This is a genomic window from Paenibacillus sp. FSL H8-0317 (assembly GCF_045040685.1).
Classification (GTDB): domain Bacteria; phylum Bacillota; class Bacilli; order Paenibacillales; family Paenibacillaceae; genus Paenibacillus.
Genome location: NZ_CP150294.1, coordinates 6,688,671 through 6,746,341, shown reverse-complemented (window position 1 = coordinate 6,746,341; position 57,671 = coordinate 6,688,671). Strand labels below are relative to the sequence as shown.

Here is a 57,671-nt window from a genome sequence, read left to right as displayed (position 1 = left end):
CGACGTTTCACACGGGAAGTTGCCTTCGCTTGAACGGAATTCAGGGTACCCCGGCCACAGGCCGTGCACTCCTCTTCCCACAGGCAGGTATACTGTCCACAACGGGTGCAGACTTGCAACTTTTCATAGGTCGTTCGTTGAAATGGTCGTATGGATACAACTAGTTTAGTACTCATGCTCAATCACGCTCACCATTCAGAATAGTGTAGAGGGTACGATCCGTGTCTTCGCGGGAGACGGGTTTCCGCCGATGAAGCTGGAGTGCAAAACCCTTTATCATGACAAAAAGAAACAATATGGCGAGGCATCCGTATGTAACCATAATCCGTTCCCTTCTATAGCTTGATAATCAAGCGCTGTTATATTGCAGTTTGCTGGCAATAACTATATCATATTTCCATAGTTGGTACTTTTGTGCCAGTTACAGGCGTGAAATCGTCGATTTTTGTCAGTCATTACAAAACTGTAACTCAAGATAGGGGTGCTTTTCAGAATTTATTAGCAGACTGTTAAGATTTCCTTAAGGCTTGACGCCTATAATAAACTATTCCCATTTTAATCTCAAACGTGAAGGAGTACACCCAATGCTGCGGACACGCAAAATACGCTGGCTCAGTGGAACGATGGTTCTGCTGGCAATTCTAACGCTACTGCTACCTCAGGCGTTGCTGCCACAAGCTGCAGCGGCTCAGGCACAGACAAGCGGAATCGATGCGGTACTTGTAGCCGATGTAAGTAACTCGATGAATACAAGTGACCGTGACAAGATCAGTAATGAAGCCATGAAAATGTTTATTGACATGCTGCCCGTCCAGGGGGACAAGGTAGGGATTGTCGCTTATACCGATCAGGTGGAGCGGGAAAAGGCTATGCTGGAGATTCAGTCCGATGCGGACAAGAGCAGCCTGAAGGATTTTATTGATCAGCTCGGCCGGGGGCCATATACCGATGTCTCAGTTGGTGTCGCCGAAGCTGTGAACATACTGAATCATGGTGCAGACCCATCCCACTCGCGAATGATCGTGCTGCTGGCGGATGGCAACAATGACTTTAACAAAACCAAAGGCCGTACACAGGCACAATCTGATGCTGATCTGGCAAAAGCCGTGAAGGAAGCACAGGATCAAGGTATTCCGGTGTATACGATTGGACTGAACGCGGATGGCAAGCTGAACAAGAATGCACTCGCAGACCTGGCTCAGCAGACCGGAGGTAAATCATTCATTACCGATACGCCGGATGATCTGCCACAGATTCTGAGTGAGATCTTCGCCGATCATGCCAAGCTGAATGTCGTGAAACTACCCTCTGTAACGGGAAACGGCAGTTATCAGGAAGTTACCGTGAATGTACCGAATGACAGTGTATTGGAAGCAAACATTTCGATCATGTCCTCGAAGCCGGTGGAAGTACAATTGACGGACCCTTCCGGACAAGCCGTGGATCTGAATTCGGATGCAGCCAAGCTCTCGACGTCGAAGAGTTATTCCCTTGTGAAGCTGTTGAAACCCCAAGAAGGTGACTGGAAACTTCGGGTAAAAGGGGCTCCGAAAGACAGCATCGATATCAACCTGTTGTTCAACTATGATCTTCAGCTCGTTGTGGACCCAATTAAGACCAAGTCCTATACCAAAGGGGACAAGGTTGATCTTGCAGCCAAACTGGAGAATGGCGGTCAGCCGCTTCAGGATAATGATCTGTATACAGATATGAAGGCCACGCTGGTTGTGAAAGATGTGGGTACAGGTAAAAGCGAGGAACAACCGCTGGAAAACACAGGTTCTGGTTTTGCCGGAACGTTTGAAGTACCAGACAATCATAACTATGAATTGGTCATCCGTGCGGAAGAAGACAGCTTCTACCGTGAAAGTGAGCCAATTACGATCAACGCGAGCGGAGCAGCAGGAAGCGGAACTCAACCAACAACTTCAGGGGGAGAACAGGACAAGCCGTTTCCTTGGTTACCTGTCATTTTGGGTGTTGTAGCCCTGATTGTGGTCGGTGTTGGTGCATGGTTCCTGCTGGGCTGGCTGAAACGCAAAAACCGGGGATTTGTAGGTCAGATGGTTGTGGAGATTCGTGATGAGAACACGGGAGATAAGTCATATCCACAATATAAAAAGCTGGTATCCTTCCGGGGCAGATTCCATCTGCATCAGTTGTTGCAACTGGACCCTGAGTTGAAGGAAACCGAAAAATATGTATTTACGCCCAGCAATGGAGATCGAATTATAATCCGTAACACCGCAGGCGGTACGTTGGAGAAATCCGGTCGTGCAGTCGATGCAAGCTCAGGCGTTGAACTGAAGAACGGTGACCGACTGAGCATCCCGCTGCAACAGGCGGACAAGACCATTTTAATTGAGTATCTGGTTTAAAAATGATTGCCAATAGAAGTTGGAACTGACCGTTTACACGAGAACGCAGAGGACAGAAAAAAGCTGGAGAAGCGAAGCGTTCGCCTTTATCCCCAGATTTTCACCTTTGAAAAAGAGAATCAAAAAATCTGGGGATAACAGCGATCGGAAGGTTGTTCTGTCATCGGAGTGGCAAGTGTAATTATGTTGTAGTTCCGACTGGTTTAACTAAAGGGAGGACAACGAATGAAACCGATTGTTAGAGAACATATTCAGCAACTGGATGTATCACTTGGCGGAGGTATTGTCAGTGAGAAGATCAGAGTTGATACGATTGATAACCCCATTCTGATTATTGGTCTGGGAGGAACGGGAATTGACGCGTTGCTGCGCCTCAAATATCAGATCAACCGTCGTTTCAAGCTGCCACAGGACCCGGTATCCAAGAAAAAAATGGACAAGCCGGACAATGTGGAGTTTCTGGCTTTTGAGACAAACGAACAGGATCGTGCCAAAAAGTATAAAGGGATCGGACTTGATCCGATCAATGAATTCGTATTGCTGTCCAATGCCGAGATTGGCGGACTTCTACAAAACCGCAGCGTGCTGGAGCCTTATATTACGGACTGGCTGTCTCCCGAACTGAGCATCACGGATGGCATGAACGGTGCCGCAGGGGTGCGTCAGGCTGGACGTCTACTCCTGTTCACGAAGATTAATCAGGTCGTACAGGCTATCGATAAAAAGATCAAAACACTATCCGTAGGCACCAACAAAAAACTGATGGTGTTCCTGCTGACAGGTCTGTCCGGCGGTACAGGCAGCGGGTGTTTCCTCGATATTTCCTATATCGTACGCGGCATTATCGAACGTGATCATGGCTCAGCCGGGATTGACCGCGTGAATACGCTGGGATACCTGTTCACCCCAGACGTGAACCTGTCCAACAAAAGCTTGAGCGAACACACTCGCGAATACATTCGCAAGAACGGATATGCTGCACTCAAAGAGCTGGATTACTGGATGAACGTGGACAGCCGCGGTGAGCGGTTTACACAGAAGTACGGCAATATTTTAACCGTCAACTCACCATTGCCGCCATTTAACCTATGTCATCTGATCTCTGCGACGAATACCGAAGGCAAATTGCTGGAGAACGCCTATGATTACTGCATGAATGTCACGGCCGAGAACATTACCAACTTCATGGCAAGTGAGGAGAAGCAGTCGGGTGAGGAGTTTGCGATCCATGACTATATCAGCAACATTCGCACCAACATTGCACAGATGAACAAGGTGTACCCGGCTAACTATGATTACAACATCATCGGTGCATCTTCGGCTGTCCTGCCGATTGAAGAGATGACCACTTATCTGGCGTATCGCATGTTCGATAAAATGAACACCATGTTCTCCAAAGCACCAAACCAGGAGGATACCGAGAAGTTTGCCCGCAAGCTGGGCATTGATCTCGAAAGTGTGGTCAAGTCCTTTGAAGCGCGCGTGCCTGAGCCACTGCCTGGTTATCAGAACAGCGAGCGTTTATCCTATGGTAACGTGGTGAAATCACAGGTTGTGAATATGGACACCGAACTGGAGCAGAACTTCCTGGCCCGTGCCCGTGAAGAATATATCAAGGCGAAGAAACAACTGCCTGGTGAGATTGCGGGTCAGTTCACTGAACAGATCCGGCGTATGTTTTTGCATCCCGAACAAGGTCCGTTCTATGTCTCCCGTCTGATTTATACGGAAAAAGGTTTCTGTGTACTGAAGATGATTCAGTCGTACATCGAAACCCTGCGTGAGAATGCCTTCCGCATTCCGCGTGATATTGAAGCAGCTCAGGAGCAGTCCGAAGAGAAGCTGGGCGATGCAAAGAGTGCTTTTGTCTCCAAAGAGAAGAAAAAGAATGCTTATATTGAAGCAAAAATTCATGAGTACTGGCTGCACGCCGACGTGGAACGCAACGATCAGATGATCGAGTTCTATGAAGATCTGTATGAGTTGCTGAACCAGGAGAACAGCCGCATTTATAACGTATTTACCGAAACGCTGAATGCCCTTAGCTCGATATTCGCCAAGAACGGTGATCTGCTGACACGCGGCGAGGAACAAGCCGATCACAAAGGCAACAAAACATATTACTGGAACGTTGTAAGTGTACCGGATATCGTCAGTGTGGTGGACGGGCTGTTGGATAAACGTGATACAGATGATCTGATCCGTGACTTCTCCCGTGAATTGCTGGAAAACTCCAGCCAGTGGGTGAAAGAAAACGAGATTGATATCGTCAGCTCCATCTCCGACTTCCTAAGTGAGAAATTCGGTGATCTGATTACCCGTTCCATGGAAGATTTCCTGGTGATCAAGTACGGTCAGGATGAGTCGGTTGAGAAATTCGTGGAACGTTTCATTGCTGGCAAATTGGATGATGAGGCTGTTCCGGTGTTCAATCTGAGCAACAGTACAGGCAGTCTGCATTTCCCTTCATGGGGATTTGTATCGGTACCGGCACAGGCACCAGGCATTCTGAAAGGGATTCGCAATTATCAGAACAATGCCGTGGGCAAGTCACATTTTACCGTTAAGGAAAGTGAAGTACGTAACCGGATTTTCTGGCTGAATACCCGCAACGGGGTACCACTCTTTGTGTATACACCGCTTAAGGTATATGAGGAAAGTTATGAACGTACCATTTTGGACAAAGAAGGCATTGGTCGTCACTTGGTGCAAACGGAGAAAAACAACTGGACCTATCTGCCGTCTCCGATTCCAGAGAAATCATGGGGAGATGTGTACGAGAACGCCCGCGTGAAGCAGTATAACGCCCGTGTGCGTAACGAATTCGAGCAGGCGCTTGGATACAACATTGTGACAGCCAAATCCATTGATGAGAATACAAGCAACCGGTATGCGATTGTGACAACAGAAGCGTTTGATCTGTCTGCCAAACTGGGAGCCTACGACATGCGTCTCACGTCCACAACGCCGAACCTCGGCGAAGTGAAGCGGGCGGTGATCGAGCTGAAACGTCTGCAATCCGAAGGGTTGCCACGTGTGGGAGTTAAGGATATTTTCGGCAGTATTAATGAAGATATGGCCAAAGAAAACCTGGTACGCTCCCCGCAGCTGATCGCGCGCGTACGTGAGGAACTGGCAAAGATGAATGCCATCTCGGCCAAAGTCGCCGAACTCGAAGGCATTCTTGCCCAGTACCAGGACGAAGAGCAGTGGTATGATCGCTTCATCGAAGCGTTATATACCGACACCATCGTCAAAAAAGGTGCGCTCTACGTCTATGACCGTGACCCGGAAGAAGACGCATGGGAGCCATTCGCAAACCTGATGAAGAGCCGTAACTTTGCCGAGTATGAAGTGTTTGGCAACTTCCGCGGTCTGGCTGAGAAGGATCGCAGTACACTGCTTCGTAAAGCCTCCCGTCGGGATACTGATCTGACGGCTTCAGAAGATATCACCCCATTGCTGACAAAGCTGGATGATCTGGCTGCGCTGTTCATGGAATCGCGCGATCGTCTCGAATACGAGCGGGTAGAACTGGCTAACGGAGAAGACATCTATCAGTTCTACAGAACGATGTCGTCCAAGCTGAACGACATTCGCAGAAGGCTGAAGTAAGATGGCGGCTGGGATGGAGTTCAATTCGAACAATACCCTGAAGCGTGATCTGGAGAAGTATGCAGCACAGTATGCAATAGAGCAGGAGCGTCAAGGCAGCCTGGGTGATGGACGCAGCAGTATCCATTACCCGGCGTTGTTCCTGTTTGTGGGTGATCTGGTTGCACCTGCCGTGTCTGCTGTGCAGGAGATCAATCAGCTGAAATGGGATAACGGAGACGGTGTAGTCTACGTTCAGATCGGGACAGAAGATCAGAAAGAGCATCCGGTTGAAACGAGGAATGTTGGCTCGTCCGATGATGGTCAGGTGACTCGTCACTGCTTGCCTCTGTCCGCTGGGCAGACGGAGCGACCGTCCAAAACACGGCGTAAGGATGTACATCGCAGTTTCCACGAATCGGATCAGGCGCTCTTTGACCTGAATCGTACGCTTCGTCGGGTCAGTAACCGAATTGCCGAATATGGACGGCTGTACTCGTCATTTGATCGGATTTACGTTACGGTGGTAACCAGAGCGGATGATCCGTTGAATGTATTGTTGCCAGAGCTCACCAAGCTGACGGAGACCATTTTGTCCCAAGCCTTCAAGTCGGTGCAGACGGATCTGCATGTATTGGTCAGCGAGATGGAACAGGTGGATTCCTTCGGGTATGCCAGCGCAGCAGGCCTCGCTTTTCTGAGGGAACTGGATTATATGCAGTCCTTGGACTACACGTTCAGCGGTAATCTGCTGGTGACGGAGGATGGGATCTCCATTTCGGTTACACATCCCGCGTCACCGTTGTTTGATCTGGTATATCTGTTGTCCGACAAAAATGAGCGTGGAACCGGCGTTCCCGGTGGCTGGATCGAAAATGCCGAGATCATCTGCCGCATTTGCCTGCTGAAGAACAGGAAGCAGGATACGGATCACTCGGGTACCGTTTCAAGTACGGGAGCGAACACGTACAACAATACATCCTTTAAAAACAATATTCGTACCACCTCTGATCAGCATGGTTATGCCAGCGCGGGTTTTGCCGAGATCAGGCGGCCAAACAAGCCGATTGCACTGGCGGTGTTATATCACATGTATCGGTATCTGCTCGCACGCATGCGGCAAGAGCCGGATTGGAGCATTAAGGACAAACTCGCTTTCTTTGGACTGGACGCGGCCTCGGTGGAACGTAAAGTCGAAGGCCTGCTTCCCGATGAAGATCTGGTTAGTGGCATGAGCGGCATCATGACGCATAACGTCAGTTTCTCCGATCTGAAGCCGCTCTCACTTCGTGAAGCGGAGAGAGCGTTGTTTGGACAAGGAGCTGAAGCGTACTTCCGCGATAACGTTGTCCGTCTTGTCGAAGAGCGTGTGCGCGAGCGCAGCTCTAGCGGTTCCCTGCGCCGTCAGGCTGAACATTCCCGCGCGGAGCATCCCGAGGTTGGTTACTTCCAATGGGCAGCCTGGAGTGACAGTGAGCCCGGCAGTGTACGTGAAGCGCTGCTCGGACTGATTCGGGATAAATCGATGCAGCTTGAATCGGCACGTGCTCTGCTGGAGCAACGTCAGCAAGAGCGGGTGGAAGATCAGTCGTTCAAACGAGCGTTGTTCCGTGATAAACAGAATGTGCGCAATCTGATTGACTGCATGCTGGAGCGAGTGTATGTACCGAAGATAGAATTATTGCGGCTGGAAAATGAATTACATCTGCTGCGCATCTACGATACGGAGATGGAAGAACTTCATCGTTTTAGTCGTCACGTCACAGCAGCACTTGAAGCGCTGGAACGCACACTGCGGGAGACAGCTGCCCAAAGTATCGCTGCTGCCGATGAATACATCGGACAGAACGTGATGGAGTACTACGGCAAAGTGACGGAAGAGCTAATCATCGACCTGGAAGCCAAACGCGGACGGGACGTATGGTTTGAGGACCGTTACATGGGAGACATGAACCGGCTTGCCACAGAAGGCGATGATCGTCTGTTGAAACGCCTGATGGAGGTATGTCACTCGTTGCTGCTTACGGCAGAGCCGTTGCAATTGCCATTTGAAGAAGAGCTGTTGCAAAGGGCCAATGTAACGATTGCCTACGGAGACAAAGACGTATTAACCCGGGATGATCTGTTCCGCAGGTTGTACCACACGCTGGAGGATCAGGCGGTTGTTCGGGTACGGGTATTCGATTATACGCAGGAACATCGGTATGAAGAAAAGTACTTCTTTGGCGACCATCATAGTGCTTTCATGGACTATGCGGCACATGCCGAAGAGACGTCACGCATCTACAAGTTGGGTGTGGTGTACGAAGAACGCAGCAGTGGTGTGGAGAAACTGAATCTGATGGGAGGTTTCCATCTGGAGGATCTCATGGTGTATCGGAACGGCAAGGTATATTATGACTCGTACACGGAGAATGGTTATGAACTTCACCCCGCAGGTCTGGTGGAAAAGTTGTCACCCATTCGTTAAGAAGTCTGGTGGTGTCCTACACCCAGCACCAATCTTGTATTAACTCAGCCTGTTTAAGGCTGGTTTGGAAAGGATGCATGCACACATGCAGCGAAAAATTAATCTTCTCCTGGTCCTATTCAGCCTGATTGGCGGGGCAGTGGGCTTTGCGGCAGGAGAAATCATGCTGCGTCAATGGCTTGGGGAGATGCCACGTCTGTTGCTGATGGGATTATACTTTGGCGTACTGGCGCTGAGCGTTGGATTGTTCTGTTTGATCGCAGAGATGATCTCACCCAAGCTGAATGGCGCTTCATGGAAGCTCCGGTATCTGGGACTGTCGTGGAAATTGCTTGTTCCGGCAACACTCGCTCTGTTGTTTGTTGCTGGACTCGCCCTGCAATTGTTGTATCAGATCAATCCGGGCGGTGTGAAGCAAGTGAAAGACATCGTACTAATGATCGACAACTCGGGCAGCATGAATGATACAGATCCGGATAACGGACGCTTTGAAGCCGCCAAGACACTAATCAGCCAAATGGAGAGTGACAAACAGGTAGCTGTCATTACGTTTGATGATCAACCGCAGTTGTTACAGCCGTTTATTGCGCTGGATAGTGAAGCGGCCAAGAATGAGGTTTATAGCAAAATCGATGGTATTGTCACAACTTCGGGCGGCACCAATTTTGATGCCGTGCTGCGGGAAGGCATGGAACAGATTCAGGGCAAACAGGACCCAAAACGCGGTACCGTCGTCATCTTGTTATCCGATGGCTTCAGTGAAGCGGACACGACCGATATTTTGTCCCAATATAACAACGAACAGATTGCCATTAATACAGTCGGCCTTAGTCTGGTAGATCCTTCGGGTACGGATTTGCTGCGTAACATTGCCCAGCAAACGGGTGGCATGTACTATGATGTACCGGATTCCGGTGGTCTGAATCTGGCATTCCAGCAGATCTACGATACGATTGATGAACGGACGCTGGTAACGGAGCGTACAGGCATGATGGAGCATAGCGTTTATCTGGCGATTTTCCGTGTAGCAGCAGTATTACTGATTGGAGTAGCCCTGGGTGTATCACTTGGACTGGTGTTTGATAACCGTCATCTCGCGCTCAGCTTTGGTATAGGCGGTGCGGTGTCGGGTCTACTGGCAGGGCTTCTGCTGGAGTGGGGACTCGACGGTTCGAACGTGGGTGATACATTTGTACGACTCGGTGCGATGCTCATTTTGTCTGGCGTATTGACCCTCTTCTCCTGGATTGTTCCGATTAAGGAGAACACGCCGCGGAAGAGCCGAGGTCGTCGTGAAGCTGGCGGCGGAACTTCTTCTGCCGAAGGGTTTGGTCAGAGACCAAGAGATACACGCAGCAAAGGATTCTAACGTCGGGAGGTCAATGGAAATGCGGTTTACGGATGCAGACCCTTCGACACCCTTGATTCGAAAACTGACACTTGCGGTGGATGAAGGGCGTTGTACACTTCGCTGGCTCTGGCCGGAACGGGTAGAAGCTGTGTATGTGGAACGGCTGGAGCTGGATATGATGAGCGATGATCGTACCGGGGAAGAACCTGCACAGGGCAAGCTGAAGCTGTACACGAGAGAAGAATATAAGGCGGGCAATGGTTACACGGATCGGATCACAGGTTTTGGTGCCATCAAGTACACCGTGTATGTGTGTCAGATGGAGGAAGAGGGACCTGTACTGATCCGTCAACGAGACGAGGACAACATGGTGATTGCAAGCGCAGGGAAGGCGGATATCCGCTTTTCCATTCGCTACAAGAGCGGTTTTTTTCAGAAACGAAAAAGTGTATTGATCACCGTCACAGCGGAAGTACCTGTTCCGAAGGAAGCCCTCTGTTATGTTCGCAAACAGGGCGGGGTTCCGCTGAATAAGGAAGACGGTACGGTGTATCCTTTTGTGAGTGATTTTGCTCCCGGAAGAAATGAGATGCCGCCCGTTGAAGTCGCCAAGGATGATTATGTGCGATTGTTCTTCACGGACGGACCGAAATATGGAGCCGCCTATCGGCTTATATCAGACTAGATAGTTGGACTAGCGATGGGAAGGTTACTCTGTCATCGTAGTGCAAGTGTAAATCACCTTAGTCTGACTGATCAGGGGAGGGGAGTGGCTATGAGCTTTTTTAGTCGGTTTTTGAAGAGACAACAGCCGGAGGAACGTCCGCTGTTTTACGATATTGTATGCCCTTATTGTTTCAGCAAGTTTTCACCGGAAGAGGTGGTGTTCCGCGCCGCCCATCACCGCGATGATGATGAGGACTACGCACTCGGGGAAGATGCGAAGTTGAATCGGTATCGCGAAAGGTTCGGACTTGATACGGTATTTGATATGGAGGCCGTATTGGCTCCACATGATGTACCGGAGGAACACCGTATTTATTCCGATAACATCGTGATGGGTCTGAACGATCGGTATGGTGTCGTTACACGCCGCCGGTTGTGCCCGCAGTGTCACAATGAGCTACCTGTTACGGCAGGTAAAGCACCGAGCAACATCATATCCATCATTGGTGCATCCCAGGTAGGTAAATCCGTCTACATGACTTCATTAATTCATACATTGCAGCATTATACGGCCGATCATTTTGACGCGGCTTGCATGCCATTGAATGCGGAGATCAGCCGCCGGTTCCGTGCGGATTATGAAGAACCGTTGTTCGAACGGGGCGACCTGCTGGATTCCACGCAGAAGGAGAAGTTGCAGGAGCCGTTTATCTTCCAGTTTGTGTTCAAGGATGAAGATAAAGCACCGCTGACACTGGTTTTCTTTGATGTTGCGGGTGAAGGTATGGTGGAGCAGGATTATCTCGGACTTCACGGGCAGCACATCAAGAACTCGGCCGGCATTCTGTTTATGGTGGACCCGCTTCAGATTCGTTCAATTCGGGACAAAATCCGCATTAACCTCGGCAATGAGCCGGGAGAGTGGACACCACGATACGATGAGCCACGTGACGTGGTACTGACGATGTTCGGAGATTTTATCGCGTATCAGGATAAAGCCAAGACCAATATTCCAACAGCCGTTGTGCTTACGAAAAGCGACATGCTGCATTCCCTCAAGGATGAAGAGGGCGATTATATCAAATCCAACAGTAATGTCTTCCGCAACATGGTGCACCGCGATTGGTTCGACTTAACCGAGTTCGAGAATATCGACGGGGAGATCCGGCGTTTTATCGAGAAGGTGGATCGTCCGTTCAAGGGCACGATGGATGTGTACTTCAAGGACACAGCCTATTTCGCAGTATCTGCGCTGGGCAGCAATCCGGTGGATATGAAATTGCAGGGTGTGGTTAGCCCGATCCGTGTGGATGAACCCTTCCTGTGGCTGTTGTACAAGCTGAAGTACATTGAGGGGAGAGTGGGATGATGCGTTCTTCCGTAACCCCGCCCATTGAACAACAGTTGTATACCCGAGAGCGGCGCGGGGTGTTTCGCACAACAGAGGGGTTTGATACGGTTGCGGCATCGCCGGGACTGGACCCTTCTTTTATCAAAAAAGTGCTTCACCCCTACTGTGTCTATGACGCTCCAGCGGAGCTAACAGGCCGTAGCGAGAAGGACGAGACGAAGTTTCCGGCTTCCATTCACCTGCTTCATCTGGAGAGTGGAGAGACGATCCTTGGGCAAAATGTGTACCAGTCTGCGGATTTCACCGGGCTGCGCAGTGCCTTTTTTGCACATAATTACGTCTTGTCTCCCGAACGCTCGGAAGAGCAGATGAAACAAGGCGGCTGGCTGGATGCCGTGTTCGCCACGTCCTATGACATCGAACAAGGTACAGTTCTGCCGGCGCTTGCTGAATTGCCTATATCACCTAGGAGCGGACAGGGTGGGGCGACCGATGCTGGCGTAGGATCACCAAGCCAGCTGTTGAGCGCCTTGAAGATGAACGAAGTGCTGTTCAAGCGCCTGCTCTATGCGGTAATGCAGTCTGTAGCGACACGCAGAAAAGTATACATTGCGCTGGACCTTCCCGCAGAGGAAGTGACCGCAGGGGCCAAAGGATTGTTACGTTTGCTGTACACGGCTTTACCCTACGCATTCCGGCGGCAGCTGGGATTCATGACGTTTGCCAAGGAGCCACAGGCAAAGAAGGGCATTCACGTCCAGTTTGTAGAGCGAGGAACGTTGCGTCCAAAAGACAGGAATACGGAGAAGGATTTCACCTTTGATCTGGTATCCGGCAGAGTGACACATGCGGATGCATCTGTGGCGAAGTTACCTTACGCCGAATTCGCTTGGGCCTTATTGCAGGAACCTGCGGCGGCGGATGCGTTCTATACGTTTGCGGATGAGATGCTGTCAGGAATGGAGCCTGGACGGGAACTTTCCATTGAAGCATATGGTGAACTTGCGGTGTTCTATGGTCTTGAACAAGGCATGGAAGACCTGTATCTGGATAACAAAAGTCATGTCCTGAGTGGTTTGCTGACCTATTTGAAGCCGGATGGTGGATCGCAGCAACGATCCCGTCTGAACGAGCTGTTCCTGACCTTGCTCAGTAGGGAACTGGACAGTGTGAAGCGTGAGAACGTACCCGAAGAAGACGTCGCAGCTCGCATTGGAGAATATTTCAGTGTTGCCGCGCCCGTGGTACAATCACGGATTGTGGACTATTTCATCTACGGTGTGAATAATGCCCGCGCCCAGAAGCGTATGCGTGCTGTGCAGGAATTGTATGCTGTGCTGGATCGGGATCCGCAGCTGAATCGAGCTTTCTTTGATAAAGTGCTGGCCAATGAATCGCTTACCAAGCTGTTGTTCGAGCCTTATCTCGACAATCAGTTGAAACGCACGGAATCAGCAGCAAACGTTGTGGAAGTGATCCGAAGATGGGTTACGTCCCATCCATCTGCGATCCACTACAGCTTCTTGCAGGAGCGGACAGCCAATGAGCTGCGTGAACGGTTATGTTCTGCTCCTAATCCGGTACAGTCTGCTAATGAAGCCCTACAGCGAGTTAGTGTGCTCGACCGGGTATCCATGGAAGATACGTATGATACAGGCATTACGGCACGAATTGGTCAAACTGAAGCTACAGCCCGCCCTAATCGAAAAGGGGGATCTCCGTCTGCCAGTCAAGATCCGGCGTATCAGGAGGAGTTAACCCGCCTTGCAGACAAGCTCGCTTATGTCATTAACTTGTTTATGATTCAGGATCTCGATCTGGATCGGGTTAACCGTGAACAGTTGTTAAGCATCGATATTTTGCAGCATGGCAATGAGGTGCGGGATTGGGCGGCACGTCAGGGCTCTGATGTATCCGCTCGAACGAACATGATGCTGGCTGCGAGAGTGTGGCTTAGTGGCGAGGGGAATGAAGAAGAGGCTTTGGAGGCACTTTCCCTGGCAGAACGCAATGAACTTCAACGCTGGACGCGTCGCTGGCTTGCCGGAGAGCTGCAGAATCATCCGGGGATCGCGGCATATGAAGCTTTGCCGATGGCTTTTTATCGGGGAGGAAGCGGCAGCAATCGGTTGGATTATCCTGGCCTGATTGAATTCATCCGCACCAATGCGAGTCGTGCTGAAGGGCTGTATCCATTCTTCGAATGGTCAGGAGATCATCGAATGTTTGTCCGGGGTTCCAATGCGCATAAAGGATATGCGGATGCAATCGTGGCTTATTTCAAAGCCCATGACCGTGAAGCTTTCAAGTCGAAGTCAGCTTTCAAACCGTATTACGTGAGAGCCAGCAAGACAATGAAGCCGGTCTATGACCGTGCGAAGACGGAATTGTCCTCTCCACTGGTGCGGATGCTAACGGGTAAAAGGAAAAATCTGTTCGGATTAATCCTCTTGATCCTGGTTCTTGGTATTGCTGGGGGTACATATGCATGGATGAAAGATTCTGTAGAGCCGCCAGCGGCATCCCCTCCATCTACCCAGGAGCCTGTCATACCGGCTGAACCTGAGGTGCAGCTCGCGGAGCAGATTGCTTATATGATTCCTGCGAGTGACCAGGAGGGTACGGAATTACCTGCTCAACTGGTGATCCGTTTCAGGAATGATACGGGAAGCACTGAGTTTGAGCAAGGCAAACTTCAATTGACGATGAAGGATGATAGCACTCAGGAGTTGGATACTACAGGCAAGTGGGAGAGTTTTAATCGGAATGAGGAGCCAGATAAGCAAGTTCCTTCCGATAGTAGTTCAGGAAGTACTTCCGAAGGGAGTACGGATGGGTCGTCAGCGGGAAACGCGGGGAACTCAGAGCAGACGGAGGAAGGCGATCAACAGGCCGATCCTTCAACATCGGGTGATTCCACTTCAGATCCTGCTACCGATACAACAACGGATACAGGGACGAATGCATCGTCTAATGCTGCGAGTGGAGACGCGGATCAAGGTACGGATGCAGATCAATTTACTGGTTCCACATCGCCTGACACATCTGTATCCAATGAACAGGGTGCGGATGCGAACACTCCTGCACAGATGTCTATTGGAGAGGTAGATCGTCTCTATCCGTATGGATTGCAGATTGATCTTCCAGCGAATATGGATGCCGAGAGCATTGTCAGTGTGAAGAGTACGCAGGGCAATATGACGGTGATCCAATTGATGCCACACCCTAAGCTGTAAAGCATATTAATTGAGCGTATTGCATAGATTCATTAAGTGTCTTTTAATCCATTAATGAAAAATTCTGACATCATACTTATTAAACAAGCGTATGTGAGATGACCTTGAACTTGAATTTCAAGGTCATCTTTTTTTGTTCCACATCCCGGATATAGCAAACGCATGAAAATAAATCAGTCATTCACAATTCGGACACAAAATTTGCGATTCAAGAGTTTGAAAGAAAGTCAGAAGTGATAAAGTGCGCGGAATGAATGAGAAAAGATCTCATGTGTACTTGAGAAAAGAGGGCGATTTCTGCTATAGAAAGACCAAATAAAGCACAAAAAGAGAAGAAAATTTGGTTTTTTATGTTGACAAATGATAATGATTATCAGTATCTTTAGTGTAGAAGATATTTGCGTCGGAAATACACAGAATTACAATTTCGTTTTTGTTGCCATAGCCGGATTACATAACCGGGATAAATGAGAGAGGGATGATCGCATGTTTCGTCTGGAGACGACCAAGCTGGATATCGCTTATGAGGAAAGATTAATTGTAGAGGATCTGAACATTCAGATTCCCCAAGGAAAAATTACAGCACTTGTTGGAGCCAATGGTTCAGGGAAGTCAACCATCCTGAAAACGATGGCACGTATTATGGCTCCAAAAGCAGGTAACGTATTGCTCGACGGGAAGTCCATTCATAAACAATCCACGCGTGAAGTTGCCAAGCAGCTTGCGATTTTGCCACAGAATCCAACAGCCCCTGAAGGTCTTACCGTTACTGAACTGGTATCGTATGGTCGCTTTCCTTATCAAAAGGGATTTGGCTCCATGCGTGCGGAAGACAAACGCATGATTGAATGGGCTATCGAAGTGACAGCCATGACTGAATTCCATGATCGTCCGATTGATCAACTGTCCGGTGGACAGCGTCAACGTGCCTGGATTGCCATGGCACTTGCACAAGAAACAGATATCCTTTTCCTGGACGAGCCGACTACATTCCTGGATATGGCTCACCAGCTCGAAGTATTGCAATTACTGGAGCAACTGAATGCCACAGCCAACCGTACCATTGTTATGGTTGTCCATGACTTGAATCATGCTTCCCGCTACGCACATCACATGATTGGTATCAAAAAAGGTAAAGCCATCGCTCATGGTTCACCTGTGGAAGTTATGAATTCGGATGTACTTCGTGAAGTATTTAACATTGAAGCAGATATCGTGATTGATCCACGCTCCGGTGTACCACTCTGCTTGCCTTACGCTCTTGCAGGCGAACGTCAGCAATCGAAGACGCCAGAGCAGAAAGTCATGAACAGTGCGATGGTTCATGCTGGAGGACGAACAGAACCACGTGTTCAAGCGACAGGAAGTTAACGAAATGGGCCATATGTGGTCCTTACATTATAGAATGAAGCCGCTGTGCATAATGCACGCGGCTCATTCGCATTCATGGGAGGTTTGCAACCAATGGGAGCAATCAACTACACGTGGTTAGAGCAATATGGACGTATAACGACCGGTCCGGTTAACGAACCGGTTTTTGGCATGCCTTTGACATTGTTAAGACATCCGGAGAACGCAAAGCTTATGCTCGAAGTCTATAATAAGCACCTGCGTACAGATTCTCTTCGCTCTGCTGCTGTATATTTCATGCACTCTGTTCGCGGTTTAGTGCTCGGTATTCATTACTTGACATCTATGTGTGATGCATCGCTGAATATTTCGTTGGAGAATATCCATTTGCAGTTGGAGGTTCAGGAAGGGCGTCCTGTAATCCATTTTCAGATTGTGGATGCAACCGAGTATGCCCATCCTGGTTCAGTCGACAACGGTGGTGGAGATGTATCTATCTCGCGGAATGAATTACTTACAGCATATTACGGTGAACAACTACGCCCACTGATTGAGGGGGTGGCCCTTGCGGGAGAAGCAAACACGGGTCAGATGTGGGCACAGTTCGCATCCATCCTGAGATGGTTCAAGACGATGGTGGTAAAGATGGACATTACAGAATCGGAACGAGAAGCTGTAATTCAGGGATATGAGCATGTCATTGCCATGCCACCGGAGATTCTGGGGTTACGCAAGAACTTGCTGTCATTCAAACCGGTCGAGATTGCTAATCCCCATCAACCTGGAGAGACCATGCTGATGAAGCCGACATGTTGCCTGCACTATCAGGTGTACGGTGGTCAGAATTACTGTTACAGCTGTCCCAAACTGACCAAGGCCGAGCGGCAAGAGCGGTATGATGCAATTGTGGCTGCCAAGTCAGGTTGAAGTGAGTCGGGAGCAAAGGGATATGGGTAGATCCGAGATTTGGTAATCGCATCCGATCAGGTTTATAATAATAAGACAGGCTGTAGGTTCATTGGTTATGCCAACGTGCTCGCAACAGTCCAAACCAACATATGTCATGGGAGGAATCAGTCATGTCCGTATATTCATATCAGGCGGTAACTACCGCGAACCAAGAAGTCTCACTGGATCTGTATCAAGGTAAGGTATTGGTCATTGCCAATACAGCCAGCAAGTGTGGACTGACCCCGCAATACGGTGAATTGCAAAAGCTCTATGATCGTTATCGCGATCAAGGCTTGGTTGTACTTGGTTTCCCTTGTAACCAGTTTGGAGGGCAGGAGCCAGGTACAAGTGAGGAAGCCGAATCATTTTGCCAGATTAACTATGGTGTGAATTTCCCGGTGTTCGCCAAGGTAGATGTGAATGGTGAGGAAACACATCCTCTATTCCAATACCTGAAGGAGCAACAACCCGGCGTAGGCGAAACAAGCGACATCCAATGGAACTTTACCAAGTTCCTTGTTAACCGTGAAGGTGAAGTGGTAGGTCGTGTTGAACCGAAAGAATCCCCGGAGACCATGATTGCAGATATCGAGAAATTGCTCGGTTAATACATGAACGTTGAGAAGCCTATCCTCGTATAAACGAGGATAGGCTTTTTTGATTATTTTATATACGCAGATTTATTCTCTTCACAGGTAGGAGTTGGCTCCATGAAATCAACTCTCTGTAATGAAAATTGAAGCCATTTATTTTTTGTACAACTAAAACATGAATGAAAGGCACGCTTCTAACTTTATGCGTCCATACAGGGATCGCGGAAGCCTTTGCATAGCATAAATCGACCCGAATCCGGGGAAAATGAAATCAATAAAATGAAGGGAAGAAAAGCTGAAGAAAAGCTGAAGAAAAGCTGAAGAAAAGCTGAAGAAAAGCTTGAATACAGGGAAATGACTTCTTTCGACAAACTTTTTTTGCTCAACCTATTGCAATGTGAAAAAGATCACATTATAATGAGTGTGTAAAGTGAAATTAATCACATACACAGTATCGATTAAGAAGTGAAATATTTCACAACCATAACAACCTTATATTCAAACTCATTTATATATTTCGAGGAGGAACTTTTAATGAAAATCGCAGTTATCGGATGTACACACGCAGGGACCGCAGCCATCGTAAATACCGCCAAATTGTACCCGGATGCTACCATCACCGTGTATGAGCGCAATGACAATATCTCCTTCCTATCTTGTGGCATTGCGCTCTACGTAGGTGGGGTTGTGAAAGACCCTGACGGTTTGTTCTATTCTTCGCCCAATCAATTGGCAGAGCTTGGTGTTGAGACCAAGATGCTTCATGAAGTAACAGCAGTAGATGCTAAGGGCCATACCCTTCAGGCTAAAAACCTGCAAACCGGGGAAGAATTTGAAGATACGTTTGACAAACTGATCGTGACAACGGGTTCATGGCCTGTCGTTCCGAAGCTTGAAGGCATTGAGATGGATAACATTTTACTTTGCAAAAACTACAATCATTCCAACACGATTATCGAAAAAGCCAAAGATGCCAAACGTGTTACCGTTGTAGGTGCAGGATATATCGGCGTAGAACTGGTTGAGGCTTTCCAGATGAACGGCAAGGAAGTTACCCTGATCGACAGTGTGGACCGTATTTTGAACAAATACCTGGACCCTGAATTCACGGATGCGATCGAAGATACGTTGACTGGACGCGGCATCAAGCTGGCTCTTGGTCAGACGGTACAGAAGTTTACTGGAGAAAATGGCAAAGTGACCAAGGTGATCACGTCCAAAGGTGAGTTTGAAACCGATCTGGTTATTCTGTGCATCGGCTTCCGTCCAAATACAGAGCTGCTCAAAGGCCAAGTGGATATGCTGCCAAACGGTGCGATCATCGTGGATAAATATATGCAAACCAGTCAAAAAGACGTCTTCGCTGCGGGTGACAGCTGTGCTATCCATTATAACCCTACAGGCAAAGCATCTTACATTCCACTGGCGACTAACGCTGTGCGGATGGGTACACTGGTAGCCCGCAACCTGGTTCGCCCTACGACACCGTATATGGGTACACAAGGAACATCGGGTATCAAAATTTACGAGCAAAATATCGCGGGTACCGGGATGACGGAAACATCTGCTGCTGACGAAGGTCTGATCGTGGAATCCGTGGTACTGGAAGACAGCTACCGTCCGGAGTTCATGCCTACGGCTGAGAAACTGTTACTCAAAGTGGTATATGAGCAGGCTACTCGTCGAATTGTCGGAGCGCAAGTAATGTCACAGGTTGATCTGACTCAATCGATTAATACGATCTCGGTCTGCATCCAAAACAACATGACCGTAGATGAGCTGGCCTTCATCGACTTCTTCTTCCAGCCACATTACAACAAACCGTGGAACTTCCTGAACACGGCGGGTCTGCAAGCACTGCCTCCAATAGAAGTAAAAGCACCAGCAATGGTGTAAGGAAGCAGAATAGATGTTGATATAAAATACTGAACCATAAAATGCACAAAGGCTGGCGAGCATATCGTCAGTCTTTTTTTGTATATCTGTAATGGAGGTGTAAGTAACATGCACGATATCCCTTGCTGTCAGAGTCATTCAATGACAAGCATGAATAACGACTTTTATACATAACATTGTGATAATTTGCACAAAGTTTTGTATAAGACCAAGATACAATTAGGATATGGTATTCAACGCATAACTAATGAATTTTAGATGGTCTTATCCAATGATGAACAATGAAGGAGAGGATGAATGATATGGCAGCAAAAACACCTCTTGAGGTTGCACAATATACGGCGCAAACAGGAATGAAGAAGGCACAATATCGGGACTCTTCTGTACTGGTGCTCAGTTTTCTGGCAGGGGCTTTTATCGCGCTGGGTTTTCTACTGGATATTCGGGTAATTGCTTCTGCGCCAGCAGAGTGGGGAAGTTTGGTTAATTTGATCGGTGCGGCGGTATTCCCAGTTGGATTGATTATGGTGCTCATTGGTGGTGGCGAGTTGCTGACGGGAAATATGATGGCTGTTCCACTCGCGACAATTGCACGAAAATTATCCGCGGGCAGCATGTTGAAAAATCTGACGTTAGTGACGATTGGTAACTTTGTTGGAGCTTTGTTTGTCGCGTATGCGTTTGGACATGTGCTTGGTCTGACTGGAGAGGGTGTATATCTGGCGAAAGTGGTGGATATGGCTGGACATAAGCTGCATGATGGATTCCTGCAGGCTTTTATCTCCGGCATCGGCTGTAACTGGCTGGTTGCGCTGGCCGTGTGGTTATCCTATGCATCCGATACGATGAGTGGCAAAGTACTAGGCATTTGGTTTCCAACGATGGCATTTGTGGCGATTGGATTCCAGCACGTTGTGGCCAATATGTTCCTCATCCCGGCAGCAATCTTCGAAGGACATTATTCGTGGGGTCAATATGTGATGAATTTCATTCCGGTATGGCTCGGGAATCTGACTGGAGGAGCTTTGTTTGTAGCTGCAGCCTATTGGGTGGTGTACCTGCGCCAAGTTGAGCCGAAAGTGAAGCCAGAGATAGCAACGTCGATCGAACCTGTGGAGACGGAGGCTAGAGCGATGTGGAGCAAACAAGCATAGAGGGCATTGCGTAGCATGTGTGGACGTAGGTCGTCCCCAACTGCCAATTAAATTTTTATTATTCAAAATATGAATTCATTGTTGCCCACATTCGATTGTACTCGCTTCGTACCGCTGAGAATGCACCGGGCTTTTCAGATTTATTGTTTGAATTTGGCTCAAACGTTAAATATTTATTACGTGATTTGCACTCATAGTTTTTGCTATTTATAAGGAATTCAATTCTATCTTTAAATGGTCTGTCTAATAATTTAACCACCATAATGTCTCCAGTACTGGTGGTTCTAGCAGGAAAATAAATCAAAAAGTAACCTTGTTCAAATCGGTACTCCATAGCACTTACCTCCATTCGAATATAGAATTTATTGCTAGTTAACTAAACCATCAAAAAGTATCTATACATCAATTATACATGATGAAGTTAGTGCATAATATTATTGTTTTTATCACCAATTTAGAGAGTTAACTGGACTCATTTGTGTACGTTACGGAAGGAAATAAAGTTTCACTATGACGATGATTAGGATGGGATTGCGTTCGATAAAATTATATCGGCGCGTACATGAATCCAAAAATTACAATTACAAATAAGTTCTAGGAAAAGGGCATTCCTGGATTATTGGGAACGCCTTTTGTGTGTCCTGTTGCAACCTAGGCTTGGTTTAAACAAGCCTAGACTAAGGGAAGGATTTCGGATCAGGAAGGGCTTCAGCTTCTGCAGGAGGATCGAAGGAGTGTTTATACCAATCAAGAAGACTAGGGCAAGAGCGGCCACCTAAGAGCCGCTACGCACTGCTGGGGGGTTACTTGGCCCGATACCTAGAGCGCCTAAGCCGTCCCGGCCAAGGCGCTTTAGGTTCCTGTGCCGCGCTTCACACCCCGCACTGAGCCTTAACAGATATTAAAGACCACCAACGTTCGTCTTTTAAGGCAATTTGGATGCTTGGCCAGCTCCTGCAGCTTGCCTATTTTTGTTCAAAACCCGAACATTCCATAGATAACATTATCTTAGTATCCGATAGAACTATAAATAATATGGTACAATAAGGAAAAAATAGGAGAGGAAACGGTGATGAAAAAAGATAAAGATACGGGAATGGTATACCACATAGACGCACTTGGACGTATTGTATTGCCTATTGAACTGAAGCATAACCTGGGGATCGAGCATGGAGATCCAATTGAATATTTTTTTGATGATCTACGCATAATTTTGCGGAAGTATAGAACATGTGAATGTACATTTTGTTCCGCAACGGAACAACTTACCTACTTTAAAGATTATTTCATTTGCAGTTCATGTATAAAAGAAGCTTTAGGGTCTGCTTGCTGCTACGTAGGGAGAGGAACGAAAAGCTTCTAAAAAAGAAGTGGTTCCTTCCATTGAAAAAAAACGACAGCCCCCAAGCGACCGGCATGCTGCTGCTCTCTTCGATCCGGACGAGATTCGCGCAGCTCCCACCCAGGACATCAGGACATGAGCTGAAGACGAGATCCATGCAGAACAATTAGAAAGTATCGAAAGATTTTGAAATATCATTGCGATACTTTTCGTGAACATCCGGGATAGGCCAAGGCATATTAATATGAATTTGTATGTTCAACTTCACCCACCGAGCAAATTTCTTGTGCACCTCTGTTATGTTCAACACTGCGATAAGATAAGCACTTTGCAACCCCGGAATATCTACCCCTAGAATAATTTCCATCAAATGAACGATTTTGATTTTAATTAAATCTTTCTTTTCTTCATGTTCGTACATCCAATCACGATGGATTTGCATATTTCCTTTACCATAAATGGTGAAATGAATGCCTCGGTCCGAATCGTGAATGAGCCCTTTTCCTGGTTTCTGCGCATTGCAGGCCTTCTTTAGGCTCCTCTGTGCGGGTTTGGTTGCGTATAATTTGCTTCGAGCCACTGGGCAAACTTTGCTGCAGGACCGGATGCTCCGGCACAAACGATGGTCAACCGCAGGCTTTATATGACCTCGTCAAGCTAAATAATAAGTAATACATAATCGAGCAAGGACTTGGTGTAAGACAAGCTCTATTTCCCTGTGTCTGAAGGCAAACAAATCTACTCCCCCTACTAATCACACGAATCGCTGCAAGCAAAGAGGAGGGAGATGGCAGTCAAAAGTATTTATAAAATAAAGAATAGCTAAGTGTCACAAATTGAAGTTTCCAATTGTTATATAAGTACACGGAAGGAGGCGATATCAATTGACTTCTGAACATCCAGACAATATTGACAGTGAGGAAATTGATCAAGTAATTCAGCAAATAAAGAAAGGCGATACTGATAAGTTCAGAGTCATCATTGAGAAGTACCAGAGGAGAGTTTACCTCTATAGTTATTACTTACTGAATGATAAAGAACAAGTAGATGACGCAGTTCAAGATATTTTCATTAAAGTGTATCAACATATTGGTGACTATACTAAAACAGTTTCTTTTTCTGCTTGGATTCACAAGATCGTTTATAACCACTCTATAAATTTAAATAAGAAGAAATTCAGAGATTATCAACTGCTTCTTGATTTTCAATATTTAAACAAAGTTTCATCCACTAATGAAAACCAGAAAAATTACATTGATGTGTTATTACAACAGCTTAATTTCAATGAAAAATACATTTTACTATTACGGGCTGTAGAGGAGTATTCTTTTGATGAGGTGGGCCATGTACTTAACATAACTGCAGCAAATGCTAGAAAAAAATATGAACGTATTCGAAAAAAATTAAATAGACACAGAAATGGAGGTTATGAAGAACATGAAAAAACACTTGGAACCACAAGAGGATGAAGTAATAAATAAAATTCGTGAAATGGATCCAAACAAGGATTTCTCAGATATCATTATGACAAAAATTAAAGAACAAAATATAAAACCTATCACCACTATTGAAAGGAGAATAAAAGTGAAGAAAAGGGTTATTGCTACAACGGTTGCTGCTAGTTTAACGCTGGTGATTGCAAGTGGATTTGTGTCACCTACAATGGCTGAATCTTTGCAACAAGTTCCTGGGGTAAAGAGTATCTTTAAGCTAGCAGGAGACTTAGGGTTAAGGGTAGCAGTTAAAGAGAATTTAGTTAACTTCCCTAACGTAAGTGCATCAAATGAAAACATATCTTTGGTAGTACCGGAAATTATTTATGATGGGACGAGAGTTTCCTTGAGCTTAGAGCGAAATCCAACAAGTGAATTATCAATCTCAAATAATCCATTAAAAAAAGATATTAAAAATATAAGTCTATTGATTAATGGTGAAGATATTCAATCTTTTGGTCCTGATAATTCAAACGACATTGGAGTATTTCAATATGCCGGTGTTGATAACAATTCAGTTATCCTTGAATTCTCAGATTTACGTAACCAAGAAGGGAAAATACTGCCTAATTCCTTTGATCTGACTTTGAATGTTGATCTTAAAGGAGAAAGCAAGCCTTTATCTATTGAAGTCCCTGTTGAGAAAAATGCCACAGACGCTTTTGTGACTAATATTAATGCGACAAAGAAGTTTGAAGATTTCACAATAAAATTTCAGAAAGTTGAAATTACACCAGTAACAACGAATCTATCAACTGTTTTGAGTTTACCAGAAGGAGAGGCGTATGATCCACTTACACTTAGCTTAGCCTATGATGTTGTCGATTCAGATGGAAACAGTCTAAAGTTACTTAGTTCTAATGAATGGCATGAAACGAATGGGAACGAGTTGACCTCAGATATTCGATTCCAGCCTTTTAATACAATACCAGACAAAATAACAATCAAACCTTACATTATTGAAATTAATGAGAATGGAACATTTAAACAGGATCCAAACGGTGAGGTTTTAAAACAGTACCTAACTAATCTTGAGGTAGAAGTTCAAATTAAAAAGTAATTATAAAAAGGTCAGTAATTGGGTTACCCCAATTACTGACCTTGATTAAAAAACTATGCCTTATTTAGTTACTACAAATGTGTACACTCCGTTGAGTGCACCATTAGATTTGTATGCTGCTACCTGCGCGGTACCTTCGCCGATCATAGTAGCTTTGCCACCCGAAAGACTTACCACATTGGAGCCATATAAGATAGTAAAAGAAGAGCCTGTCATGAAGAAGTCGCTACCCACAGTAGTACGAATTGTAGTATCCATTGGAGTAATGATTGAACCACCGATTGTAGTAGATTCAGCTTGAACAGCTGGAGCGGCTGAAACCGGAACGGTTCCTAGTGTGAATGCAAGAGCTAGGGCTGGTACAGATACTGCTGCTAATAATTTTTTCATTTTGTCGAAGTCTCCCTTTTAAAAAAATAATGTGTAGTACTACAAATGTATAATTCGACCTCGATGTCCAAATTCATCCTTTAAAAGTGAATATTTTCTAATTTTGTTATGAGAGACCATTTTGTTTCGCAAATTGATTCGAAAGCGAAAGAAGTATTTTGAGGAAAAAGGAATAGATGTTATCTGGTTTGTTGAAGATCGAGAACTGAGTATAGATTTAAAGTTTCGGGTATTGTTTCGATGGGAGTCTGAAATTAGATCTTATTTCAATCAGCAAACACCAGGACAAACTTATTTACACAAAAATCTAAGAAGTGTAGAAAACAGGTGTTTATTCCCGCAGTTCACCGTCCCTAAATCCCAAGCGCCCCCGGATAAGCCGTCCGGGGGCGCTTGGGATTCTTAACGGAACCAGCAGGGAAGCTAAAAACTTGGGGCAATGCTCATACATCATGGGCATTGCTTCGCTCCGTTTCACTCCACTTCACAATACCCACCATGTACTACGAAGCAAATAAAGAACCATGACTCCATTACGCTTCGCTTCATTCCTTCACCGTTCCAAAAAACCGTCCGTCTGGTCGTGTGTTCTATCGTCCAGTTGACGATATTGTGAGGGTGCTACCTATCTGTAATTTCAGTAAAACAGAAGAATATTACAGCACATTATTCCACGAGCATGTACACAGCACAGGCCACGATAGCCTTCAAGGATTAAAGAACTTGCTGCCTTTGGAGATGAAAACTACAGCAAAGAGGAATTAGTTGCCGAAATCGGGGCGGCGATGCTTTTCGGTGTAGCTGGTATTGATGGAGAACAGCACGGCTTATGTGGGCAGTTGGATACGTAAGCTTAAAGATGATAAGAAGTCTGTCGTACAGGCCGCGGGGCAGCAGAAGGCCTATGGCCAACTTAAATTTAGAGCCAAAACCGAACATGAGGGCATAAAGTCTTTTTTCTTTTTTCATTTAGAGACGTGGGATGGATGCATATGAGGGAGGGTAACAAGACACCGTCACACTGCCTAACGAATATGCTGTGACGGAGAAGGTCGGGATCGTTTTTTGTATGGGGTCCTTGTTGGAATTCAACGCAAAGCAAATTCGCCATGACAAGGTTCGGGGGAACGAAACCTGTTCATGGCGAATTTCGGGAGTGGTCCATGATATGGCATGAGGAGGAAGTGGGGAAACACTAGCCTAATGCCTTATTTTTAATTTACCCTTGAATTCTGAAGTTGAATCAAACGACAAAACATTTTTTTGAAAATAATTTGAAGCTGCTATAGCGGCGAATATTAGGCGAAAATATACTGTTCTCTTTACGTGATAACCTCGAAGAAGATATGATATAGGGATAGCTTTTAAAGAGGGGGAGCCATACGATGATCGATCAGGAGAATGGTATATTTGCGGCGGTGTGCCCGCTCGACTGTCCGGACACTTGTGGTCTGTTATTACATAAAGAGAACGGCAAAATTGTGAAGGTGGCAGGTAATCCGGATCATCCGATCACCAAGGGTGCCATCTGTAATAAAGTTAGAAATATGACTGAGCGGGTGTATCACCCCGAGCGTCTACAATATCCGATGAAACGTGTAGGAGCCAAAGGTGAAGGCAAGTTCGAACGAATCAGTTGGGATGAAGCGATTCGCGAGATTACGACCAAATTCACTGCATTGTCCGAAACTTACGGCCCGGAGAGCATCCTGCCCTACAGCTTCTACGGTAATATGGGCATCCTTGGTGTCGACGGAATGGACCGACGTTTCTTCAATGCGCTAGGTGCGAGTGTCCTGGAGCAGACGATATGTAACTCGGCCGGAAATACTGGCTGGAAATATACGATGGGTGCCAACCGGGGCACGGTGCCGGAAGATACGGAGCACGCGGATCTCATTCTGGTGTGGGGTGGCAATATCGTCAGTACAAATATGCACCAGGTCGTTTTGGCGGAGAAAGCCCGCAAGAAAGGTGCTAAGATTGTCGTCATCGACGTTCATCGCAATCGTACGGCTCAATGGGGCGACTGGTTTATTCCGCTGTACCCGGGCACCGACAGCGCACTGGCGCTGGGTTTGATGCATGTGCTGTTCGAACGGGGGCTGACGGATGAAGCGTTTATGCAAAAGTATACGGTGGGTCATGAGGCACTGCGTGACCATGTCCGCAGTTACACCCCTGACCGCGTTGCACGTATTACGGGCGTGCCGGAGGAAACGATTGTGGAGCTGGCCGAACTATATGGCAACGCACAGGCAGCCCATATTCACATTGGCAATGGCCTCCAGCACCATGATAATGGGGGGATGAACGTGCGCAGCGTTGCATGTCTGCCTGCCATTACAGGGCAATGGCTGAAGCAAGGCGGCGGTGCCGTTCGCACCAACAGTTATGCGAGCACGAATAGCGACGCGCTCGAACGTCCGGAGCTGCGGCAGAATCCGGAGCCGCGAGTGGTGAACATGAACCGGATTGGTGAAGCGCTGCTGGAAGCGGAGCAGCCAATCCGGGCTATGATGGTTTACTGCAGCAATCCATTGGTGGTGGCACCGGATACCGAGCGGGTGGAGCGAGGTTTTGCACGGGAAGATTTATTCACGGTTGTGCATGATCTGTTCATGACGGATACGGCGAAATATGCAGATATCTTGTTACCAGCTACGTCTTCATTTGAAGCGACGGACCTGTACACCTCTTATTGGCATCAGTATGTTCATCTGCAAGAGCCGGTGATTGCACCGATTGGGGAGAGCAAGAGCAATGTGGAACTGTTCTCACTGCTTGGGCAGGCTATGGGGTACGATCCTGCAATCTTCGGAGAAACGCCGGAACAGATGATTGAGGACGCACTTCAGGGCACAGGCAACCCCTACATGAATGGAGTCACGTTGGAGGGACTGAAGGAACATCGATTCGTGAAGCTGGATATGACGCCACATGCTGCATATCTGGATCAGCTGCCCACGCCTTCAGGCAAAATCGAATTGTACTCAGAGACAATGGAACAGAGAGGGCTTCCGCCGCTCCCTACCTATAGTGCTCTGGTTGAAGGATATGATGGAGAGAATCCGGCTGGACCTGCCGATACCTATCCATTGATGTTCCTATCGCCGCCAAACCATAATTTCCTAAACTCCACCTTTGGTAATTCAGCCAAACATCAGCGTTTGGAAAAGATGCCTCTATTGCAAATGCACCCCGAGGACGCCATCCGTAGAAACGTGGAGGATGGCGATGCAGTGGTCGTATGGAATGATCGCGGGCGCATCGAACTTACCGCCAAGGTGAGTGACGCCATGTTGCCAGGAACCGTCATCAGCCAAGGCTTATGGTGGGATGGTGACGGCAAGAAGCAGCGAGCGAATTCACTGACGTCCAATCGGTTGTCGGACATGGGGAACGGGGCTACCTTCTTCTCGGCCACTGTCGAAGTGAAGCGTCAATGAGTGTGCTTGCAGCGTCAATTTTTTGAGGTAAGATGAAACAAAGGGTCGAACTTGAGCAGGATCTAAAGAGCAATAGATGTAACACTTCCAAAGTCCTTCGCTCTGGCTGGTTATGCCGTCAGGGCAAAGGCTTTTTTGGTATGTTAATACGTTTTTATGGTACTAAGGAGAATGGATTAGAGATGATGAGATGGCTGGATAACTATCCAAAAGAAGTGAGAATATTTTTATTAGCAAGTCTGGTTAACGCAACAGGCAGTGCCTTGATGTGGCCGCTGACCACCATGTATGTGTTTGATGAGCTTGGACGGACGATGGCCAACGCGGGTTTTGTGATCCTGATTCAGTCCCTGGGTGGCATCTTTGGACAATTGCTTGGTGGTTCGTTGTACCATCGGGTGGGTGTGAAGAAGCTGATCATTGGTTCACTGGCGCTTAATGCGTTAGGTTTGTTTGCGCTGCCGTGGATTAGCGCGTATTGGGTCGTATTTATATGTGCGATGGGCTGGATTGGTCTGTTCAGTTCATTGTCGCTGCCAGCGATTCAGGCCTTTATTGGTTTCCGGTTTGCGGAGCGACGCGGTGAATTATTCAATATTATCTATGTGGCGAACAATATCGGGGTGGCGATTGGTACGGCGCTGAGCGGTTTTCTGGCTGACTTTTCCTATCACCTCAGCTTTGTACTGAACGGGGTAACCTCAGCTGGATTTGCAATTTTCTTCTGGTATTATCTGTCGCGGATTGAACCGGATCAGGGGGAAGTACATCTGACGAAACGTAAAACCGTTCCCGATGGGCCAGGAGTCTGGGCATTGCTGGGCAATACCCGATTATATCTGTTTATGAGCTTGGGCGTGCTCTTCCTGTTATTCGGTAACTCCATCTGGAACACAGGTGTGTCACCCTATATCATTTCTGAGGGTATGGAAAAAAGAATGTACGGTCTGCTCTGGACCCTGAACGGGGTGCTGATCTTTGTAGGCCAACCCTTCACCAGCTGGGTGAAACGGACCATGGCCCGTACCTCCACTGCCCAGATGACGGCGAGTGCGGTATTCTATGGCATGGCCTACATTGTCATGATTACCATGTACAGCTATCCAGGCATGGTGCTTGCAATGGTACTTGCCACGTTTGGGGAGATGTTGATCTCCCCTGCAACACCTGCGTTTATCTCGGAGCATGCGGGCAGGGCGGCGCCTTTTTACATCGGGATATCGGGTGGAATCGGTGCGGTTGGACGGGTTATCGGGCCCTATGCGATGGGGGTCATGTATGACAAGCAAGGACTTATCCCTGTAGCTTGGTTGGCAACAGGCACAGCAGCGATTGCGGTAATTGGTTTTGTACTGCATGCGGTGTTGAACCGTAATCGTGAAGTGAAGGAGTATGGGATGGATACGTAATGATGTACCAGAATTACTCCGTCCGTACCCATACCCTGATGATGTTATAAAATGAAGCGAGGCTAACCTTCATCCCCAGTACCGGGTGAAGGTTGTTTTGTCTTTACAGAGACTAACTCCAATAGCCGTGCCAGCGAATGATTTTTCCGATGAGATGACTCAGGAATGTTCAGAAATCAGACTTGTTAGAGTGCATTCACATGTCATTCAACGTTCTCCCCTCTATTTGTGCATAATGCCCATATAATAGATGGAACTGGTTAAAGGCAGGGGGATGCATACGATGTACAAGGTTTTGCTGGTTGATGATGAATTTATGATCTCGGACGGGATCTCTAGTGTGGTGAACTGGTCCCGATTAGGAACAGAACTGATCGGCATTGCTCAAGATGGATTGGAAGCGCTTGCTTCAATTGAACGGCAACGCCCGGATATCATCATCTCGGACATCCGTATGCCGGGAATGGATGGGTTACAGCTGGTTGAAGCAGTGGCGGAGAAGTATCAGGATATCTCATTCATCATGCTCACGGGTTTCACCGAATTCGAATATGCGAAGACGGCCATGCAATATGGGGTGAAGCACTACTTGCTCAAACCCTGCAGTGAAGAGCATCTTGTACAGGCTATTAGTGAATTGGTCAGTGAGAAGCGGGAGTTGACCGATCAGGAGCGTTTTGTGCAGTCGATCCAATATAATCTGGAGCGTGTACTGCCACATGCCAAGGAATATTTTCTGAAAGAGCTAGTCACGAACAGAACATACGGGGTCAAGGAATGGAAGTATTTCGAGGAATTATTCGATGTACAGTTTCAGGATCAACGTGTGCGGTTGCTACTGGTAGAGATTGAGGGGGATCATGAGTATTTGCACTTGTTCGCGGTGAAGAACATTGCCGAAGATATTTTTCACAATTCAATATTAAGTGCCACGGTTGGGGGGCATGTGCTACTAATCATGGAGGACAAGTTGTCTGAAACGCAGTTGTTCCATAATATCGATGAGATTCGCGCCACATTTACCCGATATTATCATGATGATCTCACGATTGCGCTGAGCGAGCCAGGAGATCTATCGCAGGCACGCCATTTGTACATGCAGACGCTGGTCTATCTCAATTACCGCTTTTACCTCGGTGAGGGCAGTCTCATTATGGAGCGGGATGTCTACTCTCCCGGGGAGCACACCCTTCCCGAATTCGAATACGATCCGGAGCGGATGGTTACTGCAATCAAGGCGGGACACTGGCAGGAAGTTGGATCAGAGCTGAACCGGATGTTTCAGATGCTTGCCAGCTTGCGATACGATATATCCCAAACGAAGTCCTATCTTATTCAGATGTTTATGGAGATGATTCGACTCAGCGGCTCTGCCGAGATGAAAAGGTATATGGATCAGTTGCCAGGCATGATTGAAACCAGCACGCTGCATTCTTTTCAACAGTTTCTGCTTGCCGTCGCCAAAGAAATCACCCTGCGCCGCTACGAACAACACCGCTCCAGACAATCGCAGATGGTAGGCAGTGTGAAACAGTTGGTAGAGAAACGCTACAGGGACGAGACACTGACACTCCAGTCCATCGCCGGGGAAATATACATGAATCCAGACTACATCGGCAAAATGTTCAAAAAAGAAACCGGTGAGAAATTTACGAACTATGTGTTAAGCTACCGCATCCGTAAAGCGTTGGAGCTTCTGGAGCAGGACGGGAACTACACTGTATCCTCGCTTGCTGAACAGACAGGGTTTGGCGCCAACTGGCCGTATTTCAGCAAAATGTTCAAGAAATACACGGGTTTCTCCCCTTCCGAGTATAAAAAAGTACCCTAAGACAGCGTTGCTGTCGCTTCTACATAGCTAATCTTTATATTCCGATCTACATCTAATCTGTGATCGGGCCCTGTTTGCCATTCATCGGCAGCAGGGTCTTTTTTTGTCGGACAGAACTCGGTTTTGAACATCCATTTACCGGAAATGAGCATGGGAAGAAATGGTGCTCGATTCTATCATTAGAAGTGTCATGTTAGTGAATGAACATCGAGAGTGGAGGTTGAGTGGATGGAGCTGAATCGAAGCCGGGAGATTGAACCTGGGCGTTTGAAGCCAGCTGGCAAATGGAGTTCGGTGAAAAAGGAACTTGTCCGCAACAGATACGTTTATCTGATGCTCGTTCCTGTGGTAGCCTACTATCTGATTTTCAGCTATGGGCCAATGTACGGGCTACTGATGGCATTTCAGGAATCCTACAACCCGATCAAAGGAATTTTGGCAGGCGAATGGGTTGGATTTGACAACTTCACCATGTTTTTTGAAAGTTATTATTTCTGGCGACTGATTAAGAACACACTGATTTTGAGTTTTTACAGTATTGTATTTGGTTTCCCGGCTCCGATTCTACTAGCACTGCTGCTGAATGAAGTCCGGAAGAAGTGGTTCAGAGGTGCAGTACAGACCATTAGTTATATGCCGCATTTTATTTCGGTTGTTGTCGTGGTTGGAATGTTGAAAACGTTCTCATCTCTGGACGGTGGGTTATTTAACGTCATTCGTGACTTTTTCGATCTGCAGCCGATTATGTTTCTGGCGGAAAAAGATATGTTCCGTCCGATGTACATCCTGTCCAACATATGGCAGGGCGCAGGCTGGGCCTCGATTATCTTTTTGGCAGCACTAAGTGGTATTGATCCTCAGTTGTATGAGGCTTCCAAAATTGATGGCGCAGGCCGCTGGAGACAGCTGTTACATATTACGCTGCCGGGCATTATGCCCACGATTGTGATCATGTTAATTCTGCGTATGGGGGCGGTCATGAATGCGGATTTTCAGAAAATATTGCTGATGCAAACGGCACCGACCTATGAGACATCGGATGTCATATCCACCTTTGTATATCGATCCGGTATTTTGGAAGGGAACTATACGTACTCAACCGCCATCGGACTATTTAACGGCGTCATTAATTTCGCGCTGCTCATTATCGCAAACGCGATCAGCAGAAAGCTTAACTCAACCAGTCTATGGTAATCGGAAGGTGAAGCGATGAAACAGTCTATAGGGGAACGACTTTTTGATGTATTTAATACACTGCTGCTCTTGGTGATCATGGTTTTATGCTTGTACCCGATGCTGTACGTGTTCAATTCTTCAATCAGCGACCCGGACCAGATGCTGCGTTCCCGTTCACTGATGCTCATTCCTGAAGGTTTTCAGCTGGGAGCGTACAAGTCGGTATTTCAGGATACTCGCATCTATACGGGATATATGAACACCTTGTTCTATGTTGTGGTGGGTACAGCCATCAATCTGCTCATGACTTCACTGGCTGCATATGGGCTGTCACGTGGTGATCTGATGGGCAGAAAAACGCTGATGAAATTAATTACGTTCACGATGTTTTTCGGCGGGGGCATGATTCCAACTTTTCTGCTGATTCAGAATCTGGGCATGGTGGATACCCGCTTTGCGCTTATTATTCCGGGTGCCATCAGCACATTTTATTTCCTCATTATGAAAACAAACTTTGAGGGCATTCCGATCAGTCTGATCGAATCAGCGAAGCTTGATGGCGCCAATGACTTTCTGATTTTGTTCCGAATTGTACTGCCTTTGTCAAAGCCAATCCTGGCGGTCATGATGCTGTATTATGCGGTTGACCATTGGAATGATTATGTTGGACCGATGCTCTACCTGCGCAGTCAGGAGTTATATCCGATCCAGATTATTATGCGTGATATTCTGATCAGCAGCAGTACAGAGGCCATGGGTGCGGGCGCCGATACCGGCTTTGCCATTGGAGAGAACATCAAATATGCGACCATTATTATCTCCACGCTGCCGATTATGCTGGTATATCCGTTCATCCAACGTTATTTTGTTCAGGGCGCTCTAATCGGCGCTGTGAAACAATAAAAAATGTATCCTATGGAGGCGAATTACGTGAAAAAAAGAATGGGGTCCATCCTGTTGTCATCGCTACTTACCATGACTTTACTGGCGGGCTGTACGGGGGATAATGAACCAGGTAACGCAGAACCAGCAGAAGGAACAGAACCTGCCGTTCAGGCGTTGACCGAGATTCCGCTACCGATTACAAGTGAGCCATTTACCATCGACTACTGGCGCGCCAATGATGCCAAACTGACAGCTTCCTTGAACAATTTTGGCGATATGGCAGCTTACAAGGAAAAGGAGAAGCTGACGGGCATCCAAGTGAAGTTCACACATCCTCCGCTTGGACAACAGCGCGACCAGTTCAATCTGTTGATCTCTACAAAGGAGCTGCCGGACGTCATTTATTATAACTGGGCGGATGCCGTTGGCGGACCGGAAAAAATGATCAAGGACGGTCGCATCATTCGTTTGAATGAACTGATCGACAATTATGCACCGAACTTAAAGCGGATTATTGAATCCGATCCGGATGTGAAGAAACAGATTGCACTCGACGATGGCACAATCTATATGTTCCCGCTGCTGAAGCTGGATGCATTGAAGCTGAATGCCACTTCCGGTTTAATTATGCGCCAGGACTGGCTTGATGCATTGAACCTTAAGGTACCTACCAATATCGATGAGTGGTATACGGTACTTAAGGCATTTAAGGAACAGGACCCTAACGGCAACGGTAAGCCTGATGAGCTTCCTTTCACCGGAAACTGGGGGCCGGGTAACCTGACCAAGCTCCATGATTTTGCAGCGGCCTTTGGCGTGATTGGTGGCTTCCAGATGAATGGAGACAAGGTGGAGTTTGGACCGATTCAGCCGGGCTACCGTGATTTCTTGGAGACCATGGCCAAGTGGTACAAGGAAGGGCTGATTGATCCTGAGATCATGACCAATGACGGGAAAGCGTTTGACTATAAGGTTACCAGCAATCTGGCCGGCGCATATCAGGGTGGTGTATTCAGTGGCATGGGGAAATACTTCAATCTGATGAGAGATACCGATCCGAACTTTAACGTAACCGGCGTACCGTGGCCCGTATCTCCGGATGGAACTTCTTATGCTACCTTCAATCTGGAGAATAAGGTACTAAGTTATGGTGAGGCCATTACGGCATCCGCAGACGAAGACAAATTGAAATATATTGTTCAGTGGATGGACTACAACTATAGCGACGAGGGTAGTGATCTGTTCAACTTTGGTATCGAAAATGACAGCTATGTTCGTGACGGGGAAGGTGTCAAATTCACAGATACCATCATTAATAATCCGAACGGTCTGACGTATGACCAGGCACTGGCTTCCTATGCCTTATCCATTATGGACGGTCCGATCAATCAGGATAGTCGTTATCTGGATGCATTATTATTTGATGACGGACAGCGTGCCGCGAATGCGGAATGGATGAAAGCAAGCTCAGCATTAACGCTTCCCCCAATTCGTTTGTCAACAGATGAGGTAACTACAAGTACATCCATCATGAGCCAGGTGAATACGTATTTGAATGAAACGATGACTGCCATCATTAGCGGACAGAAGCCGATCACCGAATTTGACAAGATGGCCGAAACAATCAAGAGCATGGACATTGACCGGGCGATTGAGGTTCATCAGGCGGCCTATGATCGATATCAGTCCAAATAATACGTGAGAAATCGAGCGCTAAAACTTTGGGAAAACCTTCCTGCATGTGATATACCTAGTAGTATCACGTGGTTCAAAGGAGCGCTTTGGTCATGACAGCCTACCGTAAACTCAGCATCAAAATGAAAATGTTTCTGATGATTATGTTCATGATGGCGTTTATCATCATCCTGGCGTTTGGGTCCTTGTATTATACGTATTCCGTTTATGACAAACAGCTGTTTGATAAGTCGTCCCGACTTCTGAACCTTTCTTCGTCTACAGTGGATGTTGAACTTCAGAAGTTGGAAGCGTTATCATTAAACATGATCTCCGATACTCAGATTCAAAGAGCCTTGAAGTCGTTGCTGGATGACGATAGCGCATATTCAAGCTTTATTGAACGGAAGAAAATCACGGACCGGTTATGGGAGCATATTAGTGGGGCTGCACGTTATGTGCAGTCCGTTCATCTGATTGATTCCAGGGGAAGAGTGAATAAATATGGCGAGACACTAACCGTATCCCAGGAAAAATATGATCGGATGATTGCGGCTGCGGAGCAGGCCAATGGTGCAGTGCGCTGGTTATACCCGGATGACGATGACCCGATGCTGGTTATGGTCCGTCAGGTGCGAGCCTACGAACCGATGACCCTGGAACCGGTAGGCATACTGTTTCTGCGTATTAATATCGAGCGACTCGTTGAGGAGTATGCGGGCATCGATAGCCAGGACAGTGACATTATTTTAAAAGCAGGCAGTGATGTGGTGTATCCTTATCGCCAGCTTCCAGAAGCGGTGTCCGCGGGGCTGAATCCACTTCCAGGCAGTGGGGGATATGAGATCAAAAATCTGGATGGGAGGGAGATATTTCTTTCCCAGAAGAAATCCGCCTACACCGGCTGGGTTTACTATAATATGGCCTCTTATGATGAGATTTTTGAACGTATTATATGGTTGAAAAATATACTAATTGTCGTTTATCTTATCGTCATTCTGGTTGTTCTCGCACTTGGTATGGTGTTCACACGCAGTCTGACAAGGCCAATCCGGCAGCTCATCAGTCAGATGAAGGAAGTGCAGTATGGCGATCTGGAGAATATAGACGCCAATCTGTCCATTCCAACACACCAGCACATGGATGAATTGGGATTACTACAGCGAACGTATCGAATGATGATTACACATATTAATACATTGATCAAAGAAAATTATGCAAGCCAGCTGGTCATTAAGGAAACGGAGTTTAAGGCGCTGCAGGCGCAGATCAATCCCCACTTTCTGTATAATGCACTGGACTCGATCCATTGGCTCGCCAAAAAGAACAGGCAGGAGCAAATCTCCAGTATGGTGCTGTCACTCGGATATTTGTTGCGTTCCTCCATCAGCTTCAAACAAAATATCATTACCATTGCCGAAGAACTGGAGATCGTCAATCATTACATCACCATTCAGACCTACCGTTTCCGGCAACGATTGGATTTCCGTATGGATGTGCCTGCTTCCTATCTGGGTTGTGCCATTCCCAAGTTGACCCTACAGCCACTACTGGAGAATGCCATTCAATACGGTTTGGAACCACAGGTTGGATCATGTCTGATTCGAGTGTATGCCGAAATATCAGGTGGCAAGCTGGCCCTGATCGTGGAGGATCACGGTCCCGGCATGGAACCCGAATATGTGGAACAGGTGCTGCGCGGTGAAGTGAAAACCAGAGGCACAGGTATTGGTCTGCTGAATATCAGGGAGCGGGTGCGTCTGGCTTTTGGCGAAGAATATGATGTTCTGCTGGAGAGCAAGCCGGGGCGTGGAACGAGAGTAACGGTGCTGCTGCCACCCCCATCACCAGGTAAGGAGGAGAAGCTATGGGAAGATGGATGCGAATGATGGGCATGCTCTGTCTTATGCTGACTCTTCCTGGCTGCGTGAACCAGTTGGATCAAAGGCCAGGCATGATTGTGGAAGAAGAGCCGATAACGCTGCGAATCGCTTGGTGGGGTGGGGAGTTCCGCAACAATGCAACGATAGCTGTTATCAACCTGTATGAGAAGTTGAATCCACATGTGAACATCGAATACGAATATAGCAGTTTCAACGAATACTGGAGAAAACTCGCCCCACATGCAGCAGGCAATGCGTTGCCCGACATTATCCAGATGGACATCTCCTATCTGTCCCAGTACAGTTCGCTGCAACTGTTGGAGGATATGACGCCGTACATGCAGAGCGGGCTGATTGACACGACAGATATTGAGAAGGAACAGTTGGAGAGTGGTAGCCTGAATGGAAAAACCTATGGTCTCAGTTTGGGGGTTAACGCCATGCTCAGCATCTATGATCCGGAAGTGTTAAGAGCCAATGATATTGAATTGCCAACGGATACGTGGACATGGGCGGATTTTGACCGGATGGGCGAGCAATTGCTCGGGAAAGGCATCTATTTGGGAACCTATTTTACACCGGAACAGTTTTTCGCGTATTACTTGAGACAGTATGGTTCCAAGCTATACGCCGAGGATGGCAAGAGTTTGGGGTATGAGGATGATGGGTTGTTTATTGATTACTTTGGCAGGATGCAGCAGCTCGCTGAGAATAAGCTTATTTTTGCACCGGATATCTGGACATCAGATATTGGCCAGCCTGATAACGACCCGTTTTATCTGGGAGAGGCTTTGTTTAGCTGGGGGTATTCCAACCAATTTATCAGCACCGCTCAGCGTTATGGCAAACCCTTAACCATCTCCCCAATGCCTGGGCCAAACAGCCAGGATGGATTGTTCTTGAAGCCAGGCATGTTTTTCTCCATGGCGGGCAATTCCAGACATAAGGAGGAGGCTGCCAAGTTTATCAGCTTTTTTGTGAATGATTTGGATGCCAATCTGCTGCTCAAAGGGGAGCGGGGTGTGCCCGTCTCATCCAGTGTCAAAGAGCGGATGAAGCTGGTGATTGAACCGGAGCTGGCGCAGGTATTTGACTATATTGATTGGGTTGCCGATAACAGTAGCCAGATGGACCCGCCCGATCCTGTTGGTGCGCCCGAGGTTACTGCGGTATTGCGTGAGTTGTATGATCTGCTGTTGTTTGGCAAAATTACGCCTGAGCAGGCGGCGGTGGAATTTCGTGAGCGAGCAAATGCCATTCTGGGTGGGGAGTTATATAAATTGAACTAAACGCCATTTACACTTGCCACTTCGATGACAGAACAACCTTCTGATCGCTGTTATCCCCAGATTTTTTTGGATTTCCTTTTTCAAAGGGTAAAATCCGGGGATAAAGGCGAAGCATATGCTTCCGATGCAGCTTTCTTTCAGAAAGCTTTTAGCTCCGCTTCTTCAGGTTATTTCTGTCCTCTGCGTTCTCGTGTAAATATGTAGTTCAATTTATATAACGAATAGTAAATATAAAACAACCTTCACTCTAGGACAGAGGGAAGGTTGTTCTGTTGTTGTGACCATGTGTTTAAGCCTACAAACCACTTGGTTTCACTTTTAAGCCCTGCCTTTAACCAAACTGGGCTTGATGTAGTCGGCTGTACGAGCCTTTGCGCGCGAGTAGTTCTTCATGGCTGCCTTGTTCAGCTACGCTACCGTTCTCCACCACCACGATGCGATCGGCGTGTCTTATGGTCGCCAGTCGATGGGCAATCACCAATGTTGTACGACCTTGAGCCAGCTCGGACAAGGCCAGTTGAATGGCAGCTTCTGTTTCGGTGTCGAGCGCGGAAGTGGCTTCATCCAGAATGAGAATAGGTGGGTTTTTCAGGATCATTCTTGCGATAGATAGACGCTGCTTCTGTCCGCCGGACAACTTCACGCCACGTTCACCGATCATGGTGTCCAGTCCATCTGGCTGGGATTGTACCAGCTCTTCCAGTTGGGCCCGGCGAATGGCTTGCCAGATTTCTTCATCGGAAGCATTCAGTTTGCCGTATGCAATATTTTCGCGAATTGTTCCGTCAAACAGGAAAATATCCTGCTGCACAATTCCGATATGGGAGCGCAGTGATTCCAGCGTCATGTCCTTCACCGGAATGCCATCGATGGAGATATGTCCCGCATCCACATCATAGAAACGTGGGATCAGACTGCATAGCGTCGTTTTCCCCCCACCCGAAGGTCCGACCAGAGCAACCGTCTGGCCTGCCTGGATATCCAAATTGACCTGAGACAGTGTAGGTTTGTGTTCTCCATAAGAAAAGGTAACGTTATGGAAAGCAATATCGCCTTTGACATTCGGAATTGGTTTTGCCTGTGGTGTATCTTCTACATCCGGTACAGCTTCAAGCAGCTCCAGGTAACGTCTGAATCCGGCGATGCCTTTGGGATACGTCTCGATGACGGAGTTAATCTTCTCGATCGGTCCGAGGAATACATTGGACAGCATCACAAAAGCGATGAATTCCCCGTAGGTCATACTGCCTTGAATGACAAACCAGGTTCCACATACCAGTACAAAAAGTGATACAAATTTCATCAGGATAAAACTGAGTGAAGAGTTCCAGGCCATAATGCGGTAGGTGATTAGTTTTGTAAGCCGGAAACGTTCGTTATTCTCAACGAAACGTCCTACTTCATGTTTTTCATTGGCAAAAGCTTGTACGACACGGATGCCGCTCACATTGTTCTCGACCCGTGCGTTATAATCGGCGATATCCGCAAACATACGCTTGAACGCTTTGGACATTTTGCGACTGAAATACAGCGACAGGTAGATCATCAGCGGCACGATGATGAATGTCATCACAGCGAGCTGCCAGTTGATCCCCAGCATAATCCCGAAAGCTCCGGCGAGTGTCATGAGGGCAATGAACAGGTCCTCGGGTCCGTGATGCGCGATCTCACCAATATCCATCAGATCGTTGGTCATGCGGGAGACCAGATGTCCGGTCTTATTGTTATCGAAGAAGCGGAAGGACTGTTTCTGTACACGCTGGAACAGTTCACGCCGCATATCGGATTCGATGTTAATGCCAAGTTTGTGGCCCCAATAGGTCACTGCATAATGGAAAAAGGAACTGAGCAGGTAGATGCCGAGCAACCCAACACACGCCGCTAAGATCATGGACCAATTGCCAGCCGGAAGCAGCTGATCGACCACTCGGTTAACGGCGAGTGGAAAGGCCAACTCCAGCAGTGCGGCGGCAATGGCACAGGAGAAGTCCAAGATAAAGAGCCTTTTGTAAGGACGATAATAAGACATAAAACGGCGAAGCATATGTAAGTCCTCCTCGATATGACACAAATGCCCGAACAGGCTAATTAGGGCGTGTCTCAAAACTCGTTGAAGTGCATCTTTTACCGCCTTTTCGCCCCCTGCTGCGTCACTTTCCCTTGACGTGCCCCGGCACGCCTGCGGAAAACTTTCTTGCTTGGAACGAAAATTCGGCAAAATCTGCTTCCTTCGGAGTTTTCAGACGCGCCCTAGCCTGTCCGGACACCTGGATTCATCCTTATGTTATTTACGGTTTTGCTCGGCACGTTCTACGATCATATCGGCGAATTCTTCAGCCTGACCTTGAATTGCAATCGGGTCGAAGTACCAGTAACGGTCTTCTAATAATTCATACACCTGATTGTTTTTCACAGCCGGCAGGGATTGCCAGATGGCATCACCTTTGTAATTTTTATTGTTCTCTCCAACGGTTAAGAAGATATGATCCCCTGCATAATCACCAACAACTTCACGAGAAATCTCTTTCCATTGGGTATCACCCATCAGTTCTTTTTTGGTGATTTCGAGAGGGGCAAGTTGCAAAGCGCTGTAGACCGCTTGTCCTCCTCGACCAAAGTTGTCTCCATATCCATAATAACTTTTGTCGGATACTTCAAGGATGGAGAAGGTTTCCTCCGGTTTGATGACTGTTTTCACCTTGGCGCGAGCGGCTTCAATTCGTTCATCGTACGTTTTCAGCCAAGCTTCGGCTGCTTCGGATTTGTTCATCAGCTCTCCGAATCCCCGGATTTCGTCATGTACATTGGTGAATGTACCGTACGGAATGACCACAGTTGGTGCGATTTTTTTATAACTTTCAATCTCTTCGGCTTGATCAGAGTAGGTAATGATCAGATCCGGGTTCAAGGCAATAACCTTCTCCATGGATACCGCTGCCCGATCACCGATACTTTCAATGCCCGCCACCTGATCTGCATAGAACGGGTTTTCCAAATAATATTGAACAGCCCCAACGGGTTTCACACCCAGTGCGAGCAGATCACTTACGTACATATCCGTGACGATTCGTTTCGGTTCAGCCGGAATCTCAACATCCCCGCTTAATGACTTGTAGATCCGTGTAGCATTCGAATTGTCCGAACTGGACGACGTGTCTATGTTCGTTTCGGAGGATCCGGTTGTCGTTTCTGTTCCCGCTGCCGATGTCTGTTCAGTGGCAGTCGAGCCTGTTCCGCTGCTACAAGCAGCCAGAATCATAATGATGGCGAGCATAAGCAGCAAGCCGGAAAAGCGTTTTTTTGTAGCAAACATATTTGTTCCCCCTGTGTATAATCAATAATGATTATTATTCTCATTAATAACATAGAGGAAGATGTGATATTTGTACATGGACAACTATGATCACTACAGCATGGACAATTATGATGTGAGGAGACGCATGATATACTGCAACTGCTCCATAACGGACAAGGGATCAAATCCATAGAACATGTCGGCATCAATCTCGTATACACGTCCTTCACGAACGGCGGAGAGGGTGCCCCAAGATTCCTGATTCAACAGGTTATCCAGCATTTCTCGTTCGGCAGGTTCCTCAGTGAAGGCGACAAACATGTGATCTGCGGCATACAAGTGAATCTCGGACAACGGAACATGAACGTACCCCGTAAGTAACTGCCCATCCTGCTCCATACGTGAGGGTGGAGTGAAGCCCAGCGATTGATACAGCACATGAGAAGCTCTGCCCCAGCCATGACCGTAGATATAAGCCCCGTCTTCTCCAATCATAAACATGCAAACGGCGGACCCTCGTGTTCCTGCCATCTGTTGGTCCAACGTATGATTGGCTTCTTGTTCAAGTTGGTGATATTGATCTAACAACGCTTGTGCATTGGACTCAAGCCCGGTAATTCGGCCCAAAAGAAGAAGCTGCTCCTGCCAATCGATTTCCTCAAAGGGCATCAGAATGGTCGGTGCGATCAGACGTAGTTCATCGAAAGTGGGATGCGGTGCATATCCGATAATGACATCGGGCTGAGCGTTTGCAATCAGATCCGTATGTTTAACCAGCTCATATTCGGAATGTTGCTCAAATGGTTCATGACCATCATGACCATGTTCCCCCATTTTTTCTTCCATCCAGCTGGCAACGGCGCCCATGTGGGGAGTGTGGCCCAGTGCCAGAAGTGAGGCCGTATAATTGTAAGTCAAAGATACAATCTTCTTGGGCATTTTCCGGTAGTGTGTTGGGGCTGATCCAACCATCTGTTTGAATTTGCGGCTCAGATAAAAGGTGTCCCTGTAGCCTGTTAGTTGTGCAATTTCCTGTAGCGTAGGGTTCGCGAACAACAGATGTTCCTGAGCCATCCTGATTCTGAGACGGGTCACATATTCAACAAACGTAAGACCTGTATGCTTCTTGAACTCTCTTGAAAAATGCTCAGGACTCACATTCGCATCGCGTGCCAATTGTTCGCGAGTCAGCGGATGCGTATACATCTGATGGATATGTCTGAGTACAGCATCGAGCCAGGATTGATCTTCATGAGCAGAATGAGCTACATGATCCCGCAAAATATCCAGTAATTCATAGAAAAGCATATGTGGCCTGAAGGGGCTCGAATCATGGCCTGTCGAACTTGCTTGAATCAGCTCTACTGCCCTGTCGGTGAGAGTACGGCTCGCAATGGGGGCTGGTATCCCGAACGGCCAGAACAGCTGTTCATTTTCAATGGAATCAAAAGCAATAGCAACGCCCTGTACTGGCGACAGGGAGCCGCGCTTGCTCTCGTGCTGAAGCAGGCTTCCAGCTTGTCGAACGACTGCAGAGCCTGCATTTAATGTCAGTTTGCCCTCTGCACTGATCAGCCTGGCCTGGCCAGCAGTAATGACGTACAGTACGTGAAGTGTGCTCCACATCTCATCTATGCGGGAGAATGCCTCGCGGTCGTGAAGCTGCACCAGATGGCACAGCTTGAACAGGGCAACAGGTACGGACTGAATCTTCTGCAAGGAAACGGGACGGGACAGCGGTTTTTTTTGGTATGTGGGTTTGGAAATATTCATTAAATAACTGTCTCCTTACATAAGTCAGCAGGGGCATTATGCGTCTCATGCCCTTTGTATACTGGCGTAATTCGCGGATCTCAACTATTATGCAGTATATACTATAAACGGAGTGACGTGGAATGGACAGATTGGACAATTCAACTTTTTCTGTGAAAAATAGATAAAGTGGTTGAAATCGCTATCAACACCGACTATAATGAAAATGTCGAAACGTTTCAATCTGGCGTTTAATGCCAGTTTCATTGTATTAGGCAATAACTGTTCATAGGGCGCCAGATTGAAAGACGCGTCATGACCATCATTAATGGTATGGATTGGAATAAGGTACTTCAACAGTGGTACCGGAAGGATCGAGACAAGGATTTTTTTTGAGAATACCTCGAAACGTTTCGATTGACATCCATCGCTATGATATGTATAAAGATTAATAAACGATAATGAAGGATTTAGTGGTTGTTCTAACCATGTACCGTATAAAATATGGGTAACCTTGAATTTGTTCTATATAGGTTCAACTAAACTTTTTACGCGAGAACGGAGAGGACAGAAATAACGTGAAGAAGCGAAGCGTTCGCCTTTATCCCCGGATTTTCCCTTTGAAGAAGGGAATTAAAAAAAATCTGGGGATAACAGCGATCGGAAGGTTATTCTGTCATCGGAGTGGTAAGTGTAAATATTCTTTAGTTGAACTTATATATAGTTTAGAAGGAGCGAACGTGGAATGGCAACGATTAAGGATGTGGCAAAGCTGGCAGGTGTAGCACTCTCGACTGCTTCCTATGCGCTGAGCGGGGATAGCAAGGTTAGTGCCAAGACCAAAGCTAAAGTGCTTGAGGCAGCACGAGAACTGAATTACCGCAAGAACGGCTTTGCCATGGACCTGAAACGGAGCCGGACAAACACGATCGCTTTGATCCTGACCGATCTGTCGGGCCCGTATTACTCGGAGTTGATCCGTAGTGTACAGGATGTAGCCCTCGCGAACGGGTATGACCTGATTGCGTGCAGCTCCATGGGTGGACGGGACTCAACGGCAGTGCGATTTTTGCGTGAAAAAAGAGTAGATGGAGCCATCATCCTGGCGCATAACATTCATGATGATATTCTGGTAGAATCCGCCGGTCATCGTTTTCCGATCATTGTGATGGATCGTCAGCTGTCGAGTGACCATCTGGTCAACGTGCTGGTGGATGGAGAGCAGGGCGGTTACCTTGCTACCCGCCACCTGATTCAGGCAGGACATCAGAAGATTGCATATATCAGCGGTCCATCCAACTCGTATGACAACGCGCTCCGTTACCAAGGGTATTTGCGAGCGATGCGGGAAGCGGGGCTTGAAGAAAAGTCCAAATGGCGTCTGAACGGCAATTTTGTACGTGAGGGCGGATACAGTGCAACCAAGATGATGATCATGCAGGGCGATCTTCCCTCAGCGGTATTTTACGGTAACGATGAGATGGCGATTGGTGGCCTGAAGGCATTGGAAGAGCGTGGTGTATCGGTGCCGAATGATATTTCCGTGATCGGTTTTGATGATATTCAGTTGTCCGAATATGTGCATCCACCGCTGACAACGATACGCCAGCCGAAGCATGAAGCCGGGTCGCTCGCCGGACATCTGTTATTCCAGATGCTCAATGGCGAAGCGGTTGACCCTTCATATACGTTAACGATTAATATGATCGAGCGCAACTCTGTACGTTCGGTTTAGACCGAGTCTGAACAACAAAGAACTGCCTGCATGCTGAAGTAAAAGTTTAATGATGGGGTTATCGTCCGGACGGGCTGTAAAAAGCCGGTTTGAAGAGGCCCCTATTCTTTTTCAAATTTATCGAAACGTTTCGATTTTAACTAATTCAAGGAGTGAACCTTATGACAACGATGATTAATGAACCGATCCGGTTAAGTGCCGGAGAGTTATCTTTTACCTTTTTGAACAGTGGCGACCTATACCAGGCTACATCCGGCACAACGATGTTGAACCAGTTGCTCAGCAACCAGATTGATGGATCTTTGAACAACCTGTACCTGCGTGTGCATGAGGGAGAGAAAATTAGCTCGTTCCCGCTGCTTGGTGTACGTTCGAATAGCAAGGTAATTACAAGCAAGGCACAATCCAGCAACCAGTTGATCTGGGAGGGCACAGTCCAGCTGGAAGGTAGTGAAAAAGGCATTGGCTATCAGGTTGTATTTACGGCTACACCACAAGGTGTCTGGTTCTGGGATGTGAAGCTCACAGGACAACAACATAACGTAGACGTGGTGTACGGACAGGATGTAGGTCTTGCTGATCCAGGTGCGGTACGCAGCAATGAGGCTTATCTGTCACAATACATTGACCACACAGTGTTTGAAGATGAAGCGAAAGGTTATGTCGTTTGTTCCCGTCAAAACCAGCCTCAGGGCGGCGCATTTCCATATATGCAACAAGGTTCCCTGACGAAAGCAATTGGGTACTCCACAGACGGATTCCAATTCTTCGGTCTGTCGTACAAGGAAACGAATCAACCAGAGAGCTTGAATCGCCCAATGTTGGCGAATGAGACGTACCAGTATGAATTTGCCTACACGGCGCTGCAATCTGAACTGCTGAATCTGAACGGAGAAGCACAGGTAGTGTTTTATGGACTAGCGAAGCCTAATCATGCCGAAGGAATCTCTGCACTGGAATTCGGGGATGAAGTTACCGCAGCATGGAATGAAGTACAGGCTCAGACTGTGGAAAACGGTGATACGTTGGAACAGGTGAAACTGTCCTCCTTCCTGGGTGAACCACTGGTAACACTTGATCTGACGCAAGATGAGATTCATGATCTGTTCCCTGATCGTCATCAGGAAGAGCACAGCGGTGAGGAACTGTTATCCTTCTTCACAGGGAGCTATGAACATATCGTTCTGAAAGCAAAAGAATTGCTCGTAGAGCGTCCGCACGGTCACATTCTGATGAGTGGTGGCAATGTGCAACTTGGAGCACAGGTTATTACGACAACGTCATATATGTACGGTATTTTCAACTCACAGCTCGTTATTGGTAACACCAATTTTAATAAAATGATCAGTAATGCCCGCAATGCATTAAACGTGCCGAAGACGGCTGGACAACGCATCTATGTGGAAGTGGACGGACAATATCGTCTGCTGACGATGCCTTCCTTGTTTGAGATTGGCTTCAACTATGTACGTTGGATCTACAAAACGGCATCCGATACAATCATCGTGACGAACTATACAGGGGCACATGCTACGGAAGTAAGTATGAATGTGCGTTCCACAAGTGGTAAGGCGTACCGTTACCTGGTAACAAACCAGATTACGATGAATGTGAATGAATACGAGTATCCGCTGCATATGACGCAGGATGGCGATACTTTGATCTTCAAGGCTGATCCACAAGCGATTAGTGCAGGAACGTACCCAGATCTGCAATACCGCATGTCGGTGGACGGCGCAGCTGTGAATGTAGGGGACGAAACGTTGCTGGCAAGTGGTATCCGCAGTGGGTCTGCATCACTAGTTACGCTTAGTCTGGAAGCAAGTGCTGAATGGACGCTGAAGGTACAAGGGGTATTGGAAGGCCAAGCAGACAGCGGAGTGGTAGCAGGTTCAAGCCTGACGTTTGAAGAGGAAGTACAGGCATACCGCGAGTTCTTCGCAGGTGTGATGAACGGGTTCCGTTTGTCCCGTGGCGAAGGTCAGAGTGCTGAGGATCTGTTCAAAGTAAATGCGCTGGCTTGGTGGTACACCCACAATATGCTGGTTCACTACTCCGTGCCTCACGGTTTGGAGCAGTATGGCGGCGCGGCTTGGGGTACACGGGATGTGTGCCAAGGTCCGGTGGAGTACTTTATGGCAACGCAAAAATATGAGCAAGTTCGCGATATCATCAAAATGGTTTATACCCACCAATATGAAGATGATGGCAACTGGCCGCAATGGTTCATGTTTGATAAATACTTTGCGATTCAACAGGAAGAGAGTCATGGCGACATCATCGTATGGCCGTTGAAAGTATTGGCGGACTACCTGACAGCGACTCGCGACTATGCAATCCTGGATGAGAAAGTACCTTATACCGTCAAGCATAGCTTCGGGTTCACGGAAGAGACGGCAACGGTATTGGATCACGCGAAAAAAGAGATCGAATATATCCGTTCGCACTTCCTGCACGATACGTTTCTGTCTTCCTACGGAGATGGCGACTGGGATGATACGCTCCAACCAGCCAATGCACAGCTGAAGCAATACATGGTGAGCAGTTGGACGGTGGCATTGACGTATCAGTCCGTAAACGTGCTCTCGCAAGCGCTGAAATTCAAGGATGCGGACTTTGCACAGGAGCTTGACGTGCTAGCTCAAGGCATTCGTGAGGACTTTAACCGTTACATGCTGGGCACAGATGTGATTCCAGGCTTTGTATACATGGAAGAAGCCGACCAAGCGAAGCTGATGCTTCATCCAACGGACACAGAGACAGGCATTCAATATCGTCTGTTGCCAATGACGCGCAGCATGATTGGTGAGTTGCTGAATGCGGAGCAAGCAGAGTCTCATTACGCATTGATCCGTGAGCAGTTCCTATGCCCGGATGGCGTGCGTCTGATGAATCGTCCAGCTCAATATGCTGGTGGTGTAAGCACACACTTCAAACGTGCAGAGCAAGCATCCAACTTCGGTCGTGAGATTGGTTTGCAATATGTACACGCCCATATCCGTTACGTAGAAGCGATGGCGAAGCTCGGTAAGACAGATCAGGTGTGGAATGGTCTCGCGATGATCAACCCGGTTGGTATCGGTGAGGTTGTACCTAACGCGGAGATTCGCCAAGCGAACTCATACTTCAGTAGTTCGGACGGCAAGTTTAATACGCGTTACGAGGCGCAGGAGCATTTTGACCAGCTTCGTAAAGGGACTGTACAGGTGAAAGGCGGATGGAGAATCTACTCCAGCGGCCCTGGAATCTACATGAACCAGCTGATCTCCAATGCACTTGGCATTCGTCAAGAGGGCGGCGATCTGGTCATTGACCCGGTATTGCCAGCTGAGCTGAAAGGCATGCAATTCGAATTCGAGTATGCAGGTGAGCCAGTGACGTTTATCTATCACTTGAACGAAGGTGCTGTGAGCCGTGTAGCGGTGAATGGCAAGGACATTCGCACCGAGCGTACAGCGAACCGTTACCGTCAGGGCGGGGTCTGCATCTCGCTTGATGAGTTCAGAGAAGCACGCAATGCAACTGAGCGTACGGTTGTTGATATCTATATGTAAGAGAAGCAATAGCGGCTTCAATCAAGGCGAGATATAGACCAAAATGGTTCAATTTGTCTATATCTCGTTACAAAAACGATGATTTAATGAGTTATGAAATGAATTCAAGAAACGTAAGCTCAGATCGTGATGTATCATTACATTTTACATTGCTAGACAAAGCAGCTCTAATCTAATTCGGGAATTAGATTAGAGCTGCTTTGTGCTTTGTGTCTCTGACCTTTGATGGATGATACCATTAAAATTCATTCAAGGCATAAAGAGAAAAAATCTCTTTATGTTTATATTTTGCTGTTGAATGGATATAATAAGTGTAGGGAGTTTCTTTTGTAGATCCCCCGAAAAGGAGTGAAAAAAATGATCGTACGATTCAGTGTAGAAAATTTTAAGTCATTTTGTGATAAACAAGAGTTAACGATGATTCCTGCCAAAAAGATTAAAAAAAAGAAAGAACATGTGGTGTTGTTTGATAAAGTTTCATTATTGAGAAGTGCAACAATATACGGGGCGAATGCCTCTGGTAAAAGCAATTTAATTGAAGCGATGAAGTTTGCAAAGTATGTCATTACAAATCGAGTGCCACAGCAAGCGAGTAAAATGTATTGTAGAGTAGCTCCAGATGGTCAAGATAAAGACTCGACATTTGAATTTGAAATATTAAAAAACAATATATTTTATGCATATGGGTTCAGCATAAATCTATTCGACCGTGTCATTAAATCCGAATGGCTATATGAATTAGTTCCTGGCAAGGATATGCAGCATATGCTTTTTGAAAGAGAGACTGAACTCAAACGCATTGAACTTGGTGATCGGGTAGAATTGGATGAAATTGATCGGATGAAATTTAAAACCTATACTTTGGACTTTGAAGATAATAACTCAGGGTTATTTCTTAAAGAAATGAACAGAAACAAAAAGATTAAAAGTGGATCAAGTTTGGCATTTTTTAAAGATGTTTTTGAATGGTTTGAGGAAGATCTCGTAACCATCTCTGCAGACCAGATTATTACCGATTTCGAGTATTTTTATGGAGATGACGGGAATCAGAGAATTAATCAAATTATTGATCTATTTGATACTGGAATATCGAAAGTGAAAATAGAGGAAATCTCATTGCCCGACCTCAAGAGTAAGCTCCCAGGCAAACTTTTAGAAGAAGTTATTAGTGCATTCACAAAAAAATCCGAAGACCCTGATCATGAAAATGTAAGGATGTCGATTCGAACAAAGAATGCTTTTTATAACATTAAAGGAGTTTCAGGAGAAGAACCGATCATTACCACAATTATGTTGGAGCATGGCGTGCAGTCACTTAGTGACTTTGAGTTCGATGAAGAGTCTGATGGAACTCGGCGTCTGTTTGACCTAATGGATATACTGATTAGTAACAAAAAGAACAAAGTGTATGTCATTGATGAATTGGAGCGGAGCCTTCATCCCAAATTAACTTATAAATTTATTGAGTTGTTTTTCGAAGTTTTAAAGAATAATCACACGCAGCTTATTTTCACTACGCATGAATCTACTATTATGGATCAGGACCTGTTGCGAAGGGATGAAATATGGTTTGTTGAAAGAAATAAAGATAATATATCTCATTTGTACTCCTTGGACCGTTTCAAAGAACGATATGATAAAAAGTTAAGCAAAAATTATCTTGACGGGCGTTATGGCGCTATTCCTGTATTGAATAGTTTCTCGTTTTCGGAAAACGGTGAAATCGAATGAGTCCGCTAAGAGAATTACGATCATGGACAACACGATATGAAGAAGAGATTAGTATAGATCCCTTACGGAGATATTATTTGATATTTGAGGGAGCCAACACCGAGAAACAATACTTTAAAGGGGTAGACACGTATCGAAAAGAATTGGGAATAAACAATCTGATCGAGATGGTTATTTTGAGTAAAGAAGGTGAAATCCGAGACTATAGTCATCCTTCCAAACTATTGGCGTTAATCCAACAGAAAAAAAGAGAACTCATTAAGTCTGGATCGTATGATAAAGAGATCGATCAGTTCGTCATTGTGTTTGACCGTGACAGTTTTGAAACGAAAGAAACCTACTTGGAGTTTATACAGCTAGCTGGCGAAGAAAATATTCTGACCATTACAAGTCCCTGTTTTGAAATCTGGCTGATATTGCACTATGAAGATACAATTACTTTATATATTGATCCCGAAAGGGACAAGATACAGAAAAACGAAAAAGTAAGTAAAGCACATTCTTATACGAGCAAACTTTTTTCAGACCTATCGGGGATGAATCCCAAAACAGCTTTGAAATTTGATGTATTGAAGGAAAACGTGGATCGAGCCATTCAAGCTGAGAAACAACTTGAACAGCATGTATATCGATTAGGAGATGTAATAGGTTCCAACGTAGGACAACTGATTGAACAGATGAGGAACGATCCAAGGGAGCCTCTGCTATAATTCAGTTCATAATTTTTTGAATTTAGACGGAGTATTCTCCGTCTTTTTATATGAGATTTCTTGCAACTTAAAAAACTATTCACGAAAGTTCCGTATATCACCGTAGCGGAACTGCCAGCAACGTATACAACAACTCGTTATGCCGCACATTCTTCGTAACGTAGCCCTGCTGCTCCAGCCAGCTGCATAGCTCACTGAGCAGAGGGAAGTGACGCTCGCGTAAGGCGCGCAGCTGTTCCTCGTGTCCTGTGGTTTCTGCCTGCCGAATATAGGAATCACGGTGAGTCGCATCAACAAACATCAGATCGGTTAGACCGATACGTCCACGCGAGGTTAAAACACGCTGCATCTCCTGTAATGCCAATAGTTGCTGATCTGAACTCAGATGATGGAAAGCAAAGCTGGATACAACAAAATCAAAGGAATAATCGGCAAAAGGCAGCGCCAGAAAATTACCAAGTTTCACATGCATCTCAGGATATTTGGTACGACATCTGCGCAGCATCTCCCGGGATTGGTCGATTGCAGTCATGTCTGCGCCGTGCTGTAGCAGTTTCCCAGCCAGATTACCTGTGCCTGTACCAATATCAAGTCCTTTCTCACCAAGGGCGGGAGAGATCCAATGAGCTGTCTGTTCGAGCGCTTCGTCATAGTTGTGATACAGATAAAAGGAAGACTGTACCGTATCATCGGAATGATACCTGCCCTCTGAATTGGGATGTTCATTACTGACTCTTGCTTCTGCCTGCACTCGCTGATCGTGGATGGCTGCCTGCGTATCATAATTCCACCGATCATGCCAGTTCTGCCGTGCTTCGCGCAGGCGGCGCGCACTGTCCGCTAGATCGTGCAGATGGCTGACATCCAGCGGACCATCCTGACGATTCAGGTCAATCATGCGCTGGGTTGTATCCATCATACGTTTGAGCTCAATCCACTGGGCATACATGACGGCCTGTTGCAGTTCCAGATATTCTTCCAGCCGCTGCTGATTCCCTTGATCAATCTCTCCTAGCGCATGTGTAATATCCTGTAGCGACATGCCAATCTCACGCAGTGCAGCAATGGTTTGAAGCCGCCAGATATCATTCTCAGTGTATGTACGATAACCGTTACTGGACTGTTTGGCGGGGAGAATTAAACCTTTTTCTTCATAAAAGCGAATGGCTCTCGCCGATATACCAAGCCTGCTTGCTGCCTCTTTGATATTCATCATGCATTCCCTCCTTATCGAATCAGTATAAACCATGACGTAACGGCAAGGTTAAGTGTTTTATTTCATTTTGCGAAAAGGTTCAATACCGAGTGGAATTTTAGTCAAAGCTGAGGCTATGCTACAATATATAGAACAAAAAACTTAATTAGTGAAGTAAACGAACAATGTCTTCCTATTCCTAAGTTTCTCAAATTTCTTAACTCTCTGAACTTTCCCGACGTTGTAACGTACAGCGTTGTCGACTATAGCACGAAAGGTTGAATCATTATGCTTACCAGCCATACATTTACGATTCGTCCATCCGAGATTAAAGATGCAGCGCAGCTAATGGAGTTGGACACCCTGGTATGGGACAAATACACCTCACCTGCACCGATGCAATGGCGCTCCAGACAGCAATACCTGCAGTATTGCCCGCCAGGCAGCCAATTGATTGCGGTGCAGGGAGAGCGGGTATGTGGTTATGTGGGCTTTCAGCCAGCCACAGGTATGCTGGTCAACCGTCATGTCTATGAGATTCATATTGCAGTTCACCCTCATGATCGGCGTTGTGGCATTGCTACAGCTTTGATGGATGCCATTAAGCAACATGCGGCCCAACAAGGCGTTCGCAAGCTCAGGCTGCGCGTGCTATCCAGCAATCCGGGAGCCATCACGTTTTATACACAGTGTGGATTTGTGACGGAAGGCAGGCTGGTGTCCGAGTTTTATATCGGAGACAAGTATGTGGACGATATTCTTATGGGTTATTTTATCCAGACCAAATAGAGACTAGTTGAGAAGGAGGAACAACGATGGACATGGGACTTCAAGGTAAAAAAGCATTGGTGCTGGCTTCCAGTCGAGGGCTGGGCAAAGCGGTAGCCGCTCAATTGGCAGCAGAAGGTGCTGACGTCATACTTGCCAGCCGGAGCGAAGAAAAGCTCGCAGCAGTGAAGCAGGAGCTGCTGGCGCTTGGTGGTGGTGGACGTGTGGAATATTGTGCAACCGATGTGACACGCAAGGAAGATATTGAGGCTCTGATTCATAAGACAGCGGAGCTGTTTGGGCAGATTGATATTCTGGTGAACAATTCGGGTGGCCCACCATCGGGTTCATTTGAGTCACTGACGGATGAAGATTGGGAGCGTGCATTTGAATTAAATGTACTCAGTTATGTAAGGCTGATTCGCGGTGCTCTTCCTTATATGAAAGAAGGCGGAGGACACATTGTGAATATCGCTTCAACTTCGGTGAAGCAGCCCATTCCGGGTCTGGTGCTGTCCAACACGTTCCGTACAGGCGTGTTTGGATTGGCGAAGACGTTATCCCAGGAGCTGGCTCCATACGGAATTTTGATCAACACGGTGGCACCAGGACGTATTGCAACAGATCGTATTCGTGAATTGGATGCAGCGCGGGCTGAGCAGAACGGAATCAGTGAGGAAGAGGTATCTGACCAGTTCCGTAAAGAGATTCCACTAGGACGTTATGGTCAACCGGAGGAGTTTGCCAAAGCGGTGGTGTTCCTGTTATCCGGGGCCAATACGTACATTACCGGAACCTCATTGATCGTGGATGGTGGCATGGTCCGAGCCCTATAAAATCCATGGATACAATATAATACCCTCTGTCACCACATTCTGTGGAGATAGAGGGTATTCCTGTTATTCCGGTATGTTGGGAGAGATCTCTCCTGATTTATTATGTAGGCGAATTAGCGCAAAAGTTCCCATTCATGCTGAAGCATGCCGTATACTGCATGGTTCACGTAACCTTTAGGCAGCTTCTCTGCCTGACGAATGACACCTTCGAGAACGAATCCGAGTCTTTCAGGGATGGCGCGACTCCGTTTGTTGTTGGTTGCTGAGCGAATCTCGACGCGATTCAGATCCAGGGTCACCAGTGCATAGTCAACCAGAACGCGACAAGCACTTGTCATCAGACCCTGACCTTCGAAGCCTTTTCCAAGCCAGTATCCGATGCTTACCGAGCGGTTGGTCCAGTTAATCTCTTGGAATCCGATGACGCCTGCAAGATCCCCTTTTAACCATACTCCGGCGGTGAAGCCGCCATTTTCAGCACCTTGTTTTAACGCGTTGGTAATAAAGTTCGAGGTGTGTTCCACTTCTGTCACATGATCCACCCACGGCAACCAATGTCTCAGTTGATCCCGCGAGCGATCCGTCAGTTCGAACAGCGGTTTGGTATGTTCCATGGCCAGTGGCCGGAGTTCGGTATATTCATCCAATGAATAGGTAAACATGAATGCAACCTTCTTTCCTTATTAGTATAGGTTGTTCAAAAAAGTCCACTTTTGATTACGAATCATGCCTAGCGGCATGATCAGCATCGAATATGAAATTCAGCCGAAATGTCCGTTGCTCACGTAGTTTCCTACGCTCCGCTACTCCATTTCTAGCTTCATTCCATCTTCTCGGTACTGAAAACCAGACTTTTTGAACACGTATTTGTAGTGGATTAGCGGGAAGTCTTGGGTAACTTTTGCTCCAGTGCAAACAGGTCTTCTTCCATCGAGGCCATGCGTTGATTAACTGTTGTGCGTGCGTCACGGAGTGCCTGATTATATATGTAGGGAGCGAGCTGTGTCATGAACAGGTCGAGGACACCCCAAGCGGCCAGATCACCCAGTTCTTCGCCACGTTCCTCTTCGAAATACGACTGGATGGTGCGAATGGCTTCATCCTGCTGTTCTTTGGTCAGTTTAAGCGAGTTCGTTGGAATGGGAAACCCTCCCTTTAATTTGTTTTTAGGAGTTGTTCAAAAAGTCCGCTTTTGATTACGAATAATGCCTTACGGCATCATCAGCATCGAAGTTGAAATTCAGCCGAAATGTCCGTTGCTCACGTAGTTTTCCTACGCTCCGCTACTCCATTTCTATCTTCATTCCATCTTCTCGGTACTGAAAACCAGACTTTTTGAACACGTACTTTTACTATCATGCTACATGATTCGAGCGAACCCGTCAAAATGGTTTTGGGCCTATTTATGCATGGCTGATCCTGACTTTGGTGCCGTTCTTTATTGAACTCCTCCCCCGTTAAAGGTATATTTAAATGAAACGCGTACGAAACTTTCCAAGAAAATAGATTTTTTCAGGAAATGACTTCGTTATTAAGGAATTATAGCCGGAATTGCTGCAATTCCCGAAGGCTCCAATCCATTCATGAAAGGTTTGATACCTGTGGACAATCGTACAACCCCACCTAACTTTATCAAAAATATTATTACCGAAGATCTCCGGTCTGGGAAAGTCCAGGAAGTTATTACCCGTTTTCCTCCGGAACCGAACGGTTATCTGCATATCGGCCATGCCAAGGCGATCTGGATTAACTTTACGCTGGGCGGCGAATTTGGCGGCAAAACGAATCTGCGCTTTGATGACACGAACCCGGTCAAGGAAGATGTTGAGTACGTTCAATCGATTCAGGAAGACGTGAAATGGCTCGGATACGAGTGGAACGAGAAACGTTTTGCCTCGGATTATTTTGATGAGATGTACAACCGTGCTGTCTTGTTGATTAAAAAAGGAAAAGCCTACATCGACGACCAAAGCGCCGACGAAATCCGTGCAATGCGCGGAACGTTGACGGAGCCGGGCAAGAACAGCCCGTACCGTGATCGTTCGGTGGAAGAGAATCTCGACCTGTTCACACGTATGCGTGCAGGCGAATTCAAGAACGGAGAGAAAGTGCTGCGTGCCAAGATCGATATGTCTGCACCGAATATCAATCTGCGCGATCCGGTTATTTACCGGATTTCACATGCACACCATCATAACACGGGCGACAAATGGTGTATCTATCCAATGTACGCCTTTGCTCACCCGCTTGAAGATGCAATTGAAGGTGTAACGCATTCCCTCTGTTCCTTGGAGTTTGAGGATCAACGCCCGTTCTATGATTGGGTTATCGCTGAATGTGAGATGGAGAGCCAACCACATCAGTACGAATTTGGCCGCCTGAACCTGTCCCAGATGGTGACAAGCAAGCGGAAGCTGAAACTGCTCGTGGACGAAGGCCATGTGGATGGATGGGATGATCCACGCATGCCGACGATTTCAGGTCTGCGCCGCCGGGGATATACACCGGAAGCCATTCGTGATTTTGTATTCGAGACAGGCATCTCCAAGAGCCAAGGGGTAATTGACCTGCAAACGCTGGAGCACTTTGTACGTGAAGACTTGAAACTGAAAGCTCCGCGCACGATGGCTGTCCTGCACCCGCTCAAAGTGGTCATCACCAACTATCCTGAAGGACAAGTGGAATGGCTTGAAGCTGAGAACAATGTGGAGAACCCGGAGATGGGTAATCGCCAAATTCCGTTCTCCCGTGAGATTTACATTGAACAAGACGATTTCATGGAGAATCCACCGAACAAATACTTCCGTTTGTTCCCTGGCAACGAAGTTCGTCTGAAACATGCATACTTCATCAAATGTAACGATGTGATCAAGGATGCAGAAGGTAATGTGACCGAGATTCATTGTACCTATGATGTGGAGACGAAGAGTGGCAGTGGATTCACTGGCCGTAAAGTCAAAGGCACGATCCACTGGGTAGAAGCAACTCAAGCGGTACCTGCTGAATTCCGTCTGTATGAGCCTTTGATCTTGGATGAAGCACCGGAAGCAGAGGTCGAAGTGGCAGTAGCTGGGGCAGAAACTGAGGTTGTGGAAGAGCAACCGGAGAAAACGTTCCTGGATCAACTGAACCCGAACTCCCTTGAGATTGTTAATGGGTATGTGGAACAAGAGATGAAGGAAGCGAATGCTCAGGATAAATTCCAATTCTTCCGTCATGGTTAC

41 protein-coding genes (2 of these 41 cut by a window edge) are annotated in these 57,671 nt (G+C 46.9%); 31 read left to right on the top strand and 10 right to left on the bottom strand.

Annotation, left to right across the window (positions count from 1 at the left end):
* Nucleotides 1-176: the 5' portion of a hypothetical protein gene (locus MHB43_RS30030; RefSeq protein WP_405130952.1), read on the bottom strand. It extends 751 nt beyond the left edge of the window; the window shows 176 of its 927 coding nt (coding positions 1-176); the start codon lies at nucleotides 174-176; its stop codon lies beyond the left edge, outside the window.
* A 408-nt stretch (nucleotides 177-584) separates the two neighbouring features.
* Here MHB43_RS30030 and MHB43_RS30025 point away from each other — a divergent pair, with 408 nt between their 5' ends.
* The 12 genes from MHB43_RS30025 to MHB43_RS29970 all read left to right on the top strand — a co-directional run bounded on the left by MHB43_RS30025 (nucleotide 585) and on the right by MHB43_RS29970 (nucleotide 20,990).
* Nucleotides 585-2,378, top strand: coding sequence for a VWA domain-containing protein (locus tag MHB43_RS30025; RefSeq protein ID WP_339180109.1), 1,794 nt, complete (start codon nucleotides 585-587; stop codon nucleotides 2,376-2,378).
* Between the two features lie 225 nt (nucleotides 2,379-2,603).
* Nucleotides 2,604-5,993, top strand: a complete 3,390-nt coding sequence (locus tag MHB43_RS30020) for a tubulin-like doman-containing protein (protein ID WP_339180107.1) — start codon at nucleotides 2,604-2,606, stop codon at nucleotides 5,991-5,993.
* 1 nt (nucleotide 5,994) lies between these two features.
* A complete protein-coding gene (locus MHB43_RS30015; RefSeq protein ID WP_339180104.1) occupies nucleotides 5,995-8,442 on the top strand; it encodes a transcription initiation factor TFIID in 2,448 nt (815 codons plus the stop codon).
* 85 nt (nucleotides 8,443-8,527) lie between these two features.
* The gene (locus tag MHB43_RS30010) at nucleotides 8,528-9,811 is read left to right on the top strand and encodes a vWA domain-containing protein (RefSeq protein WP_339180101.1); all 1,284 of its coding nucleotides are present in this window, start codon (nucleotides 8,528-8,530) and stop codon (nucleotides 9,809-9,811) included.
* A 19-nt stretch (nucleotides 9,812-9,830) separates the two neighbouring features.
* Entirely contained in the window at nucleotides 9,831-10,478 is a 648-nt protein-coding gene (locus tag MHB43_RS30005) for a beta-mannanase (protein WP_339180098.1), read from the top strand.
* Between the two features lie 90 nt (nucleotides 10,479-10,568).
* Nucleotides 10,569-11,828 (top strand): TRAFAC clade GTPase domain-containing protein, encoded by a 1,260-nt coding sequence (locus MHB43_RS30000; RefSeq protein ID WP_024632789.1) that lies wholly within the window; start codon nucleotides 10,569-10,571, stop codon nucleotides 11,826-11,828.
* Nucleotides 11,825-15,046, top strand: coding sequence for a hypothetical protein (locus tag MHB43_RS29995; protein ID WP_339180093.1), 3,222 nt, complete (start codon nucleotides 11,825-11,827; stop codon nucleotides 15,044-15,046). The genes MHB43_RS30000 and MHB43_RS29995 overlap by 4 nt, the downstream gene beginning before the upstream one ends.
* Nucleotides 15,047-15,532: 486 nt before the next feature.
* Nucleotides 15,533-16,417 (top strand): ABC transporter ATP-binding protein, encoded by an 885-nt coding sequence (locus tag MHB43_RS29990; RefSeq protein ID WP_339180090.1) that lies wholly within the window; start codon nucleotides 15,533-15,535, stop codon nucleotides 16,415-16,417.
* 93 nt (nucleotides 16,418-16,510) lie between these two features.
* Nucleotides 16,511-17,323 (top strand): (2Fe-2S)-binding protein, encoded by an 813-nt coding sequence (locus MHB43_RS29985; protein ID WP_339180088.1) that lies wholly within the window; start codon nucleotides 16,511-16,513, stop codon nucleotides 17,321-17,323.
* Between the two features lie 152 nt (nucleotides 17,324-17,475).
* The gene (locus tag MHB43_RS29980; protein ID WP_062836886.1) at nucleotides 17,476-17,955 is read left to right on the top strand and encodes a glutathione peroxidase; all 480 of its coding nucleotides are present in this window, start codon (nucleotides 17,476-17,478) and stop codon (nucleotides 17,953-17,955) included.
* Nucleotides 17,956-18,474: 519 nt separating this feature from the next.
* Complete coding sequence (locus MHB43_RS29975; protein WP_091012820.1) at nucleotides 18,475-19,836, top strand: FAD-dependent oxidoreductase; 1,362 nt, start codon at nucleotides 18,475-18,477, stop codon at nucleotides 19,834-19,836.
* A 302-nt stretch (nucleotides 19,837-20,138) separates the two neighbouring features.
* Nucleotides 20,139-20,990, top strand: coding sequence for a formate/nitrite transporter family protein (locus MHB43_RS29970; RefSeq protein WP_339180085.1), 852 nt, complete (start codon nucleotides 20,139-20,141; stop codon nucleotides 20,988-20,990).
* A 58-nt stretch (nucleotides 20,991-21,048) separates the two neighbouring features.
* Here MHB43_RS29970 and MHB43_RS29965 read toward each other — a convergent pair whose 3' ends face one another.
* Complete coding sequence (locus tag MHB43_RS29965) at nucleotides 21,049-21,324, bottom strand: hypothetical protein (protein ID WP_221825523.1); 276 nt, start codon at nucleotides 21,322-21,324, stop codon at nucleotides 21,049-21,051.
* A 738-nt stretch (nucleotides 21,325-22,062) separates the two neighbouring features.
* Between MHB43_RS29965 and MHB43_RS29960 the strand changes: the two genes are divergently transcribed.
* On the top strand, nucleotides 22,063-22,353 hold the full coding sequence (locus MHB43_RS29960; protein ID WP_339180083.1) for an AbrB/MazE/SpoVT family DNA-binding domain-containing protein: 291 nt from the start codon (nucleotides 22,063-22,065) through the stop codon (nucleotides 22,351-22,353).
* A 145-nt stretch (nucleotides 22,354-22,498) separates the two neighbouring features.
* Here MHB43_RS29960 and MHB43_RS29955 read toward each other — a convergent pair whose 3' ends face one another.
* Entirely contained in the window at nucleotides 22,499-22,912 is a 414-nt protein-coding gene (locus MHB43_RS29955; protein ID WP_339180081.1) for a hypothetical protein, read from the bottom strand.
* Between the two features lie 304 nt (nucleotides 22,913-23,216).
* Here MHB43_RS29955 and MHB43_RS29950 point away from each other — a divergent pair, with 304 nt between their 5' ends.
* A complete protein-coding gene (locus tag MHB43_RS29950; RefSeq protein ID WP_221825519.1) occupies nucleotides 23,217-23,801 on the top strand; it encodes an RNA polymerase sigma factor in 585 nt (194 codons plus the stop codon).
* Nucleotides 23,770-24,885: a DUF4179 domain-containing protein gene (locus MHB43_RS29945; RefSeq protein WP_339180078.1), complete on the top strand. Its 1,116-nt coding sequence runs from the start codon at nucleotides 23,770-23,772 to the stop codon at nucleotides 24,883-24,885. Before MHB43_RS29950 ends, MHB43_RS29945 begins: the two co-directional genes overlap by 32 nt.
* Nucleotides 24,886-24,945: 60 nt before the next feature.
* Here MHB43_RS29945 and MHB43_RS29940 read toward each other — a convergent pair whose 3' ends face one another.
* Nucleotides 24,946-25,275, bottom strand: a complete 330-nt coding sequence (locus MHB43_RS29940; RefSeq protein WP_221825514.1) for a hypothetical protein — start codon at nucleotides 25,273-25,275, stop codon at nucleotides 24,946-24,948.
* Between the two features lie 585 nt (nucleotides 25,276-25,860).
* Here MHB43_RS29940 and MHB43_RS29935 point away from each other — a divergent pair.
* From MHB43_RS29935 to MHB43_RS29895, 9 genes are all read left to right on the top strand, one after another.
* On the top strand, nucleotides 25,861-26,040 hold the full coding sequence (locus MHB43_RS29935) for a zincin-like metallopeptidase domain-containing protein (RefSeq protein WP_397376305.1): 180 nt from the start codon (nucleotides 25,861-25,863) through the stop codon (nucleotides 26,038-26,040).
* A 620-nt stretch (nucleotides 26,041-26,660) separates the two neighbouring features.
* Nucleotides 26,661-28,724 carry a molybdopterin-dependent oxidoreductase gene (locus tag MHB43_RS29930; protein ID WP_405130951.1) on the top strand — a complete coding sequence of 688 codons (2,064 nt, stop codon included), beginning with the start codon at nucleotides 26,661-26,663 and terminating at the stop codon, nucleotides 28,722-28,724.
* A gap of 185 nt (nucleotides 28,725-28,909) precedes the next feature.
* Entirely contained in the window at nucleotides 28,910-30,133 is a 1,224-nt protein-coding gene (locus MHB43_RS29925; RefSeq protein WP_405132485.1) for an MFS transporter, read from the top strand.
* Between the two features lie 283 nt (nucleotides 30,134-30,416).
* Nucleotides 30,417-31,964, top strand: a complete 1,548-nt coding sequence (locus MHB43_RS29920; protein WP_405130950.1) for a response regulator — start codon at nucleotides 30,417-30,419, stop codon at nucleotides 31,962-31,964.
* 333 nt (nucleotides 31,965-32,297) lie between these two features.
* Nucleotides 32,298-33,158: an ABC transporter permease subunit gene (locus tag MHB43_RS29915; protein WP_235193717.1), complete on the top strand. Its 861-nt coding sequence runs from the start codon at nucleotides 32,298-32,300 to the stop codon at nucleotides 33,156-33,158.
* A 15-nt stretch (nucleotides 33,159-33,173) separates the two neighbouring features.
* The gene (locus MHB43_RS29910; RefSeq protein ID WP_036667808.1) at nucleotides 33,174-34,043 is read left to right on the top strand and encodes a carbohydrate ABC transporter permease; all 870 of its coding nucleotides are present in this window, start codon (nucleotides 33,174-33,176) and stop codon (nucleotides 34,041-34,043) included.
* A 27-nt stretch (nucleotides 34,044-34,070) separates the two neighbouring features.
* Nucleotides 34,071-35,720 carry an ABC transporter substrate-binding protein gene (locus MHB43_RS29905; protein WP_405130949.1) on the top strand — a complete coding sequence of 550 codons (1,650 nt, stop codon included), beginning with the start codon at nucleotides 34,071-34,073 and terminating at the stop codon, nucleotides 35,718-35,720.
* Between the two features lie 92 nt (nucleotides 35,721-35,812).
* Nucleotides 35,813-37,588: a sensor histidine kinase gene (locus tag MHB43_RS29900; protein WP_339305977.1), complete on the top strand. Its 1,776-nt coding sequence runs from the start codon at nucleotides 35,813-35,815 to the stop codon at nucleotides 37,586-37,588.
* Nucleotides 37,567-38,871 (top strand): ABC transporter substrate-binding protein, encoded by a 1,305-nt coding sequence (locus tag MHB43_RS29895; RefSeq protein ID WP_405130948.1) that lies wholly within the window; start codon nucleotides 37,567-37,569, stop codon nucleotides 38,869-38,871. The genes MHB43_RS29900 and MHB43_RS29895 overlap by 22 nt, the downstream gene beginning before the upstream one ends.
* 331 nt (nucleotides 38,872-39,202) lie before the next feature.
* On the opposite strand, the gene MHB43_RS29890 is transcribed toward MHB43_RS29895, so the two are convergent.
* The 3 genes from MHB43_RS29890 to MHB43_RS29880 form a co-directional block, all read right to left on the bottom strand.
* Nucleotides 39,203-40,915, bottom strand: a complete 1,713-nt coding sequence (locus MHB43_RS29890; RefSeq protein WP_339180054.1) for an ABC transporter ATP-binding protein — start codon at nucleotides 40,913-40,915, stop codon at nucleotides 39,203-39,205.
* Nucleotides 40,916-41,155: 240 nt separating this feature from the next.
* Nucleotides 41,156-42,184, bottom strand: coding sequence for an ABC transporter substrate-binding protein (locus tag MHB43_RS29885; protein WP_339180051.1), 1,029 nt, complete (start codon nucleotides 42,182-42,184; stop codon nucleotides 41,156-41,158).
* A gap of 108 nt (nucleotides 42,185-42,292) precedes the next feature.
* A complete protein-coding gene (locus MHB43_RS29880) occupies nucleotides 42,293-43,939 on the bottom strand; it encodes an ABC transporter substrate-binding protein (protein ID WP_405130947.1) in 1,647 nt (548 codons plus the stop codon).
* Between the two features lie 724 nt (nucleotides 43,940-44,663).
* Between MHB43_RS29880 and MHB43_RS29875 the strand changes: the two genes are divergently transcribed.
* From MHB43_RS29875 to MHB43_RS29860, 4 genes are all read left to right on the top strand, one after another.
* Complete coding sequence (locus MHB43_RS29875) at nucleotides 44,664-45,653, top strand: LacI family DNA-binding transcriptional regulator (RefSeq protein ID WP_339180046.1); 990 nt, start codon at nucleotides 44,664-44,666, stop codon at nucleotides 45,651-45,653.
* A 161-nt stretch (nucleotides 45,654-45,814) separates the two neighbouring features.
* Entirely contained in the window at nucleotides 45,815-49,207 is a 3,393-nt protein-coding gene (locus MHB43_RS29870; RefSeq protein ID WP_339180044.1) for a GH36-type glycosyl hydrolase domain-containing protein, read from the top strand.
* Between the two features lie 357 nt (nucleotides 49,208-49,564).
* The gene (locus tag MHB43_RS29865) at nucleotides 49,565-50,938 is read left to right on the top strand and encodes an ATP/GTP-binding protein (RefSeq protein WP_339180043.1); all 1,374 of its coding nucleotides are present in this window, start codon (nucleotides 49,565-49,567) and stop codon (nucleotides 50,936-50,938) included.
* A 77-nt stretch (nucleotides 50,939-51,015) separates the two neighbouring features.
* Nucleotides 51,016-51,648 (top strand): RloB family protein, encoded by a 633-nt coding sequence (locus MHB43_RS29860; RefSeq protein ID WP_339180041.1) that lies wholly within the window; start codon nucleotides 51,016-51,018, stop codon nucleotides 51,646-51,648.
* 97 nt (nucleotides 51,649-51,745) lie between these two features.
* On the opposite strand, the gene MHB43_RS29855 is transcribed toward MHB43_RS29860, so the two are convergent.
* Nucleotides 51,746-52,864 carry a methyltransferase domain-containing protein gene (locus tag MHB43_RS29855; RefSeq protein WP_339180039.1) on the bottom strand — a complete coding sequence of 373 codons (1,119 nt, stop codon included), beginning with the start codon at nucleotides 52,862-52,864 and terminating at the stop codon, nucleotides 51,746-51,748.
* Between the two features lie 267 nt (nucleotides 52,865-53,131).
* On the opposite strand from MHB43_RS29855, the gene MHB43_RS29850 reads away from it, so the two are divergent.
* Both MHB43_RS29850 and MHB43_RS29845 read left to right on the top strand, forming a co-directional pair.
* Entirely contained in the window at nucleotides 53,132-53,632 is a 501-nt protein-coding gene (locus MHB43_RS29850) for a GNAT family N-acetyltransferase (protein ID WP_339180038.1), read from the top strand.
* A gap of 26 nt (nucleotides 53,633-53,658) precedes the next feature.
* Nucleotides 53,659-54,447, top strand: coding sequence for an SDR family oxidoreductase (locus tag MHB43_RS29845; RefSeq protein WP_339180035.1), 789 nt, complete (start codon nucleotides 53,659-53,661; stop codon nucleotides 54,445-54,447).
* A gap of 113 nt (nucleotides 54,448-54,560) precedes the next feature.
* Here MHB43_RS29845 and MHB43_RS29840 read toward each other — a convergent pair whose 3' ends face one another.
* Nucleotides 54,561-55,109 (bottom strand): GNAT family N-acetyltransferase, encoded by a 549-nt coding sequence (locus tag MHB43_RS29840; RefSeq protein ID WP_145324523.1) that lies wholly within the window; start codon nucleotides 55,107-55,109, stop codon nucleotides 54,561-54,563.
* Between the two features lie 215 nt (nucleotides 55,110-55,324).
* Nucleotides 55,325-55,567 (bottom strand): DUF2164 domain-containing protein, encoded by a 243-nt coding sequence (locus MHB43_RS29835; RefSeq protein WP_244988428.1) that lies wholly within the window; start codon nucleotides 55,565-55,567, stop codon nucleotides 55,325-55,327.
* 463 nt (nucleotides 55,568-56,030) lie between these two features.
* Between MHB43_RS29835 and MHB43_RS29830 the strand changes: the two genes are divergently transcribed.
* Nucleotides 56,031-57,671 carry the 5' portion of a glutamine--tRNA ligase/YqeY domain fusion protein gene (locus tag MHB43_RS29830; protein ID WP_405130946.1) on the top strand. It continues 93 nt past the right edge of the window, so the window shows 1,641 of its 1,734 coding nt (coding positions 1-1,641); its start codon is at nucleotides 56,031-56,033; the stop codon falls past the right edge of the window.

What these genes read in the sequence shown, in the direction of transcription:
- MHB43_RS29995 (WP_339180093.1), top strand. Translation starts at nt 11,825, where the DNA reads ATGATGCGTTCTTCCGTAACCCCGCCCATTGAACAACAGTTGTATACC.
- MHB43_RS29930 (WP_405130951.1), top strand. Translation starts at nt 26,661, where the DNA reads ATGATCGATCAGGAGAATGGTATATTTGCGGCGGTGTGCCCGCTCGAC.
- MHB43_RS29885 (WP_339180051.1), bottom strand. Translation starts at nt 42,184, where the DNA reads ATGTTTGCTACAAAAAAACGCTTTTCCGGCTTGCTGCTTATGCTCGCC.
- MHB43_RS29870 (WP_339180044.1), top strand. Translation starts at nt 45,815, where the DNA reads ATGACAACGATGATTAATGAACCGATCCGGTTAAGTGCCGGAGAGTTA.
- MHB43_RS29925 (WP_405132485.1), top strand. Translation starts at nt 28,910, where the DNA reads ATGAGATGGCTGGATAACTATCCAAAAGAAGTGAGAATATTTTTATTA.
- MHB43_RS29900 (WP_339305977.1), top strand. Translation starts at nt 35,813, where the DNA reads ATGACAGCCTACCGTAAACTCAGCATCAAAATGAAAATGTTTCTGATG.
- MHB43_RS29985 (WP_339180088.1), top strand. Translation starts at nt 16,511, where the DNA reads ATGGGAGCAATCAACTACACGTGGTTAGAGCAATATGGACGTATAACG.
- MHB43_RS29915 (WP_235193717.1), top strand. Translation starts at nt 32,298, where the DNA reads ATGCTCGTTCCTGTGGTAGCCTACTATCTGATTTTCAGCTATGGGCCA.
- MHB43_RS30005 (WP_339180098.1), top strand. Translation starts at nt 9,831, where the DNA reads ATGCGGTTTACGGATGCAGACCCTTCGACACCCTTGATTCGAAAACTG.
- MHB43_RS29875 (WP_339180046.1), top strand. Translation starts at nt 44,664, where the DNA reads ATGGCAACGATTAAGGATGTGGCAAAGCTGGCAGGTGTAGCACTCTCG.
- MHB43_RS29965 (WP_221825523.1), bottom strand. Translation starts at nt 21,324, where the DNA reads ATGGAGTACCGATTTGAACAAGGTTACTTTTTGATTTATTTTCCTGCT.
- MHB43_RS29845 (WP_339180035.1), top strand. Translation starts at nt 53,659, where the DNA reads ATGGACATGGGACTTCAAGGTAAAAAAGCATTGGTGCTGGCTTCCAGT.
- MHB43_RS29910 (WP_036667808.1), top strand. Translation starts at nt 33,174, where the DNA reads ATGAAACAGTCTATAGGGGAACGACTTTTTGATGTATTTAATACACTG.
- MHB43_RS29865 (WP_339180043.1), top strand. Translation starts at nt 49,565, where the DNA reads ATGATCGTACGATTCAGTGTAGAAAATTTTAAGTCATTTTGTGATAAA.
- MHB43_RS29975 (WP_091012820.1), top strand. Translation starts at nt 18,475, where the DNA reads ATGAAAATCGCAGTTATCGGATGTACACACGCAGGGACCGCAGCCATC.
- MHB43_RS29855 (WP_339180039.1), bottom strand. Translation starts at nt 52,864, where the DNA reads ATGATGAATATCAAAGAGGCAGCAAGCAGGCTTGGTATATCGGCGAGA.
- MHB43_RS30000 (WP_024632789.1), top strand. Translation starts at nt 10,569, where the DNA reads ATGAGCTTTTTTAGTCGGTTTTTGAAGAGACAACAGCCGGAGGAACGT.
- MHB43_RS29880 (WP_405130947.1), bottom strand. Translation starts at nt 43,939, where the DNA reads ATGAATATTTCCAAACCCACATACCAAAAAAAACCGCTGTCCCGTCCC.
- MHB43_RS29895 (WP_405130948.1), top strand. Translation starts at nt 37,567, where the DNA reads ATGGGAAGATGGATGCGAATGATGGGCATGCTCTGTCTTATGCTGACT.
- MHB43_RS30010 (WP_339180101.1), top strand. Translation starts at nt 8,528, where the DNA reads ATGCAGCGAAAAATTAATCTTCTCCTGGTCCTATTCAGCCTGATTGGC.
- MHB43_RS29840 (WP_145324523.1), bottom strand. Translation starts at nt 55,109, where the DNA reads ATGTTTACCTATTCATTGGATGAATATACCGAACTCCGGCCACTGGCC.
- MHB43_RS29945 (WP_339180078.1), top strand. Translation starts at nt 23,770, where the DNA reads ATGAAAAAACACTTGGAACCACAAGAGGATGAAGTAATAAATAAAATT.
- MHB43_RS29960 (WP_339180083.1), top strand. Translation starts at nt 22,063, where the DNA reads ATGAAAAAAGATAAAGATACGGGAATGGTATACCACATAGACGCACTT.
- MHB43_RS29990 (WP_339180090.1), top strand. Translation starts at nt 15,533, where the DNA reads ATGTTTCGTCTGGAGACGACCAAGCTGGATATCGCTTATGAGGAAAGA.
- MHB43_RS29920 (WP_405130950.1), top strand. Translation starts at nt 30,417, where the DNA reads ATGTACAAGGTTTTGCTGGTTGATGATGAATTTATGATCTCGGACGGG.
- MHB43_RS30025 (WP_339180109.1), top strand. Translation starts at nt 585, where the DNA reads ATGCTGCGGACACGCAAAATACGCTGGCTCAGTGGAACGATGGTTCTG.
- MHB43_RS29890 (WP_339180054.1), bottom strand. Translation starts at nt 40,915, where the DNA reads ATGCTTCGCCGTTTTATGTCTTATTATCGTCCTTACAAAAGGCTCTTT.
- MHB43_RS29970 (WP_339180085.1), top strand. Translation starts at nt 20,139, where the DNA reads ATGGCAGCAAAAACACCTCTTGAGGTTGCACAATATACGGCGCAAACA.
- MHB43_RS30015 (WP_339180104.1), top strand. Translation starts at nt 5,995, where the DNA reads ATGGCGGCTGGGATGGAGTTCAATTCGAACAATACCCTGAAGCGTGAT.
- MHB43_RS30020 (WP_339180107.1), top strand. Translation starts at nt 2,604, where the DNA reads ATGAAACCGATTGTTAGAGAACATATTCAGCAACTGGATGTATCACTT.
- MHB43_RS29980 (WP_062836886.1), top strand. Translation starts at nt 17,476, where the DNA reads ATGTCCGTATATTCATATCAGGCGGTAACTACCGCGAACCAAGAAGTC.
- MHB43_RS29940 (WP_221825514.1), bottom strand. Translation starts at nt 25,275, where the DNA reads ATGAAAAAATTATTAGCAGCAGTATCTGTACCAGCCCTAGCTCTTGCA.
- MHB43_RS29850 (WP_339180038.1), top strand. Translation starts at nt 53,132, where the DNA reads ATGCTTACCAGCCATACATTTACGATTCGTCCATCCGAGATTAAAGAT.